This window comes from Paenibacillus sp. IITD108, assembly GCF_036541265.1.
Taxonomy (GTDB): Bacteria; Bacillota; Bacilli; order Paenibacillales; family Paenibacillaceae; genus Pristimantibacillus.
Window position 1 is genome coordinate 57672 of record NZ_JAZHCT010000022.1, and the last position, 57671, is coordinate 115342.

Consider the following 57671-nt stretch of genomic DNA (forward strand, 5'->3'; position numbering starts at 1 on the left):
GGGCGCAAATGGCAATCATCCTTGAACGAATGATGCAAATGCTAAAGTTTATATAGTTAATTGTTAGTCATATCAAGAAAGAACGACACAGTCTTTCAAGGACGTACGGTTTCTTCGAGAAATGTAAGAACAAGTTTATAGAAGAACTTATAAATTGTTGTAATTAAAAAGCCCGTTGTGCTAATCCGATATTCGGATTTGTACAATGGGCTTTTCTTTTTAACGTCCTCGATTAAGGACGATCGTACAAAATAAGAATTGGCGCAGATGCTGCTTAAAATGTAAAATCTTAACGGACACGGACGTCCTTTAGCTAGAAAAAAGTCATAATGCCATCAATTTTAGAATTGTAACGGAACTGAGAGGCTCTATTTAGCAATAAAAAGGTGGTTTAAAACTGTAACGGAACTGTGGTGCGCTATGGGGGATCCTTTCCCCGTTTAGGTAGTATTTTGAGTAAATAAGGTTTCTCAGTTCCTTTAGAATTTAGAATAAGCTGATTTCCGTACAATAGCGTGTCTCAGTTCCATTAGCGTTTTTCAACGGCCTGATTTTCCTTTTAGATCTGCATGTTCGCCTAAAACCGTCACAATGTCGGACGCTGCCGCTCCATTATGCATAGGTCCACAAAGGCGGGCGCTGCCACTGTCGACTCTTAAAGTGATTTGTATTTGTCATACCCTCATGTGAATATTAGATCTAACGGTTGCCGCAGAGCTTATTCGTTCAAAAATAAGGTGTATTACAATCTAACGGTTGCCATTGCCGCTATTTCGTCAATATCTGCTAAAAATACGCCAAAATGCCGAAATAGCCGCTACTACAACCGTTAAAAATAAAATCCGTATAAAATCAGCTCTTTAGCGGCTGCAGCAACCGTTACACACTTTGGACATAACGGGGAGAAATCTTACTGAAATCAGTCCGCGAAGAAACTGTACTTCCTTGAAGGAAGACCCTGAAATGAAACGCGCTGTCCCCATAAGGACGGCGATAGCCGTTTCATTTTGGCTCAACTCCTTGATTACAAGGTGCTGGCAGCATCGAATATTTTAAGCTCGTTAACTAACTTGACGACATCCTTCGTGCGCTGCATATTGAATTTTTTCAGAATGCCGTTAATTTGTTTTTTTATCGTTTCCATTTCTACGGAGCGCATATCAGCTATTTTTTGCCTGCTGCAGCCTTGGCAAAGCAGCTTTAATATTTCCAACTCGCTCGGCGTTAAAGTTGAAATAATATTCAAGGTCGACATCAGCTTCGATTCCATGTTCTTTACCCGCACCAGCTCATTGCGCAGCTTTTTTGCAATAATAGGGCGAATCGGGGAATCATCCTGGTACGCGGAGCGAATCCCGTCAACAATTTCCTCTTGTGTTGCGGATTTTATAATATAATCGACGATTCCGGTTTGAAAAGCAGCAAAAACAATATTATCGTCCTCATGTACGGTAAGCACGATAATTTTTGTATTGGGCAGCTTTTCGTGAATTTCTTTGGCGGCTTCAATGCCTGCGAATTGCGTCTCCATCTCGATATCCATCAATATAATATCCGGTTTGCTCTGCAGCGCGCACTGAACGGTGCTTGCACCGGTATGCAGAGAGCCCATAATTTCAAAATCTGCTTGTGTATGAATAATGCGTTCCAGCCTGCGGCGGTGAGCTTCCATATCATCTGCTATAACAATCTTTATCTTAGACATCACGCCACCCTCTTTCATCATGATAGTTACACAATTTCACCTGGGGAGAGTATCGATTCATTGTGAATAGACCATAAGCGGAAGAAAAGAAGGACCACTACGATCCAGGTTGGACTTCCGACCGCTGTTGTCCGACAATTTTTTAATTCGTTTAAACCAATAAAGATTTAAATTGTCCGACAAAGGCGGACGCTGCCGCTTCTCCAGTTCCAATCTGGCTCTTCGTTTTCTTTTCTGCCGCTTTCAAAATTGTCTACAATGAATCGACAAGTTAAATAAGAGGCAGTAATATTTTGAATACGGTTCCTTTTTTCAGCTGGCTGTCCACTTCCATTTTTCCATTGTGTGCAGTTACGATTTTATGGCAGTAAGACAAGCCGACACCCCAATTCCGGGCGGATGATTTGGTTGAAAAGAAAGGTGAAAAAACATCTGTCAGATGTTCTCGAGCAATGCCGGGGCCGTTATCCTGTATCGATACAAAGCCCCAATCCTCTTGATCCTCTATCGTAATGACAATTGCGGCATCCTCTTGGCCTTGCAGCGCTTCAATCGCGTTAATAATGATATTGTAGTATACCTCGCACATATGGTTTTCATCGATAAACGCTTTTCTGCCCATAGATTCCCTTTTTACTGTAATTGGTATTTGTGCTTGTTCTGTCGATAGCTTCGCAATGGCTTTTTCAATAGGCACATGAAGCTTGATCGCCTTCAACGACAGCGAGATGCTGTTCAATTTGTTGGAAGCATCATTAATCGTTTGATAAGAATCAGCACAGGATTTCAAAATAAGCGACAAGCTGTACTGCGCTTCGGGATCGGAAGCGAACCGTTCCTTTAAAAATTCAGCCTCTGAACGAATGGCCAGCATATGGTTTTTTATAGAATGCGTAAAGGCTTTCACACCTAGCGAAGCTGTTTTAATTTTTTTATTAATATCTGCGTTAATGAATTTATCAAGCTTCTCCATAGAGGTATAGCGAGAAAATGTAAAAATCATGCTGCCGAGCGCAATAATAGAAATAATCGGAAACCAATTCATTTCATAAATAATATTGCTTATTTGCGGTTTCAAATAGTTGGGAAATTCTTTAAGATAAGTCGGTTTTACTAATATTTTTGGCGCCCATGAAAACATGATAATATGAATAACCGCAACTGGAAACAGGCAAACAATATGATATAACGTGTATCTGTGTAAAAAATGAACGCGATAATTTTTAATAAAATGAAGCCCCAGTAATACAAATGAAGTGAAGATAGCGGCATTTTTTAACCACAACGTAACGATATAAATAACATCTCTGTATCGATTAAACAGCAATCCCTGGTTAAAGCTCTGACTGTAAAAATGATCCTGCAAAGCCATGTTGAACGAAGGGTCGTAATAAATAATTTGTATGATCATTAAGAATACGATCGGGATATACAGGTATAAATTTTTTAGCTTGCGATGCCCCAACGTATACGAAATCGAAAAGAGCAGAAAGGAATAGCCGAATAAAATAATGCCTATGTTAAATAGGCGGATCAGCAGGTTAGGATCGAAATTTTCCAATACAAGCCGATTCCAGGAGCCAGGGCTGAAATCATAAAACTTGCTGACCTTATCGTAATACACATTGAATTTGCTTATATAAAAAATATAAGAAAAGAAGGATAGCATCCACCCCATAATAATGCCATACAGAAAATACGTGGACAGACTGGCCAGTTTTTTGTAGGTTAACACAACGGTGAACAGCAGTAAAACAATGGATAAATAAGTCATTTTCGCACGCCTTTCGTCAAAAGGGGGTATAAAAGATTCAACTTATGGATTACTAAAGAATGCGTTTACAATATAAATTGTAACGAAGTATAACATGTCTGAGAGGGGATTGCAAAATGAAAAAAAGCTGGTTATTACTATTATCTCTGACGCTGATTATCGGTTTATTGGCGGCGTGCTCCGGCGGGGGGAAAGCTCCAGAGAATACAAAGCCTGCGAATACAGAACAAAATGGTGCAGGCAATACGCCAAATAACAGCGGCTCCAAGACGGTGAATTTTACAGTGCCGGTGCTGCCTGACGATCTTGCTGCTTTTGAAACGGCTTACAAAGAGTTTGAGAAAGAAAATCCGAATATTAAAGTTAAGTTCATTACATTCCCGGCGAATCAGTATTACGAAAAACTTCGCATTCAATTGTCCGGTGGCGTAGAGTACGACTTGTTCGGTGGAGTGCTTGACTCCATGATTGACACTGGCATTATCGAACCGCTTGATGATTATATCAAAAATAACAATGTGGATGTTTCCGGTTACGGTGAAATGTTCGAGGGAATGAAGATCAACGGCAACTCCTATGGCTTGCCTTACCGCAAATCGAACTGGATGCTGTATTACAATAAAGATTTGTTTGATCAATTCCAAGTGCCGTATCCAAGCGATGATATGACATGGGACCAGTTCCGCGAGGTAGCGAAGCAAATGACGAAGGGCTCTGGACAAGACAAAATTTATGGTGCTTTCCTTCACACTTGGGCTCAAACATGGTATATGCAGGCTGTACAAGCTGGCGCAACGATTATTGACAAAGATATGGAGCCGTTCAAGAAAGCGCTTCAGTTCAGATTGGATATGGAAGCTGACGGTTCTATCATGAAATGGTCTGAGCAAATCGCTTCCGGCGCGCATTACAATGCGGCTTTCCAAAAAGGCAACATCGCAATGAACTTGATGGGCGACTGGCATGTGGCGCAGCTTAGAACGGCAGAAAAAGAAGGCAAAATCAGCTTTGACTGGGATGTAGTACCTATTCCGCATCCAGAAGGCGTAGAGAAAAATACAAGCCTGGAGCTTCCAGTAGCTTTGATGATTAACAAAAATTCTAAGCACAAGGAAGAAGCGTTTAAAGTGATTGAGTTTATGACAGGCAGCAAAGGCGCGGAAATTTTCGCAGGTCTTGGTTATTTGACAGGCTTCACGAATGACGCGGTAAGAGCGGCTTATGCGGGAGACAAATCGCAAAAGCCAGAGCATATCAATTACTTTAATGACGCAAAGGCAGTTCCAGAATATCCAATGCTTCCAGGCGTGAAAAACATTGTCGTTAACGGCATATTCAAGCAAGAAGGCGAGCTTGTGTTTGTTGGAGAGCAAACACCGGATGAAGCGATTGCCAAAATTGCTGAGCGTGTTGAAAAAGAGTGGGGCAGCATTTATGCGGATCAGTTCAAAATCGGTTCAAAATAATCGTCCCATAGGAGTCATTTTTTATAATGCAGCAATGCCAATTAGATTATGAAATTGACTCTAGATTAGTGAAATAGCGGATATCCATAGGCAAGCCTGCTGTTTATGACAGCTAAGAAGCGGCATGGTGCAGGCTTGCCCTTTGGTTAAGGAGTGTGCGGGATGCGCAAAAAAAGCTCGATGACAAGAAGAAATAGAATAACCGGCTATACATTTTTGTTGCCGAATATTATAGGATTTGCTTTGTTTGTATTTTTACCTGTATTGGCTTCATTTTTTATGAGCTTTACAGAATGGAATGGTTTTGGGCCGCTTAAGTTTGTAGGCCTAAGCAATTATATTAAATTATTTGAAGATGATAACTTCAAAATCTCTTTTATTAACAGTATAATTTTCACCATTATTTCTGTTCCGATTACTTTATTTTTAGCGCTTATCGTATCGGTTTGGCTCAACGCGGGCATTAAGTTTATTAAATTATTCCGTACAGCAGTATTTCTTCCGTATGTAACAGCAACAATTGCAGTTGCCGTAGTATGGCAGCTCATCTTGAACCCGAGTATGGGGCCGGTAAACAATATTTTGAGGAATATCGGCATTGATCAGCCGCCAGGCTGGTTCTCCGCATCCGCTTGGGCATTAGTATCGGTAGCTATCGTCTATATATGGCATTCGATCGGCTACTACATGGTTTTGTATTTAGCAGGGCTGCAAGGCATTCCTGATCATTTATATGAAGCTGCGGAGCTTGACGGCGCAGGAGCGGTTGCAAAGTTTTTCCGGATTACATTGCCGATGCTTTCCCCTATCATTTTCTTCACGGTCATTATGGGGGTCATTAACTCCTTTAAAGTATTTGACTTTATCTTTGTTCTGACGCAAGGAGGACCTGGCAGATCCACGCAGGTGCTTGTATACACCATATACAATGTAGCCTTTAAACAGTTCAGCTTCGGTTATGCTTCGGCTATGGCGTATGTACTGTTTATGCTCATCCTTGTCTTCACGTATTTGCAGTTTAAAGGTCAGAATAAATGGGTTAATTACTAGGCTTTATAGGAAGGAGCAGAACAGATGGAAGCTAGCATTGCAAAGCAAACGGGAGAGAACCGTTCATCTAAACAATCAATGAAGCGGTCGCAAACGATTAAACAATCGTTGCTGTATATTATTCTTACCATTACTTCGGCATTTATGGTGCTCCCTTTTGTATGGATGGTGTCATCATCGCTAAAAGCGGAGCATGAAATATTCGGATTCCCAATTAAGTGGATACCGGAAAAGTTTTATTGGAGCAACTATGTAGATGTATGGACGCAAATTCCATTTCATCTGTACTATCTGAATACGATAAAAATCGTTGTCATTACAATAGCAATTTTGCTGGTTACCTGTTCCATGGCGGGATACGCTTTTTCAAAAGTAAAATTTCCCGAGCGCGACGGATTGTTTTTCGTCTACCTGGCAACGATGATGATTCCTTATCAGGTGATGATGATTCCGCAATTCGTTCTAATGAAGCAATTCAACTTGATCGATTCGCATTGGGCGTTGATTTTGCTCGGCGCGGTCAGCCCGTTCGGCGTATTTTTGTTCCGCCAGTTTTTCTCTTCGATTCCTGACGAGCTGCTGGAGGCGGCTAGAATCGACGGGCTCAACGAGTTCGGCATTTATTTAAGAATCGTGCTGCCGCTGACGAAGCCGGCGATCGCTACATTGGTCATCTTCTCCTTTATGCATACGTGGAATGACTTTTTGGGACCGCTTATTTATTTGACTTCGGATAACTTGTATACCTTGCAGCTCGGTATGCAGCATTTTATCGGACAGTACAATACAGAGTATTCGCTGCTTATGGCAGCAGCAGTGTCATCGATCGTTCCTACAATAATTGTATATGTGCTGGCTCAGGACTATTTTGTAAAAGGTATCGTTGGTTCTGGCGTGAAAGGCTAGGGAACAGGCAAAGGCGGCGCAAGCTGCCTTTGCCTGTTTGAAAACTGATTATTTTGTCACGAATCTGGGAGACGCTATCTGTGAGCAAATACTCATCAGAGCTGCGTTTCACAGCTGAACGAGTACTCACACGCTAAGCTAACTTATGCGGGATAAGCTCTCACGCGCTAAAACTAACTTATGTGGGACAAGCTCTCACGCACTAAAACTAACTGTATTTCCTGTGTTTAGTTTTAAGGAATTTGGCTTTTTTGTGATTCTAAGGGGAAAAACTGCATTTAGTTTGACGCAATTCTCAAAAAATAGGGTAATTTGATAAAACTAGATGCATGAAATCCATTTAGAATCGTTTATTCGATAAAAAAGAAAAATCTAGATGCACAAAATGTACTTAGCTTCTACAAGCATTTGTCCAACCTTCATCTTATACTTTTCAACAAGCTCATTTCGCAGGATTAATCCTTATTATGAAGCTTCGCCGCTCTATGTTTGAGCAAATTATGGTTCTAGGCACCTTTACCCCAATAAGAGCCTGGCAGGAGGAAGATTAAATTGAAACAACCTAATATTATATATGTATTTGCAGATCAGTGGCGCAGGCAGGCAGTCGGATTTATGGAGCAGGATGAAGTGATAACGCCTCATATGGACCGGTTTGCGCAAGAGAGCGCCGTCTTTACCCAAGCAGTAAGCTGTACGCCGCTATGTTCGCCGCATCGGTCATCTTTAATGACGGGCAAATATGCTCTATCTACTGGAGTATATACCAATTGCAAAAACGGCCTATCGGTCATGCTGTCGCCAGAGGAAACAGGAATAGGCGATGCGCTGAAGGCGGGCGGTTATGAGACTGGTTATATCGGAAAATGGCATTTGGATTTGCCGGAGCAAAATGTAGAGCCGAATCCGGCTTCGGGAGCCAAGGAATGGGATGCCTATACGCCGCCGGGGCCTAAGCGCATGGGCTTTGATTATTGGTATTCTTACGGCACATTCGATGAACATTTGACACCGCATTATTGGAAGGACAGCCCGGAGCAAATTCAAATCAATGAATGGTCTGTCGCGCATGAGACAGATGTGGCGCTTGCTTTTATGGAAGAGAAGCGCCAGCAGGACAAGCCTTTTGCGCTGTTTCTTTCCTGGAACCCGCCGCACAGCCCTTTTGAATTAGTACCAGAAAAATATAAAGAGCTGTACAAGGATAAAACAATAGAGAAGCGCGCTAATGTGCAGATTGCAGATCCTTTCTTAGTGCACACTGGCGAGACGATTCCAGGCGGCGAAGAACAGTGGGAACGATCCGCCAAAGACTATTTCGCGGCAATTTCCGGCATTGACGAGCAGTTTGGCAGATTGCTGGAGTCGTTGAATAACTGGGGCATTGCGGAGCATACGATTGTCGTGCTTACTTCCGATCACGGCGAATTGCTCGGTTCTCATGGCATGTTCGCCAAGCATTCCTGGCATGAAGAATCGATCGGTGTGCCTTTTATGATCAGATGGCCGGAGCGGCTGCGTGCGCATGTATGCGAAGAAGTTTTGAACACCGTAGATATTATGCCGACATTGTTGGATTTGGCTGGATTGTCGATTCCGGGCACTGTACAAGGAAGCTCGGCAGCGCCATTGCTGCTGAACTCATCGCATGCTGAAAGTATAGGCGAAAGCACTGAGGAAAGAGCTGCTTTTATTAGTGCGTATCCCGGCAGGCTTGTCGCGATAAAGGAATTTGAAGAAGCGGGCCTCAACCATCTGGCTTATGGCTGGCGAGGCATTCGTTTTAAACGCTATTCCTACATTATAGACAATGGGTATGCTCCCGATTGTAAAACTCGGAGGCTGCTTTATGATTTGCAGGAGGACCCTTATCAGTTAAACCCGCTGCAGCTGGAGCATGCGTCAGAGCATGAAATAGCCGAGCAGCTCGAGCAAGAGATCCTCAAGCGGCTGAAGGAGCTTAATGATCCTTTTAAGATATGAGTATATAAAAGCACAGTGAATGATAGATGATTCATTGTTAGCTTGCTGCCTTATCTGCAATTAATCGACACGATTGCTATTGAATATTATATGCGGCTTTTCTTTCCTTCTGCTATGATAGGTAGAGAATCGCATTATGCTGTCGAGGAGAGGGAATGGACATGCAATATGAATGCAAGTATGTAGAAAATATAGTAGAAGCAGATTGGAATCTATTGCCTGACATAACGCTGCTGGATGTAGTAACAGGCGATAAGCCTCGTCTGCATACAAGCGTCCGGGCGTGCTGGTCGCAGGAAGGACTACATGTCCGCTTTGATTGTGAGGACGATCATATAATTGCCACCATGATTAATAGAGATGATCCGATATACAATGAAGACGTTGTCGAGGTGTTTATCGACACGACTGGTACAGGCTACAAGTATTTTGAATTTGAAGTCAGCCCACGCAATGTGATTTTCGATGCCAAAATCGAAATAACAGATATGGCGCGCGCTCAGGGGGAACGTCATTCAACGGGCACAGGCGATACATCCGATTATAAAACAGTTGATATTGCTTGGGACGCACATGGCATGCGTACATCGGTAGATAAGCTGTCTGAGGGACAATATCGTTATGAGCTTCATTTTCCGTTTGCTGACTTGGAAGCTGTGCCTGATGAAGGGACAGTGTGGAAATGGAATGCATATCGGATCGATGGGGATCAGAGCGGAAAGTTTCATTTTTGGGCATGGTCTCCGACAGGAGCAGTAAATTATCATGTTCCGAGCAAGTTTGGCGAGCTGAAGTTTGTTAAATAGACTATAGCTTGCAGCTGATAGTCGAGTATATTAATGGCGGTGCAGGGTTTGGATCCCTGCCCGCTTTTTTTTTATTTCATAATAAACTTGTAATTTTCACAGGTCGCAGAGCCGCTTAACCTCAAAATATAGGAAAGTATATGTTTTCAACTTATACTTGCTCCTATATTTCACCGAGAAACGGCACCTCCTTAGCCAAGGTCGCTCAGCGTTTCTACTTGGGAATGAAGCATTCTTGGCGATCACATAAAAAAATGACAACCTGACATAATAAATCTCCTCACTGTTTTGCTGGATATTCCAATAGTATACGAGGTGGAACAATTTCATTATTATTTTTGCACCAAAAATAGAAAGCGGTTTCAATAGGAGGTGGCCAAGTTGAATTAACACTTTAGGCAAAGGCTTTTGATAAAAAGCGGCATCGGGAGTTTAGCAGACTAGAGGCTCACGACCAATGAAAATCAGGAGGTGCTGGAATGGCCAAGCAATCAAGGCTTAATGCTACTTATCGCATAAAATTTTGGGTAAAGTTATCGCTTTGTTTAATACTCGTGGCCAGCGGATTGTTGCCAGGCGGAATTAGCGATGCGAAGGCTGAAGCGGGAATTACGGCAGCAGCCAGTGTGGCGGATCGCACCATAACGATAAAAGGGAGTATTGCTTCTGGCGAAGGCCGCGAAGTGACAGTTATCGTTACAAATCCGCGCGGAGAGGCCGAGTATTTGAATCAAATGACTAGCGGGGAAGACGGGCATTACCAGTTTGTGTTTACTTTAAATTCCGTTATAAATGGCGTTTATCAGGTTCGTGTTGGAGGGACAGGGATAGAAGAGCCATTGGAAACGACCTTCCGCATGAGTTCTGGACAACCAGGGTCGACTTCACCGCCTGCCGGAGGAATGGTGCCGGCGGATGCGAAATGGCATTCGTTCGGCGAAGGGGCGAGAGCCGGCGTGCAGTATAAAGCAAATGCAAACGAATTGCAAAATGGAATGACAGGGGAAGGCAAGCCCGCCCATAGACTGAACATGGACACAGATATGCTTGCGCACGGATTCGCGACCCTGCGGAACCAGGAAGAGAATGCTTCAGGCAACGGCGCAGGAAGCATTATGCGCATTATAGTGGAAAACACCTTGCCCGCTGTAGTCGTTAGCATGCCTGTTCATGCGCTTATCGAAGGGGCGAAGAAGACGTCTGATGCAATCGTAGTTATCCAAACTTTATCCGCAAGCTATCATTTGCCAATCGAACGGCTGGATTTGCAAGCATGGGTTAAAGATTGGAATACAGACGTTAATGCAGCGGACATCAATGTTGAGATTACGCTGGAACAGATGAGCGGAGGGAACAGCGGGAACAGCGGAAACAGCGGGGGCGGCGATATCGAGAAAGCTTTGTTGGCTCAAGAATTGAAACCGCTTACCGGAGCTTTTGGCTTCAAGCTTGTTATAACCTCACCAACAGGTGAAAGGGCGATAACTGATTATAACGGCGTCTATGTGGAACGGATGATTCATGTTCCGGTTGAAGTCGATTTTAATCGCAGCACGGGCGTGCTGTACGATCCGGTGACAAAGAATCTGAGCTTTGCCCCTACCTTATTCGAGATGATTGACGGCAAGCGGCAAGCAGTAATTAAACGTCCCGGCAACAGTATCTATTTGGTCGTGCATGGGGACAAGAGCTTCTCTGATATAGCCGCTCATTGGGCACGGGCCGATATCGAGCAATTAGCTTCAAAGCTGATCGTGCATGGCATGACGACTACCGCTTATGAGCCAGACGCCCCAATTACCCGCGCGCAGTTCGCGGCGTTGCTCGTAAGGGCGCTTGGTCTTGCGGAGCGATCGGCGACGGCCTCAGCTTTCCACGATGTGCGGCCGGATGACTGGCATGCCGGGACAGTAGCGGCTGCGGTGGACGCAGGACTGATTACAGGCTACGAGGATGGAACGTTCCGCCCGAACGAGCAGATTACGAGGGAGCAGCTGGCGGTTATGGCCGTTCGCGCGCTGAAGGCTGCCGGCAAGTCCGCATCTGTCCATGATAAGCGTCAGAATGAGCTGTTCATGACATTCAGCGATGCGGATGCGATCAGTGTGTGGGCTAGGGAAGTAGTTGCAGAAGCCATGCATGCAGGTGTAATGAACGGAATGGCAGATAATCGCTTTGAGGCGCGGAAGCAAGCGACAAGAGCGCAAGCCGCCGTTATGCTGAAGCGCTTGCTGCAATATGTCGAGTTCATCAATTAATAGCCGATAGAGGAGGCGATTTGCTTGAAGCTGCAACAATTACAACGCAAGAAGCTGCTGGCGATGATTATAACCGTCAGCCTTGTCATCGGAATGATGCCGCTGCCGCTCGTCAGCGCAGACGCTCCGGATTATGAAAGCTACAGCGGATTCGTAACACCGGAAATTCCGGTATTGCCCGCCGAAGAGGTTCATCCGAAGCTGTGGTTCAGCTCGGACGAGACCGCCGCGATTTACGCGAAGCGCAATGCGGACGCTTATGCGCAGTCGCTATGGAATTCCATCTCCGGCAGCCCGTACTTAACGATGGCGCTGCCGAATGCGCCAACGGCGGGCTGTGCCTCGGATTCATTGCATAGCTATTACGGCGATATGGCGAGAATCGCCAAGTATAACGCGTTCATGTTCATTATGGAAGGGAATGAGATGCATAAGACTCGAGCAATTGCCTCATTGCTTCGAGCATTTGACGGCCCGATATACGATTGCGATCCCGTCGCATCCAGCAGTCCTGTCGATGAAACGTACCGCGCATTATGGGTGCAAAATTTTGCTGCGGCTTATGACTGGGTGCAAGGCGAATTGACGGCGGAGCAAGACCAGGCAATCAGGAGCCGCTTGGCCAAAGAAGCTGACCTCACCCACGATATGATTCATATTTGGGGACCGAGGCCGCATAATCACCGTTCCAAGCCGGCATGGGGACTCGGCTCGCTTGCTTTGGTCATGTCGGATCACGAGGATGCGTCCAAATGGCTGAAGAAAGCGCTGGAGATGGCGAATACAAATACGAAATATTTTTTCAGCTCTGACGGCGTATATCGCGAAGGCTCGCAATATTATATCTACTCCCATATAAACTTCTTGCCCTTCCTGTATCATTACAAAAATGTATCCGGCGTTGACTTGTTCCAAGTGTTCAAGCCTGCATTCGAATGGGAATTCCATGTCTCCAATAACAATGGCTGGATGCCGAACTTCGCGGACTCCTATATCAGACACAACCATTTGAGTATGGTAGCCAGCCAGTTTATGACAGAGGATGATGCGACGACGCTGCACGAGACTGCGAAGTGGGGAAATCTGTTCCAGTGGAGATATATGACGGCCGACAAATCGCCTTGGGGCGGCGAGTTCGGCAATAATACGGGCGCAAGCTACGATGACACGATGGACTTAGACCGGTATTTGACCTATGATCCTTCCATTGAACCGATTGCTCCGACCGGCACGGGCACTTCCTTCTTTAATGAAGGCGGGCAGACGATTTTTAGGAATAACTGGGCGGTTGGCGATCCTTCGACCCGCTATTTGCTGTTCCAGGGCGTAGCGGATATGGATAATCATAACCACTTTGATCAGTTGAGCTTCATTATTCACGCGCAAAATCAAATGATGGCCAGCGACGCGGGCTACAGCCGATCCAGCTATGGAGAAGCGATCAGACGCTCCTGGTATCGTACGGCGCCCGCTCATAATACGTTGACGATGGACGGCTATTGGCCAGTGGACATGGCTCAGAATGTAACGCCGGAATCAAAGTACAGCATCGACACCGATTTTTTTGATTTTCAGCAAAAGGAAGGTAGATACATTCAAATGACGAATGATCCAAGCGATTCGGAGAATGACTTGCTATTCCCGCCTGATAGCGAGAGCTTAGGCTATATTGAAAGAGCAGTCGCTTTTCCGAATGAGCAGTATTTCGTCGTTATCGATCAGGCAAGAACGAAGGATACGAGTGAGAGAAGCTTTGATCTTTATTTGCATGGCGGCCGGGGCAGCATGAGCGGAGAGGGCAATTTCCGGCAGTGGATATATGGCAATGACGCTTACGGCTCATCCTCCAAGCTATCGGCATGGATTTTTTCTGATGAAGCGGAATTGACGAATTGGAAAGGCGAAGTCAGCTATGTCAAGGATGACTATATAGAAGGCGATTATGTTAAAGCAACCGTTAATGCTGCGAGTGCCAATTTCATCCAAATATTAATTCCGCAGGCGATTACTGCTGCAATTCCGCAAGTAACGGAAATGAGCAACGGGCAGCGAGTCGGCGGAACGGTGGAAATGGACGGCTATATGGATACTTACCTTGTTCAGCAAGGATCGGATGTGGTGAGTCTTGGCGGATTGGCGACGGACGGGGATTTTGCGTACGCGCGCGACAATGGCCTTGTACAGCAGTATGCCGCGCGGGAAGCGGAGCAGCTCATCTATAACGGTGAACAATTGTTCCGTTCCTCGGAGCGGATTACGCTGGCGATGGACATAAGCAGCCGATCACAATACATCGGAAGGCTGTCTACGGATGATCCGGAATTAACGTATTCCGCAAGCTTTAAGCTGCCGGAAGGAAAAGTCGCTGAATCGGCTTCATTTAATGGGGCTGCGATAACAGTAAGCAGCGTGGACGGCTATGCACAGCTAGAGGCATTGACCGGTGAAGGCGAGCTTATTATCCGTATGGCGGACAGCGGGCATCAGGATACGGAAGCACCCTCCGCCATTAACGATCTAAGTGCGACAGCGCTTAGTCCGGATGCGGTGCAGCTGACATGGACGGCGCCGGGTAATGACGGTGAGATAGGAACAGCCGCGTTTTATGATGTCCGCTACAGCACTGCTCCGATTACAGACAGCAATTGGGAAGAAGCAGCGCTTGCGACTGGCGAATCTAAGCCTGCTGCGGCGGGATCGCCCGAAACGATGCGAATAAGCGGCTTACTATCAGATACGACTTATTATTTTGCCATGCGGGCAGGAGACGGATATCTCAATATGTCGCCTTTGTCCAATTCGGCAAATGCGACAACCGCATTCACTGAAGACCGGACGGCTCCCGGCATGATCACTGATTTAAGCGCAGCTGCTGCCGAACAAACGGGCGTTCAGTTGGCATGGACAGCACCTGGCAACGACGGCTATAGCGGCACCGCGGCGGCTTACGATGTCCGCTACAGCGCTTCGCCTATTATGAATGAAGCACAGTGGGAAGCAGCATCGCGGGCAAACGGCGAGCCCTCGCCTGAGATCGTCGGTACGAAGCAGGGTATGAATGTGACCGGACTCGCCGCCGGAAGAACCTATTTCTTCGCAATCCGCGCTGAGGACGAAGCGGGCAACGTCTCCAGCATTTCTAATCTGGTCTTGGCAGCGCTAGAGGATGGCCCTGGGCTTGATGCTTTGCGCGTCATTCGTGTGGCAGCAAGCAGCGATGACGGCAACGTGCCGTCCAATACGATTGATGGCGATTTCCAGACGAGATGGTCGGCGCTAAGCACAGGCGATCTGGGCAATCGCGAGCCGCAATGGATCGAGTTCGACCTGGGTGGCGAACAAAAGCTGCACTATATGAAAATCGCTTATGCCAGCGGGAATGTCAGAAAGTCATTTTTCGATATGGAGATATCGATGGACGGCCAGAACTGGACCAGAGTGATGCAAAATGTGGAGTCGAGCGGCATGACGCTTGGTTTTGAAACGTATGAGCTGGGCGAACGAAACGCAAGATTCGTCAGACTGATCGGCTACGGCAATTCTTCAAGCGGCTGGAACAGTGTAACAGAAGTAGAAATTTACGGTGAGACTCTTGTCGAGCTGACGCCTGTAACGATCGAGCGGGTTAACTTTACAAACTACAAGGGCGAGCCGGTAACGAAGCTTATCCCTTCCAGCTTCTTAAAGGTTAATATGCAAATTCGCAGCAATCAGGATGAAGTGAGAGAGCTGTCTACGATCATCGCCTTATACCGGCCTGATCACACGATTGAGAAGCTTGCTGTCGTCACAAGTGAAGCGGAAGGCTGGCAAACGGTAAGCTCGGGAGGCGGTTTTACGCTGCCCGCGCAGTTGGAGGGCTACTATGTAAAAGTATTTGTATGGGACAGCATGGATAGTATGCAGCCGCTTGGCGAGGCGATCATGTTCCCATAAATGTAATTCAGAGGACGGCCTGTTTGGAAATAATGCTTGGGAGGAACGTCGATGAATAAGCTATGGAAAGCGCGATTAAGCGTATTGTTATGTTTGTCGTTAATCGCAGGTCTTTTGTCTTCACTCGCCATGGAGAAGGCAGCTGCTGCGGAGCCGGTAACGGAAACGATAGCCCCTTCGGATGATGCGGCGATCGACATAACCGCAAAGGATACTAATTTCAGCGATAACACAGGCGGTTCAATTGGAATATTCAATTTGAAGCGAAATCGGGCGCAAAGCGAGGTTCCGACACAAGCCCGCTTAGGCTTTTACAAGTTTCCAGTAACCGATGCCGCGCAGGTTGAGTCGGCCCAGTTCAAATTAACTGGGAAAATCGGCAGCAACCCTCCAGCTGAAGGCGTTACCTTTACGGTATACGGAATAGTGAATGACGCGTGGTCGGAGTCGAATCTTACCTGGAATACGGCAAGCAATATCGATCCGTCGACAGGCGACATAAGCGGTGCCGGCGTAAGCGCGTTTGAGCTGGGCACCTTTAATATAGCGGCCAATCAGACAGCTGAAATCCACTATGTCATTGATGCGACTGATTTCGTGAACAACTACGGGGTTGATGGCTACGTTACGTTTATTGTAGCGGATGTTGGCGGAGCGAACGGCAATGTCAGCCTGTATACGAAAGAGAACACAAGTGCTTCCCGGCATCCTGAATTAAGGCTGACAAGGCAAGGGAACACTGAGCCGGAGCCGCCTGGCTCTACAGCAACTAAGCTTGAAGTGCTGGAAGTAACTGCGAGCGGGCATGATGGCAACTTTCCGGAAAATACGCTTGACGATGATCTGAACACGCGCTGGTCCGCCCAGAGCGCATTGATCGACGGGGAGCGTACGGGACAATGGATTCAATACGATCTCGGCAGCGTGAAGACAGTCGGTTATCTGGGCATAGCTTTCGCCAGCGGCGATCGGAGAAGCACCTTCTTCGACATTAAATTGTCGCTTGACGGCGTAAACTTCACCAAGGTATTCGAGGGGCAGAGCGGCGGCACGACGCTTGGTTTGGAGCCATTCGACGTAGCCGATCAGGATGCCCGGTATGTAAGGATTACAGGGTACGGCAACACTGCGAATTTGTGGAACAGCTTGACGGATGTGCATATTTATCCGCCGCACCCGGACGGATTAGTGCTCGCGGATTTGAATCCGCCGCCGCCCGAAGTTCCGGGAGACACGACGCCTTACACGATTGCGGGCATGTTCGACAACAAGGGCAATCCTTATCCGCTGCATACACCTAATGCGGTTACGGGATCGACCATTAATGTGACCGACCCGAGTTATGGCGCAATACCGGACGACGGGCTGGACGATACAGCCGCAATCAATGCGGCAATTGCGGCGGCGCTGCCGGGTGACGAGATTTATTTTCCGAATGGCACGTATGACTTGATCAGCACGCTATCTAATGACGCCACCTCGCATATCGCTTTGAAAAACGGCGTTAATATGCGGGGAGAAAGCCAGTCTGGAGCGATTCTAAGATCCCATTTTGACAGAAATACCGCCAACAGCAAGGTGATGAACGCATTCGGCCTGCATGATATCGTCATCTCCTATCTGACGCTTACTTCAACGTTTGACGGACCTTATTCAACTAATCATCAGGCGAATAATCCCGATCGCGGCGGTCCGGAGAATATGATTTATATTGAGGATCGCTTGAATCAGCCTTCTTATAATATAACGATTGATTCTGTTACGATTGAGAAGTTTCAGCGTATGGGAGTAAGAATCAGCAAAAGCCGGGATGTCGTTGTCAAAAATTCACTTTTTCAGAACGCGACCGATGTAGGCGGCGGCGGAGCGGGCTACGGGGTTTCGATTCAAGGAATAGCGAAGGTTGACCGGCTTGGCTATGCCAATGATTCCAGACATAATGTGGTGGAGAACAGCCAGTTTGTCGGGCCATATATGCGCCACGGCGTCCTTATTCAGTTCTATTCGCATAATAATGAGGTTCGGCATAATGATTTTGACGGCATGCGGCTGGACGCCATTGACCTGCACGGAGAAGATGAATATTTGAACAGAATTGACAGCAATCAGATTACCGGCGTTCTGACTGGCGCGGGAATCGCGCTGGGTAATACCGGCGGCGCAGCGCCAAGCAATCATGACGCTTCGGGACCGTTCAATCATATCGTCAATAATACGATAACCAATTCCCGTGAAGGGATAAAGGTTCATCTCGGCTCGCCGGACACATTGATTGAAGGGAACACGATTAGCGGAACGACAGAGCCGAGCAGTTCTAAAGGCATTTATATTCAAAACGCGCCGCGCACAATCATTCGAAATAATACGATTACGAACAATACAGCGAGCGGTTTTTGGGGAATTGTGCTGGAACACGATAATGGCGACGCAAATGCAGGTAATGTCGGGAAAGGCGACCCTGAAGACATTGTAATTGAAGGCAACACTATTACTGGCAACAGCAACGGAGTGAGAATCGACGCAGGCACCTACACGCTGGCTGCAAGTAATACGATCAGCGGCAATTTGGGCGTGGACTTCGTTGATAATGTCAGCGAAAACATACCGGAGGAGCCGGAGCCATTTCCGGTGCCCGATCCGGTCATTGAGGGAAATAAGGTAACGATTACGGCAATGGCGGACAGTATGATCCGGGATGGTGCCGCGTATACGAATATGAATTTTGGCACGGAAACGATGATGAAGATCAAAGAGAGAGTTGCGCCGAACAGCGGGTATGAGCGCCGGGTGTTTCTCAAATTTGATCTCGATTCGTTGAATGGCGAGATCGAGTCGGCAACTTTAATGTTGTACAACAACAAGCTGGAATCCGGCAACCCGGATGGGTATCACGTAACTGCGCAAGGCATCGAGGACGATAGCTGGACGGAAATGAAAATAACCGAGGCTAACCAGCCGCAGTCAGCGACCGATCTGGACAACGTTCATGTTACGCAGAACGAAGCTTATGTGGAGTTCGACGTTACTGACTTCGTCAGCGCACAAACAGACGGAATCGCTTCATTCCGCTTGGTTGGCGTTGAAGACAATTTGGGCGCGGATTACGCTTCAAGGGAAAATACGAGCCTGAACATGCCGCCGCTGCTGGTCGTCACTTTAAAGCAGCCAGCCGAGGAGCTGACGAGTATTCGTATAGCTGATGTTCCGCCGCTGGTGGCGGGCGGAGACGGTTATCAGGCGCAAGTTATCGGTGTATTCAGCGATGGGACGGAGCGGCCGATTGTTCCGGGAGTTGAATTCAGCATGAGTCATCCGCAAGCTGCAGCAGTATCTTCTGACGGGCTGATAACTCCTCTTGCCGCCGGCACGACGAAAATTATCGCGACGTATGGCGAATATACAGCTGAGCAGCTCGTTCATGTATACGCATATTATTATGAGGCGACCGCGAAGGACGATACGTACGTCAGGACGGGACTTGCGGCTCAAGGGAAACAGCCGACGATGAACATTAAGAGCAACTCATCGGGCTCGGATGTTCGCCGGGCATATTTGAAGTTCGAATTGCCTGAAGAATATGATTTTATGGTTGACCGGGCTGTCGTTAAAGTATTCGTTACCGAGCTTGAGTCCAGTACGCCATCTGATGGCTACCAAATTACGATATTTGGTTTAAATGACGACACATGGAATGAAGCAGAGCTTGTGCATGACAACCAGCCTGCCGCTGCCGCCGCTGCTGTGGCGCTATCCACTGTGCAGGTCAACAGCGTTGTCGCTGGAACATACATCGAGTTCGATGTAACGGAGTTTGTGAGGGAACAGAAGGATGAAGCGGCAAGCTTCTTCATTCAATCAGCAGGTCCGGCGAGCAGGGGAGCTCACTATGCGGCCAAGGAGCATGAGCTTGGCAAGCCGCCGCTGCTCGTTATTACTCAGGAAGCCGCCGCGCCTCCCGCACAGGTTGCCGTGAAATCGGGCAATGGCGTAGCAGAACTGACATGGTCGAAGGTGAGCTCAGCAGTTACTTATAAGGTGATGAGAAGCGTCCAGGCGGATGGGCCTTACGAGGTTGTGGGTGAAACTTCCACGCTTCAGTATAAGGACCGCGGATTAATTAATGGAGTTGACTATTATTATGTCGTTACCTCTGTTAACAAAAATGGCGAGAGCGAGCCTTCCGCTCCGGTAAGGGCGTTACCGGCATATCCGATCACGATGGGCACACCTAGGTTTACGAATGGGGAAGGCGATCCCGTATCTGCTTTGCATGGCGGCGGATTTTTGCGAACAGTGGCCGATTTGACTAATATTACTGAGGAAGCGCAGTCCGTTACTTTTATCGTTGCGCTTTACAATGGCACAACTATGGATTCGCTGGCATACGTGGAGAAGAGTATCGGTGCGGGGAAGACGGCCACTTTCGAAACGGGCTTTCATTTGCCGGACAATCCGTCAGGTTATTACGTGAAGCTATTCGTTTGGGACAGCTTTAGCGGAATGGTTCCGGTGTCCGACCCTATCATATTCCCGGCTGAAGGTTGATTGGAATAAAGGACCCATGGGCTGACAGGATAAATATGCACAATCTTGAAATAGTTAATGAAATAGGCCTTACGGTTGCCAGAAGCGCTAATATACAGTAATCAGCTCATTCCAAAAAGCTAACGGTTGTAAGAAGCCTTATTTGCCTAAATTCCAGCATAAATAGGGCAAAAGTTCACACATAGCGCAACTTACAACCGTTACAGTTTAAAAAACCTCATTTTTCACGAAATAGCGCTTCCCACAACCGTTACAGGTTGAGACTGTTGGACATGTGTGCTGAGCCTTTCCTTTTTTCGCCTTTATCCACAATGAATGGACAGTCTTTTGAGGTTCGTTAGGTTATTAAAAGCTACGAAGCCGTGTTGCTCCTGAAATCTAATGAAGAATAGCATAACGCACCTGATCTCCATTAAAAAATCAAATCGGCAGATTTTGGCCTAATAGCGCATTGTAGTAGGGTGTCGATTAATTGCAGATAAGGGCAATAAGCAAACGAAAGGGATGTTACTGCGATCAAGGCTGGGATTCCGACCGCTGTTGTAGTCCAATTTTTTTCTTTTTGCTTGCCTATCGTTGCCCACAATTAATCGACATCGTCAGGCGTTAAGCACGTTCTCTTCAAATCAGCAAACAGCTACAATAAGGTTACATACTCTTTGTATTTCTCAAAATCCGCGATCCGGCACTCTAGCCTCATACGCGTGCCTTCTTCCTCATAGCTCATTTCTTGGACATGGCCATTTTCGTTGAAGAAGGATACCAGTCGTCCTTGATCGTAAGGGACGAGCAGATCATACGTTTTATAATCATGAAATACATGCTTGCGAATCAGCTCGACAAGCTCATCCAAGCCGCTTCTTTCGCGAACCGACATGTACAGCACTGGCTCCTTGACGCGAGGGTAGGGCTGATTGGTGAGGTCGCACTTATTGTAGGCGTAAACAACAGGTATGTGATCAGCGCCTAGGTCTCTTAGCGTTTCCTCGGTAACTTTGATCAGCTGCTCGTAATCGTCATGGGAATAATCAACGACGTGGATGAGCAGATCAGCTTCCGTCACTTCCTCTAGCGTGGAGCGAAACGCCTTGACCAGATGGTGAGGAAGCTGACTTACAAAGCCTACAGTGTCAGTTAATAAAAAAGATTTGTGATCCGGCAGCCCGATGCTTCTTACGGACGTTTCCAGAGTAGCAAACAGCATATCCTTTACAAATACTTGCTTGGTAGTCTGGCCGTCGAACTTTTCGATCATTGCGTTCATAAGGCTTGATTTGCCCGTATTCGTATAGCCGACCAGGCAGACGACGGGCACTTCTGTTTTATGGCGCTGCTTGCGCTGCACCTTTCTGACAGCTACGAGCTTCTCCAAATCGGCTTGCAGCATCGATATTCTCTCCTCGATCCGTCTGCGATCCAGCTCCAGCTTGGTTTCGCCGGCACCTCTGTTTCTGAGCCCTGCGCCGCCGCCCTGTCTGCCAAGCGAAGCGCGCAGTCCTACTAAGCGCGGCAGCATATATTGCAAGCGCGCAACCTCGACCTGAAGCTGTGCTTCACGTGTTTTGGCGCGATCGGCGAATATATCCAGTATAAGAATGGTGCGGTCAATAACCGTACATTCCAAAGCAGCCTCCAAATTGCGTATTTGCGAAGGAGACAGCTCATCATTGCAAATAACAACCTCAGCTTCGTGTGCCTCCATTAGCGCAATAATTTCTTGTATTTTTCCGCTGCCAACATAATGGCCCGGATGAGGGCGTTCCACTTTTTGATGAAGCTCGGCAACGACGTTAATATCGCATGCTTCCGCGAGATTGTTAAGCTCCTGCATGGAATAGGCAAAATCACCTTGCAGCTGAGTTTCCACGCCAACAAGTATGGCGTTATATTTTTTTTCATGCATATATAAATCCTCCTCGAATAACCCGGTTAACAGGGTATGAAATGATGGTGCGCAACAACAAAAAAGCACAGGCATGTTCAGCCTGTGCAGCATTAATCGTTAGAGGATTCAGAATACATCATCTCACAGTGACATTCGTATCAAATATGGACGATAAACGTCAATATTATACATAAAGCCGCACGATTATGGCATACGATAGTATGCGCATAGCATCGTCCGGATATGAATCCAGCTAATCGCTGCGCAGCATGCTAAAGTGCATAATCCCGCATATGAGAGTGATAGGCATATATAGACAGAGCTATCCTGAGTCCCCTGCACAGAGCAGAGTAAGTGCTGTTCGATTAGATGCGCACAGACCTTAAGCGGATAGAATCTATCATGTATATAAGCCTCCATTCCTTTAATTAGCAATAGTGTAGCATAATTACTGGCGTGTAGCAAACAAATTATCGCTGCTCAGGCAGTTGCGGGTTTATAGGCGGAATGCTATAGTGTAGGTAAATTTAAATATATGCGGAAGCACCGTGCTGAGGGTATTTACCTTAGTGCGGTGCTTTTATTTTAAGAACGTATAAATTTTTGTATCCTTAAGGAGGGGCTTCGAATGGACACTTCAGCAAATAAACTGCAGTATAAGCCTATTTATAAGTATCTGTACAAGCAGTACCCGTTAATTACAGCGGAACGCATTGCTCGAAACCTAATGTTTATTTCGGAATCGGAAGGGCAGTATTGCTACAAAAATAAAGTAACGCGCGGGAATGTGACGGTTAGCAGCGAAGGCCATATGATTCATTGTGCAGCAACGGCCTTTCGAACGATAACGGACTACCCGACACCTCCTTATAAAAGAAAGAACGTCAGGCTGCAAACTTCTCGATCCAAGTTCCTGTAACTGCATAATAGGGGGTCGCCCTGCAACTAATAGCGATTGCATTGCGTTTATTGTTTAAGTACATTATAGGTGAAGCAAAATAATCATGTCTTGAGAAGGAGCGTGCCCGATGCGCATCATTCCGCCACCGCATAGTCGCAATTGGCTCACATTCGGCTTGATGTCCACTGCAGTAATCAGTGTGTTAATTATGCTCTCTCGCTTCTTAATTATTGGACAGGATTTTGATGTAATCATTGCACTGCGTCTTATTCTTCTTTCCTTCATATTGTCGGTTGTATACAGCCTGATGGGCTGGTTCGGGGCTACGAGGATGTGGGCCTGCTCAAATGCCGGCTTGCTGCTTGGCTTAGTGCTGATGGTTTATTACTCTGGCGGCACAACAGGCTGGGAGGAATTAATAGGTATTCTTGTGTTTATGCAGCTGATCGTTGCAGGTATTGCGCTTGGAATTGTTGTTGAAGTCGTAAGATTTATTTATTTGAAAATAAAAAAATAGCCGCAGCTAAGTGTGGAAGCAGGAGTCAGACTCCTGCTTTCACACTTTTTGAAATATAAGAAAGTATAAGTTTTTGTATTCTTATACCCGTTCTTATATTTCACCAGTAAACGCGCCTGTCCAAAGGACGGCGTAGCCGTTTATCCTTGCTATGCAGGCAGATTGAAGTGCTGCTACCGCATTCTTAGCTGAACCTTCGTTAACAGCTGGCTATATTGCTGCTCAAGGGTGTAGATGGAGCTTTTTTGCTTATTAATTGCTTGTGCCTGCTCATTCATCTTTCGCATAGATTGCAGGGCAGCGCCGGCAGCCTGCTGGCGTACAGCTTGCGACAGCAATTTGCCTTCAGTTGTATACAGTTTGTTAGAAGCTTGGATGGCGCTTTTTGCAATTTTAATTTTGCTGGTGAGCGAAGCGCCTTCCGCAAGCATGCTGCGCAGCTCTTTTTTCTTCTCATTAGCGGCAGAGCGAGCAGCCTTCAAGTTCGCTTCCTGGCGCCGAATTTCTGCTTTGGCATGATCGGCTGCAGCTTTTGATATTGAAACCGAAACATTCATAACTTTTATGAGCTCTTTATTGCTAGTTTTAACGGCTTTTATCATATTTAATTGATTGCGCTGCGTGTCATACACTTTAATAACGGGCTCATATCGTTTTTTCAGCTTGGCAATATCCGATTCCAGCTGTTTTATTCGATCATTGTCCAGCATTTGTATTTGATTGCGGATTTTTTTCTCAAGCCCTTCATTGTTGGCGTGAATCGTCTTGATTTTATGCTCCCATTCCAGCTCTTGCTTGTAGTGCTCTTGCAGCTTATTGTACTGAGAAGTCAGCTGCTCCTTCATAGCTGCACTGGCTGCTCCGGCCATTTTGTCAAAGTTTGCCTTGGCACTGGCAGAAAATTGATAGGATGCTCCTGCTGCGTAGCCGGGCAAGCATGCGACAAGTGTTAAAGCGATCCAAAAAGCGGCGAGTTGCTTCATACGTTGCCTCATTGATCTTTCCTCCCTTAAAATAAAAATTCCGCACAGCAAAAAGCACCCGTATTACGGCTTAAAGCCGTATGCTACGGGTGCTTCCTCAGTTAGCGGTTGACACTAATATACCAACCATTCCCAGTATTAGTCAAGCAGCGGTTTCCTTTATAATGGCGGAAAGTTCGTGCAAAATCAGGGTATATTCTTTATACTGTATAAAAGGTTAATCGTCGATTGTCAGACTATAAAAAGATAGGGGATAGGAGAATGAGCTACAAGGTTGTCTTTTTTGATATTGATGGCACATTGGTTAACGAAGAAAAAGTAATTCCTGCTGATACGATAGAGGCGATCAAGCAATTGAAGGAAAGCGGTGTTGAGCCTGTTATCGCGACAGGCAGAGCACCTTATTTCATCCAGCCATTATTGGAGCAGTTGAATATAGAGTCCTATGTTTGCTTGAATGGTTCATACGTTGTGTACAAAGGAGTGCCTATTTTTAAAAGAGCCATTTCAAAGGACGTGCTGGCTAAGTTTGTCAGCACTGCAGAACAGAATAAGCACAGCCTGGTATTTGAAGGCGAGCATACCTTCAGCACGAATGGCATTGACGATCCATTTGTAACTGCAGCGATCAAATCGTTAAAGGTTGATATGCCTGATTACAATCCGAATTTCTGGCAGGAGCAGGATGTTATGCAAATTTTTCTTCACTGCGTGAGCGCAGATGAGCATTTGTATGATCATTTGAGGGAAGACTTTACGCTGATCCGCTGGCATGATCAGGCGATGGATGTGCTTCCTAACGGCATATCCAAAGCGGTAGGCGTTATTGCGATGCTTGACAAGCTGGGAATTTCAACTGCGGAAGCAGCCGCATTCGGCGATGGATTGAATGATAAGGAAATGCTGGATACAGTAGGCTTTGGCGTAGCAATGGGCAATGCGCACCCTGATTTACTGCCATTTGCCGATTATATTACGAGTCATGTAGATGAAAAAGGCATTCGCAATGGACTTGTGAAAGCTGGACTTTTAATTGCTTAGTAGATTATAAATAGTTCGTATTTAAATCGCCGTCTGTTATAGTGGTCACCAATTGCAAGCCCGATACGTACAATAACCTAATTGAACCAAGAAGAAACGCTTTCGTCCTTGGCTAAGGGATGTGCCGTTTCTCGGTGAAATATAGGATCAAGTATAAGATGAAAACATATACTTTCCTATATTTTAAAAAAAGGTTGGAGGGAGGGTGCTCTGTGATCGTTATTTCAGGCGGCGATTTATCTCAAATCAACCCGCGTATGTTGTCTGAACTGGAATGGAAAATTGTTCGAAGCAAGCAGAATAGCCCGGTAGTGTATCGCTATGATTCGCTTGACGCATTATTATTTGAGCTAAAGCTGAGAACACAAATTGTGGAAGCAGCAAAAGCTATGTATAGAAGCGGAGTCGGGTTTGCTGTGTTCAGCAATTCAAGATGCAATGAGCAGTATTGGACGCGTACGAGCAATGGGGGATTTTTGTTAAAGCCTAACGTTCCTCCATCAGTGGGCGTTCGTGATATTTTTATTAATGGGAATAAATATGCGTTCGAATGTGCCGGAGCTATTATTATTATGCTTTATAAGGCGGTACTGGAGACGATCGGCGATGATGCGTTTAATTATTATTTCCAAAATTTATATTTGCGCGACTGGCAGCATGATAATGATCTGAGGCTTGTTTCTTCCTATGATAATCGCAATATCTATCCAGGAGATGTTGTATATTTCAAAAATCCCGATGTCAATCCGGCAAATATGGAGTGGCAGGGCGAGAATGCTATTATGCTCGATACGAATTTGTTTTTTGGCCATGGTGTAGGAATTGCAACTGGAAATGAAATAATAGCCGCGCTGAACCGGGCAAGGCGGCCCGGCAGCGTCGTTTCGGCGTACTTGGATGATTTGGTTATCCGTCCTGATTACGAGGCTATTAGACGCCTGTCGTCGACTGTCGGACAATACGGTTAAATAAAAAACGGTTCGTCCTTAGACAAGGGCGAACCGTTTTTTATTTTTGTTTAGGAAATTATGCATCAGATAAAATTGTGGATAAGTATGTCGAGCTCGAATTGATCCTAATAATGCGGACACTGATGTCCATTAGCGCTCATATTTCGCCAACTTCCACTTTCTAGCGGACAGAAAAGTCCGTTAGCGGGAAAAAAGCTAGAAAATTCGGCGGAATGTTCTTCTAATGGTCATAAGTGTCCGCATACACAACAAAAAGACTGCTTTTTTGGTTCTAACGGTCATGGATGTCCGCACCGCAAATAACATCGCATCGTTTATTTTTTGCACACGATGATGGCAAGTTAGGTCACCGATAGGTGATTTTATTTAACGAAAACTTTGATTTCGATGGATAAACGTTGCGTTGTTGCTCACAAATTGCTGTTTTCGAAGTTTCGCGGACATACGTTCCGTTATTTGCTCACAAATTGCTGTTTTCAAAGTTTCGCGGACATACATTCCGCTATTTGCCTCGATTTGGCCATTTATTTATGATTTTTGGAGCAATAGCGGAACGCCTGTCACTTTTAGCGGGCAAAAGAAGCAATTTATGCATAATAGCGGAACGTCTGTCCAAGTTTTTGTTACGCTGCTATCTACGCCACATCCATACGAAATCTTTAACCGTAATTTTTACTTAATAATAACGGGTTCTTCAAAAGTTAAATTTTTTGTATCCACCGTTACTTTTTTCATTGCGATCGGCTCAAGAGGCCTGTTATTCTGACTCTTCTGCTCTACTATTTCATCAACAGCGTCCATACCTTCGATGACTTCGCCAAAGGAAGCATAATCCTTATCCAAGTGCGGGGAATCAGCTACCATAATAAAAAATTGCGAGCCTGCTGAGTCAGGCAGCCCGTTGCCTCTGGCCATAGAAATAACGCCGCGCTTATGAATAAGCAAATTCTCAAAGCCATTGTTCGTAAATTCACCTTTGATGGAATAGCCTGGTCCGCCAGAACCGTTGCCCTGAGGATCTCCGCCTTGGATCATGAAGCGTGGGATGACACGATGGAAAATCAATCCGTCGTAAAAGCCTTTATTTGCAAGTGAAATCATATTATTAACCGTATTAGGTGCTACTTCAGGATAAAGCTCCACTTTAATAACCTTATCATTGCTTAGCTCAATCGTCAGAACAGGATGCTGATCTGAGCTTTGCAGTTCCAGTTGTTTGGCAGGCGGCTCGGTTGATGCTGGCGCAGCAGGCTGCTCAGACTGCTTAGGAACAGGCGTAGCCGTTGGTGTCGATTCCGTTGTATTGTCGGGCTTGGCGCCGCATGCAGCAATGGTCAGTGCCATGGCAGCTACAGCAAGAAATAATGCGATGCGTTTTGTCATTTGTATCATTGTACCCTATCCTCCTAGAGATTGAAGCTGGACAAGCAAGTCTTATCATAGCATATAAATTTGACTAAAATCCAGAAGGCTTGACAGCAGCCTAAATCGTTTGTCTCTCTTCTTACGTATGATAATACATGCACCTTGCAAAGTAAAAGAGACTAGGGTCAATCCATTAATAAAAAGGAGAATATGAGGATGAGGATGCTGTATGTATCAGGATTGCATATTAGCAGCGCTCAAAAGTTGTCGAGCAAATGGAGAAAAACAAAGCTTCTGGGCAGTGAAGCCTCATTGCAGAAGCATATTCCAGTTACAAGGCCAATGACAAGAACAACGCTCAATACCATGCTTGCCTCTAACGGCATGGTATATGTGAAGCCTTCGATCGGCTCATTGGGACGCGGTGTAATGAGGGTGGAGCGCTTTTATGACCAGTACAATGGCAGGCGTATCAGCTATGCCTATCAGCTAGGAGCCAGTCGCCGTGTATTTGGAGATTATGAGGCATTGTACGGCGCCTTGCTGAAGGAAACAAAAGGGAAGAGGTATATTGTACAGCGTGGTATTCATGCGCTGAAGCATGATGGCAATGTGTTTGATTTGCGTGTAGTCGTCCAGCGTTCGCCAAGCGGAGGCTGGGAGGTTACAGGTATAGTAGGAAGGGTCGCGCAGCCCGGGAAAATCGTTAGCAACGGTACGCAAGGCGGTAGCATTATGCCCGCCCAACAGCTGCTGTATAATCATACAGGCTTTTCCAACCATCAGCGCTTAATGCGGCAGCTGGAACGAATCGGCATTCAAACGATGAAAAAGATGCATCGCGCAAATCCGAAGCTGAAAGAAATCGGAATCGATATTGCCATCGATCGCAATCTGAAGCCATGGATACTTGAGGTTAATGTAAGGCCCGATCATTGTCCATTTGCGGTACTGCGCGATCAGACGATGATTAAACGGATTATTCAATATGGAGCTGCTTATGGCAGGACGTATAAGCTGAATTGCTTTCGCAAAGCAAATTAAATGAATTAGGCAAGTAAAAACAAGCTAGCTGCCTGTTTATAGGAAGCTAGCTTGTTTTTGCTGCTGCAATAAAACTTATTCGTACTAACACTCATTCATACTATCAATCAATCTGGTTGACCGCAGCGGAAGCAAGCAACAGAAAAGCTTGATCGCATGGTCATCATTTCTTTTTACTTAATCTGTACAGTTATCTTTTTGTCGCAATTGAAAAAATAACTGTTTTTGCTTTCTCGTCAATATGAATGCTAATTTGGTCATTGCCAATTATTTTGTTGCGGGCAATTACTGCTTTTCCTTCTTGCACCAGTGTACAAACTTCGTTGAACAGCTCGCGGAAAGAGATAGCATTATAACCGAATAAGTGATTGGCGAATTGGTCTATTGCTTCCTGGTTGCGTGCAAGCGAACCGTCACGGAGCCTTATCGTAATGCCATATGTATTATACTGCGGATCAAGCCAGATAGCTGCTTCCTCATATTCAGGCGGGGAGCCGGCCAAAGGCTTGGTGACAGCGTCCTTCTCTAACTGGTCCTTGTAGAAGCGCAGTGTCGTTTCGTATAGATCGTGATTGGCTCCGCGCAGCTGGCCTACAGCCGTTAAAGCTTCATAAGCATCCCACATGCGCTGGTCAGGGAAGACGACGATTTTGTTGCCGTTGTTAGCGGTAGGTACGACTTTTTCAAAGTTTTCAGGCGATACTTCAATCGCCAAGCGTTTTGCCTTATCTGTCAGCCTGTTGAGAATAACGAGCGCTTGAGCGCGAGTTACTTTTGTGCCTACGCCAAAAAATCCATTTGGAAAGCCTTCCATAATTCCTTTGACCAAGGATTCTGCAATAAAGCGCTGCTCACGCTCGGAGGCCCCCATTAAATCGCCATATTGCTGTGCCATCTTTTGACCGAATGAGCCATCCTCTAAAAACTCGGTTTCCTGCAGTGTATAATAAATAATTTCCGCGACATGCTCGCGATTCATATCCGCTTGAAAGTCGCTGTATCTGTTTTTGTTTAAGAAATGTAAATCGCTTGCAATATCAATGAAATCTTTTGCCCAATAGCCTACAGGGTTAGGCTGAAAGTTGAAGTAACGATAGTCCTGTTTAATAATGGCTTGATTCTCTGCGCTTAGTGACTGCAAAAATAGGTTGTTCCAGGTGCGTGAACCGTTTCTGTGAAGATCGGTGTACGATAAAATAAGCATCTTAATAAATTGGTCTACCTTAACCGGGTCGTTTGGTTTGAACGTGCCGTCTGAAAATCCGTCCAGAATTCCTTTTTCGACCATCTCAGTAATCGTTTTTTCCGCCCAATGTCCCTTTATGTCAGAAAATACCGGGACAGCTTCAGCCTGTACCGGAACTGGCGTATAGTTCACAGTTCCCCATATCAGTGCTGTTATAACTAGTAAAAATGTCAAACGTCTTTTCACTGCAAATCCTCCTACTAAAAACGATTTATTCCGACATCTACAAATTAACCATAATTAAACAGGAATTAGAATGGGCTAAATGATACAACCATGTTGTATATGCAGGCACTATTTCACATAGAGTCTTAAGTATGAAGAAGGGCGGAGGGATAGTCTTATAGTAATGGAATTAGGGGAAGGAGGCGCAAAATAACAAAAAAAAGCAGAATATAAGCGCTATACTCATACTCTGCCCGTATGTTTCTTAAGGTCTATATGCTGTTCAAAAAGCCTATTGCGAAACTAGTCCAGCACTGCGCTCATATGAGCCTTTGTGACTGACCAATGGGAAGCCGTCCACACTTTTGCTTTGTTATCGATGTACAGAACCTGTGGTGATTCATGCTTTACTCCTGTAGCTTCGGCAATAGCATTTGAAATGGGACGTGATTCAATGACCTTCACCCAATAGTAATTAACGTCGCTGCGCGGCTCGCCCTGCAAATAGTTGCTGAACTCTTGGTAAGCATTCGCGCTGACGGGGCAAGTTGTACTATGCTTTAAGACGACGATTGGCCGTGCTGCGGATTGCTCGTAAGCATTTTCCCATTGCGCCATTGTCGTAATTTCTGTCCATGTCATGGCAAACTCTCCTCTTTTTTAATTCTTTTAATTATAGCGAAAATATAAGCTTGTCGCCAGCATAGAGAAAGACGCCGATGAAAGTCGGCGTCTATAGGTGTCTGGCTATTGCTCTTTCTTATTCGGATCGTTAGCAGCCCGCGGGTAAGCAGGCATATCCTTTACATAGTCGTCTACAATTTGCACTTCAATCATGCAGTTATCCTTCATAAACTTAAAGGTGCCGTTGTTGAAGTCTGTACCGATTTCTTTATAGAAGATGCCTTCGTAAACATCTTGAGTTGTATGATTGAAGTTAAGGCGGTAGTGGTCATTTTCTTTGAGCAAATATGCGCGAATTCCTTTTTCGTAATATCCTTCGCCATGATTTTCAAGATCTCGGGATACCGACACGATATGGAGATCGACAAAAGGAATTTCAGTCAGCAAAATATTGATGAAGGAGCCTTTCGTAATTTCCTTCCATCTGCTTTGCGCGGTTTGGCCCAATACGATTTGGGTAATATTATGTTTTCTGGCTATTTCACCAATGACTTTTGCAACAGGGCGGCTCTCGTTGTACTTTATATAAAAGTGCTCCGCATTATGTTCCTTCACCAATTGCTTCCAATGCTCAATGTAATGCGTCTTCTCGATATCCAATTCATCTTCGGGCAGCGGGTCAACTGTGAGAACATATAGAGGGCAGTTCAGCATATTAGCAATTTTTCCGCCTCTACGAATTAGTCGCTCTCCGTTTGGACCGTAATAAACACAAACGAGTATGCTTTCATCCATTTTACCGTTCCACAATTAAGAGGTCACCTCATTATTAATTCTTTGCCGGGCAAATGCAAGCTGTTCCTTATTATTATGCCCAAAATCCATGCAAATGTTCACAACATTGACTACAGAGTACATTTTTTGTTTGGTTCTGTCAATTACTATAGTGTATAATAATACTGTTAGACATTGTATGAGAACTTTCTAATCAAGGATAAACGGCTCCGCTGTCTTTTAGACAGGCGCGTTTACCGGCATATTATAAGAACAAGTTTACAGTGAAAAATTTATTAAGCTTTATAATTAAAGGATAAACGGCTTCGCTGTCTTGTGGAAATCCTTTCTTAAGGATAAAGAGTTAGCTCGTATAATTATAAGATATTGTTATAAATTACATTCATGGCGCAGGTTGTTGAAACAGCTTTGCGGCCTTAATACCTGGATAACAGACGTGGAGCGGAGCTCCAGAAGCCATTCATTTTGTAACGAATTCTGAAGGCGCTATTTCGCATAAAATGCACCTTTTGAAATTCTAACGCATCATCAAGGCGTTATCTGTGAAAAAATACTCTTTTGGGCAGCATTTTACAGCCAATAAGCATGCTACAATTCGTTACAAATTTAAAACAAGCTTTTTCGGCATAATAGCGCTACTAGCATTCGTTAGAGTTTCCAAACGAGTTTTTCAACAGCCTGATAGCTCCATTGAGTTCAAGGCAAGAAGTTTGCCTATGAGTCCAAGGCAAGAAGTGTCTAATTGTTATTGTATAAGTCTTAATCATTCAACAAAGAAAAAAAAGATATAGGAGGGCCCGTATTGTCCTTATTGCACGCAGCTGTACTGACTCCCTTTCTCTTTGCCTGCCTAGTACCTGTTTTATTTAAGAAATTCCGCAACATACATACCGGGTGGTTCGTGCTTCTCGTTCCGCTTACTCTTTTCAGTTATTTTTTTACGTATTTCATATCATCGTATTTTCCTCTTAATTCAGCAATGACCCCTATGCAATTTTCTATTCCGTGGGTCCCTTCTTTGGGTATCCATTTCTCTTTGTATGTGGACGGCTTATCGCTTCTGTTCCTGCTGATTATAACCGGTATTGGATTGCTGGTCGTGCTGTATTCGATTTACTACATGTCGAAGGAACGGGAGGCGCTGCACAATTTTTACGTCTATTTGCTCATGTTCATGGGGGCAATGCTCGGCGTAGTGCTTTCTGATAATGTCATTGTCCTTTACTTGTTCTGGGAGCTGACAAGTGTATCATCTTTCCTGCTTATCGCTTATTGGTATCAGCGCAAAAATTCCCGTTATGGGGCGCAGAAGGCGATGCTTATCACAATGACTGGCGGATTCGCCATGCTCATCGGATTTCTTATGCTCGGACATGTTGCAGGCACCTTCAGTATAAGAGAAATGATCGGAGCATTGGACCAAATTACGGCAAGCGGGCTTTTTGTGCCAGCTATGCTTTTGATTTTACTTGGTGCATTTACGAAATCAGCCCAATTTCCATTTCATATATGGCTGCCTGACGCGATGGAGGCTCCTACGCCGATCAGCTCTTATTTGCATTCCGCAACGATGGTTAAGGCGGGCATTTATATCGTAGCCAGATTTACGCCTATTTTTGGCGGCGAAATGGAATGGTTCTGGATCATTGTGACGGTAGGGATGATCACGTTATTCTGGGGCTCCTTTATGGCCATTCGCCAGGTTGATTTGAAGGCGCTGCTGGCCTATTCCACAATAAGCCAGCTGGGGCTTGTGATGACCTTGCTCGGCATCGGCTCTTTGGCGCTTAATGGACAATTCAGCGATCAATACAAGCTGTTTGCTTTTGCCTTGCAGGCCGCTATATTTCACTTGGTTAACCACTCTATCTTTAAAGGCTGTTTATTTATGGTTGTCGGCATACTTGACCATGAGACGGGCACACGGGATATCCGTAAGCTCGGCGGTTTGATGAGCATTATGCCGGTGTCATTTACATTGACGCTGATCGGCGGGCTGTCAATGGCAGGCTTGCCGCCATTCAGCGGATTTTTAAGTAAGGAAATGTTCTTTACAAGCGTATTGTCAGTATCAAGCAATATGGCCACTTGGACAGTGCTTATTCCGATTGCCGCCTGGCTTGCCAGCGTGTTTACATTCGTATACTGCCTGAGGCTTGTCTTCAGAACCTTTACTGGCAATTATCGGCCAGAGCTGCTTGACCGCAAGCCGCATGAGGCTCCGCTTGGCATGCTTATTCCGCCTGGCATATTGGCGCTGCTTGTTGTGCTCGTATTTTTCTTCCCGAATCTGCTTGCGAACAACGTGCTTGAGCCTGCTATGCATGCGGTGCTGCCGAATTTCCTGCCGGAAGGTGAGCGCTTTGTAGAGCCTATTTCGGCATGGCATGGCTTTCAGCCAGAACTGTTTATGACGATAGGAATCGTTATTCTGGGAACGATATTGCATAAGCAATTTAAACGCTGGGCAGAAATTTATGACAATCTGCCGCGCAAATATACGTTGAATAATGCTTACGAAAAAGGTTTGCAGGCGCTGGAACGCAATTCGCGCAATTGGACCGCCAAATATATGACCGGAAGCTTAAATACTTATTTAATGTATCTGTTTTCTTTTGTCATTATTGTAATTGGCGGCTCATTGCTGCTGCAGCGTGCGTTCGTTATCGACTGGTCGTACGCATCTCCGATAAAAGTATATGAATACGTACTGGGCATCGCGATTGCAATTGTTGCAGTGTACATTATATTTGTTAATTCCCGTGTCACATCCGTCATTGCCGTAGGTGCGGTTGGCTATTTGGTGTCGCTGTTCTTTGTTATATTCAGAGCGCCGGATCTTGCATTAACTCAGCTGGTTGTTGAAACGATAACGACAGCGTTGTTTTTAATGTGCTTTTATTTTATGCCTAAGCTGAAAGCAGAAATGAAACGATTGCCGTTAAATATAGCTCATTTAACTATTTCTATAGGTGTTGGCTTAACGCTTACCTTAGTCGGATTATCGGCTATGGGGCATAAGCTGTTCCCGTCCATCACTGTCTTTTTCGAGAATGCATACGAATTGACAGGTGCTTTAAATATGGTTAACGCTTTGCTGGTTGACTTCCGCGCCTTTGATACGATGCTGGAGATTGTCGTGCTGTTTACAGCAGGAATTGGCATATACACATTGATCAAGATGCGTAAGTCAAAAGGGGGACAATAATGAACTTCAAAGATACGATTTTGCAAACGGCGGCCAAGGTGCTTGTCTTTATCATTATAACGTTCTCCATCTATATTATGTTTGCCGGCCATAACAATCCGGGAGGCGGCTTTATCGGCGGCCTTATTACAGCGTCTGCCTTGCTGCTGCTCTATATTTCCTTCAATGCTCAGACTGTGCTCGAAATATTGCCTATGAATTTCCGGATTTTAGGTGCTGTCGGCTTGCTGCTTGCCGTCCTAACCGGCGCTGGGGCGTTTTTGTTCGACGTTCCTTTTTTGACGCAAAAGTATGAGTATGTAAATTTGCCATTGTTCGGGGAAACGGGACTTGCGACCGCCGTATTGTTCGACTTAGGCGTATACTGTGCAGTTGTAGGCACGACTATGACGATTATTCAAAGCATAAGCGAGGACGCGTAGTATGGAAATATTTATTACAATTATCGCAGGAATTTTGTTTACGGTCGCAACCTATCTTGTTTTAAGTAAATCGCTGCTGCGTATTATTTTGGGCCTGTCTTTGTTTTCGCATGGTGTCCATTTGATGCTAATGGCAATTAACGGATTGAAGAAGGGGGCCGCTCCTTTGCTGGGAGAAGGCGCCGAGAGCTACACCGATCCGATACCGCAGGCGTTAATACTTACCTCCATCGTTATCAGTTTTGCACTTACTGCATTTTCATTAGTGCTGGGATACCGGGCTTATCAAGAGCTGGGTACTGATGATGTGGAGAAGCTAAGGGGACAAACCGATGAATAATATAGTTGTACTTCCAATCTTTCTTCCGCTGCTATTTGCGATTGTTTTATTCTTTTTTCAAGGGCGCCACAAGCTTCAGCATGTTATCGCTACATCTGGTGCAGCGGCGACGCTTGTTGTCTCCCTGATGCTTATCGGCCAGGTATACAATAACGGAATACAGGTTTTGCATATTGGGGGCTGGAGGGCGCCGTACGGTATTCCGCTCGTAGCTGATATGCTCGCTGTGCTGCTGGCAGCAGTAGCTTCTATAGTAACGCTCGCCTGTATTTTATATGCCCAGCATTCGATTGGAGAGCAGCGCAAAAGCAACTATGTTTACCCTTTAATGCTGCTGCTGTTGACAGGGGTAAACGGTTCGTTTTTGACAGGAGATATTTTTAATCTATTTGTATTTTTTGAAGTGATGCTGCTGGCATCTTATGTGCTCATTAGCTTGGGCAGCGGGAAAACGCAGCTTCGGGAGACGATTAAGTATGTCGTCATTAATATGCTTTCCTCTAGCCTGTTTGTTATAGCAATCGCTTATTTGTACTCGATTACAGGCACGCTCAATATGGCCCATTTGGCTGAAAGAGTGGCGGAATCAGGCCAAACAGGCTTGCTGACAACAGTAAGCTTGCTGCTCCTCACTGTATTTGGATTGAAATCAGCGCTGCTTTTATTTTTCTGGCTGCCAGGCTCTTATCGTGTGGCGCCGCTTCCTATTATGGCTTTGTTCGGCGCATTGCTGACTAAAGTCGGTATTTACACCATACTTAGAACGTTCACTTTAATATTTAATCATGAGCCGCAAATTACCCATCAAATAATGCTGTGGATGTCGGCTATTACGATGGTGCTTGGCGCAATAGGCGCGGTTGCTTATTGGAGCATCAAACCGATTCTCGTCTACAACATCATTATTTCTATCGGTTTTATTGTATTCGGCATCGCACTTGCCACTCCTGAATCGCTTGGCGGAGCTTTGTATTATCTCATTCACGATATGCTCGCTAAAGCATTAATTTTCATACTTGGGGGTACTATTATCAGTATTGCCGGCACAGATAAGCTTAAAGAAATAAGCGGGCTTATCCGCTATCGTCCATGGCTTGGCTGGCTGTTCCTGTTAGCTGCGCTAGCATTGGCAGGCGTTCCGCCGCTTAGCGGATTTATCGGTAAAATAACCGTTTTAAAGAGTGGAATCTCAGAGCAGCAATATGTGATGACAGCAATCGGAATTATAACAAGCCTGTTCGTGTTGTATTCCGTTATCAAAATATTTATTAACAGCTTTTGGGGAGAAACCTTGCTGAGCGAAGGCGAGGAAAAATCGACTGGCAAGGGTGCATTGCTGCCGGCGGCGATACTTGCCATTCTCGTAGTTGGAATGGGTGTTGGAGCAGAGGGTGTCATGCTGTTTGTCAATGAAGCTGTACAGGTGATGACAAATCCATCTTTATATATAGAGGCTGTGCTGTACTCTTCGTAGCGCCGGCCGTTTGATCAGGGAGGAAGTGATAGAAAAGTGACGATGCAAATATTGCTCAATTTGCTCATTGCAATGGTATGGATGCTGCTTCATGATGAGTGGAATACATTAACCTTTATGATCGGCTACGTCATTGGAATGAATATGATCTTTATACTAAGACGATTCTTCCCAACACCTTTCTACGGCCGCAGAGTATGGGCTATTATTAAACTGCTTTATTTATTTGGCATCGAAATTGTAAAGTCGAGTGTTATTGTTATCGCTCAAATTACACGTCCCAAAATTAATATTCAGCCTGGGATATTCAAAATGACTACCTCGCTCAAGTCGGAATGGGAAATTACGATGCTGTCCAATCTGCTTACGCTTACGCCAGGCTCTGTCATTATGGAGGTAGCGCCAGACGAAGGAATTCTCTATGTCCACGCTATGGATGTTGCCGAATTTCAGGGAGAGATCGAGAAGACGAAGCGCTTGTTTGAGAAAGCGATTAGAGAGGTGATGGGCTAATGTTCGATACGCTGCTCTTTATATGTATGAGCCTCTTGTCAATATCTATCGTTATCGCTCTGTATCGCGTTGTAAAAGGGCCTACTTTGCCAGATCGCATATTAGCGCTTGATTCAATCAGCTACAGCATTATTGGGATTATTGCGATTCTATCGATCCTGCTTGATTCCAGGGCTTACCTGGAGACGATTCTGCTAATCGGCATACTGGCATTCCTCAGCACAATCGCCCTATGCAGATTTTTGGAAAGAGGTGTCGTGATTGAACGGAACCGCGATCATTGAAATTATTGTGCTTATTTTAATCATATCAGGCACAATTCTCAGCTTGATAAGCTCGCTTGGCTTTATACGCCTTCCAGATGTTTATAATCGTTCTCATGCCGCTACCAAGAGTATTACTCTAGGCATTATGTTTGTATTGCTCGCTACCTTTATATACTTTTGGTTCGTCCATAACATTATTAGCATCAGACTGCTGCTCGGAATTATTTTTGTATTTTTGACTGCTCCGGTAGCTGGCCATATGATTGTCCGGTCCGCTTATCGGTCGGGGACCAAGCTGTCGGACACCAGCATCAAGGATGATCTGGGCGATGATCTAAAGAAGCATAAAGAAGCGCTGGAAAGCCAATCCTAACGATACACAATTCCTCATCAGCATATGTCTTCGTAGAAGAAGATATGGGGTGGGGAATTTTTTTGTATAATATGACGACGATCGTTAAAATTTGCTGTATAATCATGGGCAATATGACGTAAAAGGAGTATGTGCAATGCGGGAGCAAACGATTATTCGCTTTGAACATGTGACGAAGCGGTATGCTCATAATGAGGAAGCAGTCTTGAAGGATGTCAGCTTTACAATTGAAAGAGGCAAGTTCTATACCCTTCTAGGTCCTTCCGGCTGCGGCAAAACGACAATTCTAAGATTAATTGCTGGATTTACGGAACCATCTGAAGGGAATATTTATTTTAACGGGCGAATTATTAATAAGGTTCCTGCCAATGAGCGGCAGGTGAATACGGTATTTCAAGACTACGCATTATTTCCGCACCTCAATGTATTTGAGAATGTAGCATTTGGTCTTCGTATTAAAAAGCTTAAAAATGCTGCTATTGCCGAAAAGGTTAAAGAAGCGCTGCGTTTTGTTAACCTTAGCGGATATGAGAATAGAGAAATTTCCGAGATGTCCGGCGGCCAGAAGCAGCGTGTAGCTATAGCCCGGGCGATTGTAAATGAGCCGGAGATTATACTGCTCGATGAGCCGCTGTCTGCGCTCGATTTGAAGCTTCGAACAGAGATGCAGTATGAGCTGCGCGAGCTGCAGCGGCGGCTCGGCATCACGTTTATTTTTGTTACGCATGATCAAGAAGAAGCGCTTGCCATGTCAGATGAAATATTCGTTATTAATGGCGGAAAAATTCAGCAGTCAGGCACGCCTACAGATATTTATGATGAGCCTATTAACCGTTTTGTTGCAGATTTTATTGGAGAATCCAATATCGTCAAGGGTAAAATGACACGAGATTTCGAGGTGGAGTTTGGCGGCCATGCCTATGAATGCGTCGACCAAGGGCTGCTTCCTAATGAAGTAGTGGATATTGTCATTCGGCCCGAGGATCTAGAAATTACTTCTCCTGACAAAGGCAAGCTGCAGGTACGGGTAGACTCACAGCTGTTCCGCGGCGTCCACTATGAAATTTGCTGCTATGACGCTGCGAACAATGAATGGCTGGTGCATTCTACACGGAAAGCTGCGGTTGGAGAGCATATTGGTCTTTATTTTGATCCTGAAGCGATTCATGTCATGCGTTTGAATGAGACGGAGGAGGAATTCGACAAGCGTCTCGAGTCCTACGGCGGGGAGAATGATAGCGATGGCTAATAAGGCAAGAAGCTTATACCTAATCCCTTATCTACTATGGATTGCCCTATTTGTCATTGCGCCAATCGTATTGATTGTGTACTATTCTTTGTTTGATGTAGAAGGCAATTTCACGTTCAGTAATTACGAAAAATTTTTTACACCTGTTTATTTGAAAATGACGCTAAGCTCGTTTTGGTATGCTTTTTTAATTACAGCATTTTCACTGCTGGTAGCTTATCCGACCGCTTATTTACTGACCAAGACAAAGCATAAGCAATTATGGCTGCTGCTCATTATCGTGCCAAGCTGGATTAACCTGTTGTTGAAAGCATATGCTTTTATCGGCTTGTTTGGCACATATGGGTTTGTTAATGCTGTGCTGGAATGGAGCGGTATCGGCACGAAACAAATTTTATTTACAGATTTCAGTTTTATATTTGTTGCCGTATATATATTTATTCCATTTATGATATTGCCTATATTCAACGCCCTCGAAAAAATGAACCCAACTCTAGTGTTTGCGGCCAGAGATTTGGGGGCATCGGCTTGGACTACATTTAAGCGAGTTATATTCCCGTTAACGATTAACGGTGTTAAGGCAGGCTGCATGTCCGTCTTCATTCCTGCGCTTTCCTTGTTTATGATTACGCGCCTTATTGCAGGCAATCGGGTTATTACACTTGGAACAGCTATTGAGCAGCATTTTCTTGTTACGCAGGACTGGGGAATGGGTGCGACGATTGCCGTGTTCCTTATCATTGCGATGGCATTATTTATGGTGCTGACCGGCAGCAGAAAGAAAGGAGTGCTGGACATTGTTAAAAAATAGATGGAAGCTCTCCAATCTTTACTTGATTGCTATATTTATTATTTTATATGCGCCGATTTTTTATCTGATTTTGTATTCGTTTAACAGCGGCGGCTCCATGCGCAGCTTCGAAGGGTTTACGTGGGAGTTTTATGCCGATGTATTCCAGGATACGCGTTTGCTTATTATTGTGTTGAATACGTTCGTAATAGCGCTGCTGTCTGCTGTTATTTCGACAATACTGGGCGTACTTGGCGCGATTGCAATTTATCAGCTGCGCAGCAATCGTCCCAAGCAGACCTTGCTTACACTCAACAATGTATTAATCGTAAGTCCGGATGTCATTATCGGTGCGTCATTTTTAATATTGTTCACGTTTATTGGCATTCAGTTGGGATTCGTGTCGGTATTGCTGGCCCATATTGCGTTTAGCGTGCCGATCGTCGTTATTATGGTATTGCCTAAGCTTGAGGAAATGAGCAGCACGCTCATCGATGCGGCTCGTGATCTTGGAGCAAGCTCATGGGATGTGCTGTCAAAAGTAATTTTGCCTTACATTAAACCAGGCATATTTGCCGGCTTCTTCCTGGCATTAACATACTCGCTGGATGATTTTGCAGTGACCTTCTTTGTTACTGGCAATGGCTATTCAACATTATCCGTCGAGATTTATTCACGGGCAAGACAGGGAGTGTCCTTGTCGATCAATGCGCTTTCGGCATTGCTGTTCCTCTTCACCATATTACTAGTTGCAGGCTATTACTTTATTAATCAGCGGAATCAAAAGCCTGCCAGCAAGGAGGAGAGAGGATGAAACAGCTAGTCCGCACATTTCTACTTGTCGTTATAGCAGCTTTAGGAATGATGTACGCAGCCAAAATGCTTAACTCCAGCGCAGGCTATTCCAGTGGAAATACACTGACGATCTACAATTGGGGAGACTACATTGATCCAGATTTAATTAAGCAGTTCGAGCAGGAAAGCGGAATTAAAGTTATTTACCAAACCTTTGACTCCAACGAAGCGATGATGACTAAAATTTCGCAAGGCGGAACCGCCTTCGATATCAGTATTCCTTCAGAGTATGCCATCAGCAAAATGAAGGAGGAAAATTTGCTTCAAAAGCTGGATCATAGCAAGCTGCCGAACTTGCAATATATTGATCCGCGCTTTATGCATCTTTCCTTTGATCCGGACAATGCGTATTCAATCCCATACTTCTGGGGAACTTTAGGCATCGTCTATCATCCTGATTTGGTTGGCGATCTGACCTTTGAAAGCTGGGATGAATTGTGGAGCGAACAGCTGCGCAATCAAATTTTACTGGTGGACGGGGCGAGAGAGGTTATAGGAATGGGCCTTAACAGCTTGGGCTATTCCTTGAATGATACGAATGAAGAGCATTTGCAGGAAGCGGTGAAGAAGCTTACGAAGCTGACACCCAACGTAAAGGCTATTGTAGGCGATGAAATCAAAATGCTGTTGGCCAATGAGGAAGCTACTGTAGGCTTAGTATGGTCCGGCGATGCTTCAGAAATAATGGATGAAAACGATGTGCTGGAATATACAGTTCCTGAAGAAGGTTCAAATCTATGGTTTGATAATATGGTTATTCCAGCCTCTGCGCGCAATGTTGAAGGAGCGCACCAGTTCATTAATTTTATGCTCGATCCTGAGGTCGCCGCGCAAAATGCAGAGTATGTCGGCTATTCTACGCCTAATAAAGCTGCTCTGGAGCTGTTGCCCGAAGATATTTCAGGAGATGAGCGCTTTTATCCGGATGAGGAATTAACGGCGCGGCTTGAGGTTTATAACAATCTGGGCGCTAAAATGCTGTCGCACTATAATGAGCTATTTTTGCAATTCAAAATGCACCGCAAGTAATGTAATTATTTCCAGTCCACCCTGCTTATTCGAATGTCTAGAAAGGGTAAGCCTGTGCTTATTATGTCTTGTTTACTACAAGATCGGGTTGCTGTTTAAGAGGAAGACACAACATCTAGGCAAGCTTAAAGCAGGGCGGATATATTATAAAATCTGGTTAAAATTAAAGACATATTAATGACAATTGGACAAATTCCTAAAAATATACACATTTTTTTGTGAAAAAATCCTTTCAAAATAAGATATGACAGGTTAAAATTATTAAATCGGCTACTGCCTCGAGTCGAACTTTAAAAAGAAGGACTGAAACGGTATGACAGCAACTACGGTTAAAGAGAATTTAAACCCTTATGAGATCGCTCAACAGCAGGTTGATGCAGCCGCAAAGCTGTTGCAACTGCCGGAGCATGTCACTAATTTATTGAAGCATCCAAAGCGTGTGCTTTCGGTAAGCTTTCCAGTAAAAATGGATGACGGTTCGGTTAAAGTTTTTGAAGGCTTTCGAGCGCAGCACAATGATGCGATCGGACCTACAAAGGGAGGAATTCGATTCCACCCGGGAGTTACACTTGATGAAGTGAAAGCTTTGTCGATGTGGATGAGCTTTAAGTGTGGTGTAGTAGGTTTGCCGTATGGCGGTGGCAAAGGCGGCGTAATTTGTGATCCTCATGATTACAGCAAAGCTGAAGTTGAACGGATTAGTAGAGGATTTATGGAAGCAATTGTAGACTTCGTTGGACCGGACAAAGATATACCTGCACCAGATGTGTACACTACCCCGCAAATCATGGGCTGGATGATGGACACGTACAGCAGGTTGAAAGGCACTTATTCACCTGGCGTTATTACAGGCAAGCCGCTAATTGTCGGTGGCTCTAAGGGTCGTAATGAAGCAACAGCTCAAGGCTGTGTGTACACGATTCTTGCAGCACTAGAGGACAAAGGATTGCCGGTTGAGAACGCGACAGTTGCTATTCAAGGGTACGGAAACGCGGGAAGAATTGCAGCGCGCTTGCTAAGCGAAGCAGGCTGCAAGGTTGTAGCAGTAAGTGATTCGAAATGCGGTATCTATGATGCAAATGGCCTTGATCTTGAGGTTGTTGGTAATTTGAAAGACAATTCCTCCATTGCAGAATATGGCCAATCCCATATCATTACAAACCAAGAATTGCTTGAACTAGAAGTAGACATCCTCGTACCAGCCGCTCTAGAGAATGTCATTACGGCAGCTAATGCAGACAACATTAAAGCAAAAATCATCGCAGAAGCCGCTAATGGACCAACTACCCCTGAAGCAGATCGCATCCTATTCAGCAAAGATATTACAGTTATCCCAGATATTCTTGCTAATGCAGGCGGAGTTACCGTTTCCTATTTCGAGTGGGTACAAAATCTTCAGCACTACTACTGGAGCGAAGCAGAAGTATTGGATCGTCTAAAAACAAATATGATTATTTCCTATGAAGCAGTTCGCGATATGGCAAATGAATTCAAAACTGACTTCAGAACTGCTGCGTATATGATTTCTATCAAGCGCATTGCATCTGCAATGGAAGCACGCGGCTGGATCTAATAACCGTCATAATGAAGGATGATGTTAGATTGAATAAAAAAATTAAGATTGGAATAGTAGGCTATGGCAATCTGGGCCGTGGAGTAGAGCTTGCAATCGCACAAAGCCCCGATATGGAGCTGAAGGCTATCTTTACGAGACGCGACCCGGCTACTATTACTTCAACGACAAAAGCATATACGATAGATGACGCAGAAAAGTTTACCAATGAAATTGATGTTATGATTTTGTGCGGCGGTTCGGCTACTGATTTGCCTGAGCAAGGCCCGCAATTCGTAAAAATGTTTCATACGGTGGACAGCTTTGACCGCCATGCGCGAATTCCGGAATATTACGATTCTATTAACGAAGCTGCGGTTGCAAGCGGCAAGATTGGAGTAATCTCCACCGGTTGGGATCCAGGATTGTTTTCCTTGAATCGCCTGCTTGGCGAAGCGGTATTGCCAGAAGGCAAGGAGTATACGTTCTGGGGCAAAGGTGTGAGCCAAGGTCATTCCGATGCGATTCGCCGTGTGAATGGCGTCAAAAATGGCGTGCAGTACACGATCCCAAGTGAAGATGCTGTCGAGAGAGTACGCGCTGGAGAAAATCCTGAGCTGGATACTCGCGAGAAGCATATCCGTGTTTGTTATGTTGTGAAGGAAGAAGGCGCTGATGAGACGGCAATCGCAAATGAAATCAAAACGATGCCGAATTATTTCGCTGACTACGATACAACGGTACACTTTATTACAGAAGACGAGCTGAAAGCTAAGCATTCTGCAATGCCTCATGGCGGCATGGTGCTTCGCAGCGGCAAAACAGGAACAGGCAATACGCAAATTATTGAATTTGGTTTGAAGCTGGACAGTAATCCTGAGTTTACAGCGAGTGTTGTAGTAGCATGTGCAAGAGCAGCCTATAAGCTTGCTGAAGAGGGTCAAAGAGGCGCTAAGACGATCTTTGATATTCCGCTAGGCTATTTGTCGCCTAAGTCTGGAGCTGAGCTTCGAAAGGAAATGCTGTAATCATCTAATTGCGGCGAGCCTAATATGAATCAAACAGATTGAAGAAGTCCCAGGCAGAGTAATGCTTGGGACTTCTTCACTATTTAAGTAAGCTAAGGTTACTTTTGTATGAAAGCTGACTTATTATTACATAATGTATATAATTTCTTAGACTTGCAGGAGGTGCTGCAATGATGAAATGGGTAAAAATGAGCGGTAAATGCCTTCTAGCCGCATTTTTATTGTTGTTTGCGCTACTCTGTTTGTTTGAAATTGTTTTTATAGCAGGCATATGGTTTAAATCGACTTTTGAGGGGATCGATTAATTGTGGGCAACTAATGATAAGCAATAAGAAAGGGGAACGAAGAGCAAGATTGGGAATGGAGAAGCGGCAGCGTCCGCCTTTGTAGACCAATTTTATCCTTTATAGGGGTTATTTCGTCAAAAAAATTGGACTACAACAGCGGTCGGAATCCCAAACTTGATCGTAGCAGTATCCCTTACGATTGCCTTATTCACAATTAATCGACACCCTCCATTTATTAGCCGAATAAAGAACGGAGGCTGGCAGTAGTGGCAGGTTCAATCATTATGAATGAGAAAATAAAAGCAGCAGAGGTTTTGCTGACTGGATTAGATGGGCAGGAGATAGGCGTAGTTTCTCGCGAGGATGCGCTTGCTATGGCTAAGCAGCAATCCGCAGATCTGGTATGTACATCGCTGATGAGCAGTCCGCCGCCCTGCCGCCTTGTTGCCAAGGGGCAAGCCAAGCAGCAGCGCGATCAGCAGAAAAAGCAGGAAAGCAATAAGCCAGCCAAAGTGAAGGAGCTTCGTCTGTCACCAGAGATTGAAGAACATGATTATGAGACGAAATGCCGTCAGGCACAAAAGCTTCTTGAGTCAGGCCACTCCGTACTGCTGGTTGTCAAAATTAGCGGCAAGCAGGGAGCGGCAGCGAAGGAGCTTATCGAAAGATTAGTGAAGGATCTGGCAGAATCGGGGAGCAAGCAAACAGGAATACAAGTGAGCGGCAAGCAGGCGGCAGTACAACTTCAGCCTAAAGCTGAATAGAGTTACGGGCATAAGAGAGCAAGGGAGACTGTCGATTAATTGTGGGCAACTATTAAAAAGCAATAAGAAAGGGGATATCCTTAACAGGGTTTATTTATTAAGAAAAATTGGACTACAACAGCGGTCGGAATCCCAATCTTGATCGCAGTGGCCCCCCTTCTTATTGCTTGTTGCCTTATCCACAATTAATCGACAGTCTCCAGGGAAGCCTTAATGTAATAAAAATATCCAGCCTGAGGTTGACGAACAAGCATTCAATCATATAAACTATAGTTACGCTTAATTTCCGATCTTTCGAATCGGAAAGCGGGGGAACCAATCTTGTGGGGCGAATAGATCGCATGAAGCGAATCTTAGGGGACCATCTTACCCGAGTCCGTCAGCTAACCTCGTCAGCAGTGGGTGGGTCATTGCTTTCTTAATTTATAATCTTACACATAATGACCCTGTTAAAGTGATAGCAGCAGTCCTACGCGACTGCAAGCTCTATTGCTTTGCTGGCACCTGCCGGCCGGGGTTATTTTTTGTTTTTCGTCAGACCATCCACTGGTGAAGCGTGCATATCAAATCTTATTTTAGGAGGGGTTTGAATGGCGCAGCCAAAGTATGTTATGAATTTAGATCGTCTCACAATGATTCCGGAGAGTGAACGAGAGCGACTAAAGCCGATAACAGAAAAGTTTGCATTTCGTGTGAATGATTATTACTTATCGCTCATTGATTGGAATGATCCCGATGACCCGATTCGCAGGTTAGTGATACCGAACGAGGGAGAGCTGATGGAATACGGCAGATGGGACGCTTCTGATGAGGAAGCCAACTATGTCGTGCCAGGGTGCCAGCATAAGTATGGCACAACTGCACTGCTTATTGTGTCAGAGGTATGCGGTGCGTATTGCAGATATTGCTTCCGCAAACGTTTATTCCGCAATGATGTGAAGGAAGCAGTATCCAATGTCGATCCGGGAATTGAGTATATCGCCGCCAATCCGAGTATTAACAATGTATTGCTCACTGGCGGAGACAGCTTAATACTTGGAACACCTAAGTTAAGAAGCATTATTGAACGCTTGAGAGAGATTGACCATGTCAAAATTATTCGCCTCGGCTCCAAGATGCCGGTATTTAATCCGATGCGAATCTATGAGGATGAAGCATTGCTGGAGTTGATCAAGCAGTATTCTACGCCTGAGAAGCGAATCTATGTTATGGCTCATATCAACCACCCACGAGAAATTACGCCGGAGGCAAAGCGCGGCTTTCAAGCGCTGCATGAGGCTGGCGCCATTGTTGTCAATCAAACCCCTATTATTCGCGGCATAAACGATGATGCTGACGTACTTGCCGAGCTGCTGGATCAATTGTCCTGGGCCGGCGTTACCCCTTACTATTTCTTTATTAACCGCCCTGTTGCCGGAAATCGTGATTTTGTTGTTTCTTTGCAAAGAGCATACCAGCTTGTTGAACAGGCTAAAGCAAAGACGTCAGGACTAGGCAAGCGCGTCAGATTATCGATGAGCCATTCTTCAGGCAAAATAGAAATATTGGCGATTGAGAACGGTAAGGCGTATTTGAAGTATCATCAGTCCCGAGAGGGCAATTACGGTCAGTTTATGATTCTTGATTGTCCGCCAGAGGCGTCATGGTTTGACGATTTGCCTGGCAGCGAGAAGTATTGGCAGAAGGAAGAAGAAGAGCAGGACAGCGAGGCTATCGAGGCAGTGTAACTGGAACTGTACTTGCTCATGATGACTTGCGCAAGCTGCTGACGCCGCTGCTGCTTTTCAGTAAGCTATTGTTGTTCAACGAGGCAGGCATTATAATGAATGGACAATAGCTACTGTAAAGCAGACTAGCAGGGAGGGGCATGGTGCAATGAATATACATGAGCAAGACAAAGAGGTTACAGCTGCTCAGCTGGCCGCTATGATCGACCATACGCTGCTGAAGCCGGAAGCAACCAAACAAGAGATTATTGAGCTGTGCAAGGATGCCAGGCAGTATCAATTTGCTACAGTTTGCGTAAACCCAAGCTGGGTTTCGCTGGCAGCCAAGGAGCTGTCAGGCACTTCAACCGGTGTTACAACTGTAGTAGGCTTTCCATTGGGGGCTACCAGCTCGGCTGCCAAGGCATTTGAAGCCAAGCAAGCGATCATGGATGGGGCTAATGAAATTGATATGGTGCTGAATATCGGCTTGCTGCGATCTGGAGAGCTTGCAGCAGTAGAGCAGGATATTGCTGCAGTTGCGCAGGCATGCGGCGATCAGGCCGTTCTGAAGGTTATTTTGGAATCAGGCATGCTGTCTGACGAAGAAATTGTTACTGCATGCGAGCTGTCCGTCCGTGCAGGGGCTAACTTTGTCAAAACGTCAACCGGCTTTGGAAAGGGCGGAGCAACAGAGCAAGCTATCGCTTTGATGCGCCAAACGGTAGGCCCTAATATCGGCGTCAAAGCTTCCGGTGGAGTCCGCGATTATGATACGACCTGCCGCATGATTAAGGCAGGCGCGAGCCGCATTGGTGCTAGCGCAAGCGTTGCGATTGTTCAGGGTCAAAGCGGAGAAGGCTACTAATCATTATATTTAACAAAAAAGCTGCCAGTCTTATACTAGATTGCGCAGCTCATTTTGTTTATATATCTTACTGCTGCAGGGAGCGATTTGCTCACAGAGCCGGTCAGTCGTTCCGTTATTTCGCCCAAAATTGCAGTTTAGAGGAAGTAAAGTGACAGCCGTTCCGTTATTTGCTATTAAATGGCGGAAAGAGCCCCGTTTAGAACCGAATAGCGGAACATGTGGCCGCGAAATTAAAAAAATGGTGGTTTTAAGGCAAATAACGGAACGTGTGTCCAATTCGATTCATTATGGGCAAGCATTTATAAGCACGAAACAACGGAACGTCCAGCCAGGGATATTCCGTTTTCTATATTTTACTAAGAACCGGCACTTCCTTACCCAAGGAAGTGCCGGTTCTGCTTGTCGCCTATTATTTTGCGTCTGCTGTTTCTTCTTTATTTTTATCCAGTGAGTTTTCAATTTTTGCTTTATTTTGGAGATCGGCAGTCAAACCGCTTTCTTCACTAGCAGCTTCCTGGCCAATTAGCATAGTGCGGATCGGGTTTTTGAGCTCGTCCAGCGTAGCGCCTTTCTTATCTTCGGTTTTCTTAATAATATGATATCCGAATTCAGATTTGACGATATCGCTTACTTGATCAACTTCTAGTGCGAATGCTGCCTCTTCAAATTCCGGAACCATTTGTCCTTTCCCGAAGTAGCCCAGATCACCGCCCATGCTGCTGGAGCCGTCTTTTGATTTCTCTTTGGCCAGCTCGGCAAAATCTGCTCCGCCTTTCAACTGCTCAGCAATTTCCTTTGCTTCCTCTTCTGTATCAACTAGAATATGCGAAGCTCTGATTGTATCAGTACCGCCAATGCTGTCCTTGTACTGCTCATAAAACTCTTCAATTTCCTTGTCCGTTACTTTCGTATTCGGTTCATGTGCCTTTCTGACCAAAGCTTGCTGACGAACATTAAAGCTTAGCGCCTCGATAGTAATATTATTTTGTTTAAGCGCTTCCTGGAATTGCTCCTCGCCGCCCATGCTCATTTTAATAGCGTCAATTTCGTCGGTGATATCCTGATCTGTAAAGGAAATGTTTTTTGCTTTAAGCTCCTGCTCAAGAAGCTCGTTGTTAATCATCGTATCAAGAATGGAAGGGCCGGCCAGCAATAGCATTTTCTCATATAAGCTTTCTTTATCAATCGTATTGCTGTTAACCTTCGCTACCGCTTCATTTTTAATGCCAAACGGCGGCTTGATCAATACAAACACTAGAACGGCAGCAAGCACCAGGCTCGTAATCATCCAGGCAGTTCCGCCTTTTTTAACAACTGGAGCTGGAGGAGCAGTGAAGCCGGATGAAGCATTTGCTTGTTGAACGCTATTGTGCGCTGCAGCTTCCTGTTCAATACTTGCATCGTCTTCCTTGAAAGCTTGCTCGTCAGCCTCTGCTTGCTCTGAATTTTCTGCGTCATCCGGGTTGCTTGAGCTGGCAGCTACTGAATTTTTTGCTTGCTCTTCTTCGTAAGCGTATCTTTCTGTATTCGCAGCCTCCACCTCTTGATTCTCTTTTTTGGACTGCGATTGCTCGTTGCTCATTCCATAAACTCCCTTCGAAATCGCTTTTTCCATAACTATATCAAAATATGTACAAAAAAACCTTAATCTAATATAAAATTGTTGCAACTTATGTCGAATCCCTTGGTGCTAATTGGTATACTAATACTTGGTAGTATGACTACAAGTGTGAAGCACGGGTTGTTGCGGAGGGATCAATGATCAGTATTAACGGCAGTTATAATGACTGGATAGTATTATTATCTTTTATGATTGCATTATTTACATCTTATTCTGCTCTTAATCTTACCTATAAGCTATCGAAAACGACAGGCCGGGCACAGTGGAGGTGGCTTGTCGTTTCCGGGTTAGTTATGGGGTTTGGCATATGGTCCATGCATTTTGTCGGAATGCTGGCTTTTCATATGGAAGTTCAAGTAAATTACCATTTGCAAACCACGATCATATCATTATTAGCCAGTATTTGCGCTTCAATGTTTGCTTTTTACATAACGAACAGGAGCACCAGCAGTAAATATACGCTCCCATTGGCTGCAATTATTATGGGCGCTGGTATTGTAACGATGCATTATACGGGTATGGCGTCGATGCAAAGCGCATTTCTACAAATTAAATATGATCCGCTGCTCTTTATTTTGTCTGCTGTTATTGCAGTCATGGCCTCGTATGCAGCGTTGTTCTTCTTTATTCGTTTTCGCCATCGCCATAAATCGGCATGGACCAAATGGCTCGTTGCTTTTCTCATGGGCACAGCTATTTGCGGCATGCACTATACAGGCATGGAAGCGAGCTCCTTCTGGTGTATTGACCCGGTATTGGCAGCCTCACTGCCGCAGAGCTCAACAGATATTTTTCTTATTTTTGCAGTCAGTATTGTTATGCTTGCCTTAGTGGTCGTAACTTCCTTCGCCCTGTTCTGGGAGAGGAAGATATTGAAACAGATGGCGTATAGCGATCCTTTAACAGGATTGCCTAACCGGCATGCGATGAATCAATATTTTACGGACATACAGCCCAAACATTCCTTTTCTGTGCTTTTTCTAGATTTGGACCAATTTAAGCTGATTAATGATACGCTGGGGCATGATGTTGGCGATTTGCTTGTGAAGGAAGTCGGCAGTCGTATTAGCGGCTTTATGAACGCCAGCAGTCATATTTTCAGGCTTGGCGGCGACGAGTTTTTAATGGTTACGAATGAAAAGCAGCATCACAACGCAGAGCGATTGGCTGAACAGATTTTGGAAGAAATCCGCAAGCCGTATGTGTTGATCGGCAATGAGTTGTATGTGACGGGATCTATTGGCATCAGCTATTCGCCTGAGCACGGGACAACCTTGACCGATTTGCTGAAATCTGCGGATACGGCTATGTACTACGCCAAAGGGTTGGGCAAAAATCAGTACTGTTCATACAATGAAGAACTGAATCATAAATTAGTAAGGCGCATGGAAATTGAAAAGGGCTTGCGAACTTCTTTTGTGCTGGATCAATTGAAAATCCACTACCAGCCAAAATGGAATGCGGAGACAAACAAGCCTATCGGCTTCGAAGCGCTGCTGCGCTGGACTCATCCAACGCTCGGCAATATTGCACCGGCAGAATTTATACCTATTGCGGAAGAAACAGGATTGATTGTGCCTATAACAAGGTGGGTATTGAAGCAGGCTTGTATGGATTGCACGCAGTGGAATGCAAAAGGCGACAGTAATCTTTCGGTATCTGTAAATCTCTCTTTGAAAGTTATTGAAAGCAAAAATCTATGGGATATGGTGGACAAATCCTTACAGCAATCTGGCTTATCGCCAGAGCTGCTGGAGCTGGAAATAATAGAGTCAGTTGTACATAACGACGTGGAGGAAGTGCTGCAGCAGCTTAAGCCTATTCAAGAAATAGGCGTGCGTATTTCCATGGACAACTTCGGCTCGGGCTATTCGTTCTTGGGTTCGATTGGTCAAATACCATTTCATACGCTAAAAATCGACAGATTATATATGCAGGATTTTGAATCGCCCACCAAACAGGCAGTTGTTAATTCAATCGTCACCTTGGCAAGTGAATTAAAGCTTCAGCTCATTGCTGAAGGAGTCGAGAATGAAAGCCAGCTGCAGTTTTTGAAAAGAGCAGGCTGCTCTATTATGCAAGGCTATTATTTTAAGCAACCAATGCCGCGAGAGGAATTGGATGCTTGGCTCGATGGGTTGTCCGCATAGTTTAATAGTCCCGCAATGCACTGGAGGAGGAGACAGATGAGGAAAAAAGCGGGCGTTTATGCAGCGCTGTTGGCATGTATTTTTTTGCCTCTGCTTGCTTATTTACTATTGAACATCTCTGCCTATAATGTGACTATCGAAGCGCCAAGAGAGCATTTTTATGTAGTCAGCATTGTTTCGATGCTGGCGCTTCTCCTTGCCATTGTTGTCAGTTTTATTGCTGTACGAGTTCGGAATATTAAAGTTAGCTTCTTATCCTTAGCGTACTTATCGCTGTCTGCTCTTTTTTTGTTAATCGGCTTGTCCTCATCGGCAGATGTCATGCGATTGCATGAATCTGAGAGCAATGCGATTTATTTGAGTGTTCTGCTAGCCTCGTTCTGGCTGTGGCTCTCTACAATCGCAGTTGACCGTTTTGCCATTCGCTGGTTTGCCAGAAGGCAAGCCTGGCTTTTGCCGGTTTGGTCTCTTTTACTGCTAATCGGCGTACTCGTGGTTTGGAATGAACCAGAGTTAATGAAGCTGCTGTACATGGGCTCATTAAGCAGATGGATCATACTAGCGATTATTATTGCGCTCAACAGCTGGACGATTCGTCATTATGTCCACAATTATACGGTGTCATGCTTTCCGTTGCAGCTGGCGATGGCTTATAGCACAGGCTGGCTGATGGCTGCTGGAATTATTATAACAACAGGCGAGACATGGAGCTTAAGCTGGTGGACGTTCCATGTGCTCTTGTTTGCTGCTGTCGCTATTATGATGATCGGTATGCTTAGGGAGTATTGGAGCAGAGGCTCGCTGCTATCTACGTTTAAGCAGTTATTTTATATTCATTCCTTTGACTGGATGAGAATGTATATACGGCCGAGCGTTAAGCAGCTTGTTATGACGACCGAGGCAAGGGATGCTTATACGGCGGGTCATAATTATCGTGTAGCCAGGTATGCGTTAAAGCTCGGAGAAGAGCTTAAGCTTCCGCTGGCTCAGCTACAAGCAATTATGCAAGGCGGGCTAGTGCATGATGTGGGCAAGCTTTCCATTGCTAATCAAATATTGAACAAACCTGGGAAGTTAACGCCAGAAGAACGGGCTATTATCGAAGAGCATCCCGTTGCGGGATATGAAATATGCAAGCGACTCGGTTTTATGATTGAAGAGCTGTCTATCATTCGATCTCATCATGAAAAGTTCAATGGCACTGGCTACCCAGACCGCCTGCAAGGCCAGGAAATACCGCTGCTGGCTAGAATTACAGCAATAGCAGATGTCTATGACGCGCTTACTTCAACACGCTCGTATCGAAAAGCAATGACGCAGGAAGAAGCGATGGCCATTATTGTAAAAGAGAGCGGCAGACATTTTGACCCCCATTGCGTAGAAGCGTGGAAACGTGTCGTGGCAGAGCAATCAGATTTTTTTTCTAATATAATGCAGACAAATTCTCCTGTTAAGCTATAATAACATTTATACACTAGTTCAATATTTTGGAAGTGATGGAAATAGAACGAATGGTGGAGGAAGCGGTATAAGGAGGAATATGCATGTCACTTCGTACAAAAGGGTTACTTCTTATCGTCATTATTTCTCTCATTCCTCTTCTTATTGCGGGCTACGGGAATTATACTGCAGTCAAGCATACGATGCTGCAAACGGAGTATGACAAAATTGCAAGCCAGCTTGATATGCGCTCTAAGGAGCTCTCCGCTTGGATTTCGATCCGTCAGGCAGAATTATTGATAATGAGCCGAACGCGTCTCGTAAGATATGGAACGAGCGAGGAGCGAATCGCTTATTTCGAGCGGGAGCTGGCTCGAAGCGGATTTTCAGAAGCAGCACTCGGTTTTATTGATTCAAATGGAATGGCAGTACGCAGCGATGGCGCATCATTAAATTTAAGTGATGAGTCTTTTTTCCAGTTGGCTCTAAAGGGCGAAGCTATTATAACCGATCCCTATACATCAAAGCATTTTTTAAATTACGAAACGGTTATAGCGGTACCGGTCTTTGACCCCGAATCCTTTCAAAATGTCGGAGTGCTTTATGCAGCTATACCATTCACCTCATTGCTTCCTTACTTAAATATACCTGATCCGGGAACGCCGACAAGATTGTACAACCAGGACGGATTGGTGCTTTATTGCTCAGACATCAAAGAAGCTTCCTTATATAATATACAGGACAAGTCCTCCAAGTTTTATACAGCATCAGCGGAGATGCTATTGAATGACAGCGGAACTGCACTAGCAAAGTATGAGGGGAAGCGCGATCTTGTCTTTTATACCAAAGTTGCTGATACGCCATGGCGGCTTGCGCTTCAGGTGCCGGAATCAGCCTTCCAAACGAAGCTGAATCCAATCTTTTGGAGAATTATGCTTATGATCGTTTTATCGGAAGCAACGATTGTTTTATTGTTCCTTATTTATTTTGAAAGAATTATACATCGCTTGAAAAAGATTTTATCGGTAACGGAGCTAGCCGCTGGCGGAACTTTTCGAACGGAACGATTGAATGCGGTTCCAAGAGACGAAATAGGAATGCTGGCGCATTCTGTGAATGGGATGACAGAGCATTTGCAGGAAATGTTTGATAGGCTAAGCGCGATCATTAATCAGAACCAGTATCCGTTTATCGTTTTGGATGAAAATTATTATGTCACGTATATGAATAAGGCCGCAGAAGAAATGCTCGGCTATGAGCTTTATGAGCTGAAGGGAATTGCTACCCCGCTTGATTTTATTGCAGAGGATGAAATTAATAGAGAGGCACAGAAGCTTTCTATTAAGCTAGGCAAAGTAATAGAGCCGTCACTGGAGCTGTTTCAGGCGCTGCAAAACGAGCATGCCTCATATGAGAGAGAATGGTTTTTTATCCGGAAGGATGGGACTCGAATTCCAACTATTTTAAGCTCTAACGGCTTGCATGACCGATCCGGCCAACTAACAGGCATCGTCGGCATGCTTCAGGATATAACGGAGCGTAAAAAGACGGAAACCGTTCGCAACCGCCTGCTTGAAATATTGGAATCAGCAAAGGATCTCATTGCCTCGGTAGATATTAGAGGAGATATTGTCTACATTAACAAAGCAGGCAAAGAGCTGCTCGGTATTACGAGTGAAGGAGAGATGTCTGAGGGTACACTGGAGCAATTTGTGGATAACCAAATGTTTGAGGTGCTGCGCAGAGGAGGCGATTGGGCCAAGCGACACGGATTTTGGGAAAGTGACGCGGTGCTGAAAAGACTGGATGGGCAGGCCGTATATGTATCGATGATTGTCGTTACACATATCGATGAATTGACCGGCGAGATTTTTTTCTCTTGTGTAGCAAGAGATGTATCCGAGCAAAAGCTCGTACAGGAGGAGCTGCTTAGAGCAACCTTAAAGGCTGATGAGGCGAATCGGGCGAAAAGCCACTTTCTGGCCTTGATGAGTCATGAAATACGTACGCCGCTTAACGGCATTATCGGCTTGCTGCAGCTTATGAACAAAACAGAGCTTTCACAGGTTCAAAAGGAATATATGAATATGCTGGCCGTTTCCTCCGAAACCTTGCTGCATATTATTAATGACGTGCTTGATTTCTCGAAAATCGAGGCCGGCAAGGTTGAGCTTGACCGCTATCCTTTTCAACTGGATGTACTGCTGCAGCGTTTGACCAATCAATTAAGCGTATTTCTGGATGAAAAGGAAAACCTGGAGTTTATACTGGATGTCCCAAAACGGCTGCCGCTTATTCTTGTAGGAGATGCAGTCCGCTTAGAGCAGGTTCTGCTTAATTTATGTACGAATGCGATTAAATTTACATACAAGGGCAATGTGAGGCTTAAAGTGGAAGTGTTAGACCAGTCTGAGCAGTCAGCAGATATCCGTTTCCTTATTTCCGATACGGGAATTGGAATGAGCGAGGAACAGATGGACAAGCTGTTCAAGCCGTTTACTCAGGCAGACAGCTCCACCACGCGTAAGTTTGGAGGCACTGGTCTGGGGCTTGTTATTTCCAAAACATTTGTAGACCTGATGGGAGGGGAATTACAGGTTTCGAGCGAGGAGGGGATTGGCAGCACCTTTGAATTCGTACTTACCTTTGCTTCCAATGCTTTGCCGCTGGAGTCCGCTGCAGCTATAAGTATTGAAAACAAACAACGCTCAGTCTGGATTGTCGAGGATAATAAGCAAATGCGCGAGCAGCTACTGTCCGTCGTCGATTTTTTTGAAATGAAGGCGACTGAGTATTCAGCCTGGGAATATGCCTTGGAGCAGCTGCTTGATCAAAAGCAGCCATCGCCTGACATTATTATTTTTGATATGTCTATGTTTTCAGGCAATAAAATCGAGCATTGGCTGGAGCTGAAGCATGTAGCGGACAAGAAAGCTGTACGTACTGTAGCGATTACAACATCGTCGAATCAAAATGAACTGTTGCGCCTTGCGGAGCAGGATCAGCCCTATTGTATCGTAACGAGTCCGATTACGCGCATGAATTTATTCCGTGCAATGAATAAGGTTTTTGAAACAGAGAGCAATGATTTCGTCAAAGCTGCCCGTGAAACGGCCGCAGCGATAAGCAGCAGAATCCCATCTACTCCAAAAATATTGCTTGTTGAAGATAACAAAATCAATCAAATGGTTGCTATCGAAATGCTGCAGCAGGGGGGGTATGAGGTTGAGCTGGCTGAGAACGGGTCGATAGCTTTGCAGAAGTTTGTTGCTGACAGCTGGGATTTGGTGCTTATGGATATACATATGCCGGTTCTTGATGGGGTGGAAGCCGTTCGCGCTATAAGACAGGATTCCAAGTACGATCATATTCCTATTATTGCGATGACAGCCAATGCTGTTAAAAAAGATCATGAGTCTTATATCAGCGTAGGAATGAATGATGTCATTACAAAGCCGGTAAGAGCAGAGCGCTTATACAGTGTAATAGATTTTTGGCTAAAGGGCGGCCATATTTTGCAGCTGCGAGAAAGGGAAGTAAACGAATGGGCGGATAAAGGGGAAGAGGAAAAGAAGCGGGAGCAGGCAAAAGATGCTCATATGGAAGTTTGCGGAATGGATATTGCCAATGCATTGGAACGCATTAATGGCAAAAAAACGATTTTACTTCATATGATGCGGCAATTTTCTCTCGATTATTTTAGATTTTCTGAGCAGCTTAGCATGGAAATCAGCAATCAAAATGTTGATGTAGCGCTTCGTATGCTG

At 45.2% G+C, this 57671-nt stretch carries 44 protein-coding genes and 1 riboswitch (2 of these 45 cut by a window edge); of the genes, 35 read left to right on the top strand and 9 right to left on the bottom strand.

Annotation, left to right across the window (positions count from 1 at the left end; genetic code table 11):
* A protein-coding gene (locus tag V1L65_RS18800; protein WP_331700768.1) for a polysaccharide lyase family 8 super-sandwich domain-containing protein crosses the window boundary here: on the top strand, window positions 1–56 show its 3' portion. The gene continues 6418 nt to the left of window position 1, outside the view; 56 of the gene's 6474 nt are visible here — the last part of the coding sequence; its start codon lies beyond the left edge, outside the window; its stop codon occupies window positions 54–56.
* Between the two features lie 968 nt (window positions 57–1024).
* Here the strand turns inward: V1L65_RS18800 and V1L65_RS18805 are convergent.
* A complete protein-coding gene (locus V1L65_RS18805; protein WP_331700769.1) occupies window positions 1025–1705 on the bottom strand; it encodes a response regulator transcription factor in 681 nt (226 codons plus the stop codon).
* Window positions 1706–1976: 271 nt separating this feature from the next.
* Complete coding sequence (locus V1L65_RS18810) at window positions 1977–3479, bottom strand: sensor histidine kinase (protein ID WP_331700770.1); 1503 nt, start codon at window positions 3477–3479, stop codon at window positions 1977–1979.
* 116 nt (window positions 3480–3595) lie between these two features.
* Between V1L65_RS18810 and V1L65_RS18815 the strand changes: the two genes are divergently transcribed.
* From V1L65_RS18815 to V1L65_RS18850, 8 genes are all read left to right on the top strand, one after another.
* A complete protein-coding gene (locus V1L65_RS18815) occupies window positions 3596–4945 on the top strand; it encodes an ABC transporter substrate-binding protein (RefSeq protein ID WP_331700771.1) in 1350 nt (449 codons plus the stop codon).
* 162 nt (window positions 4946–5107) lie between these two features.
* Complete coding sequence (locus V1L65_RS18820) at window positions 5108–5995, top strand: carbohydrate ABC transporter permease (RefSeq protein ID WP_331700772.1); 888 nt, start codon at window positions 5108–5110, stop codon at window positions 5993–5995.
* Between the two features lie 24 nt (window positions 5996–6019).
* A complete protein-coding gene (locus tag V1L65_RS18825) occupies window positions 6020–6901 on the top strand; it encodes a carbohydrate ABC transporter permease (protein ID WP_331700773.1) in 882 nt (293 codons plus the stop codon).
* Between the two features lie 552 nt (window positions 6902–7453).
* Entirely contained in the window at window positions 7454–8884 is a 1431-nt protein-coding gene (locus V1L65_RS18830; RefSeq protein ID WP_331700774.1) for a sulfatase family protein, read from the top strand.
* Window positions 8885–9045: 161 nt separating this feature from the next.
* Window positions 9046–9690, top strand: a complete 645-nt coding sequence (locus V1L65_RS18835; protein WP_331700775.1) for a carbohydrate-binding family 9-like protein — start codon at window positions 9046–9048, stop codon at window positions 9688–9690.
* 479 nt (window positions 9691–10169) lie between these two features.
* Entirely contained in the window at window positions 10170–11948 is a 1779-nt protein-coding gene (locus V1L65_RS18840) for an S-layer homology domain-containing protein (RefSeq protein WP_331700776.1), read from the top strand.
* Between the two features lie 24 nt (window positions 11949–11972).
* Entirely contained in the window at window positions 11973–15884 is a 3912-nt protein-coding gene (locus V1L65_RS18845; protein WP_331700777.1) for a discoidin domain-containing protein, read from the top strand.
* A gap of 51 nt (window positions 15885–15935) precedes the next feature.
* Window positions 15936–20429, top strand: a complete 4494-nt coding sequence (locus V1L65_RS18850; protein WP_331700778.1) for a CBM96 family carbohydrate-binding protein — start codon at window positions 15936–15938, stop codon at window positions 20427–20429.
* Window positions 20430–21066: 637 nt separating this feature from the next.
* On the opposite strand, the gene hflX is transcribed toward V1L65_RS18850, so the two are convergent.
* Entirely contained in the window at window positions 21067–22332 is a 1266-nt protein-coding gene (gene hflX, locus V1L65_RS18855) for a GTPase HflX (protein ID WP_331700779.1), read from the bottom strand.
* Between the two features lie 610 nt (window positions 22333–22942).
* On the opposite strand from hflX, the gene V1L65_RS18860 reads away from it, so the two are divergent.
* Both V1L65_RS18860 and V1L65_RS18865 read left to right on the top strand, forming a co-directional pair.
* A complete protein-coding gene (locus V1L65_RS18860; RefSeq protein ID WP_331700780.1) occupies window positions 22943–23233 on the top strand; it encodes a hypothetical protein in 291 nt (96 codons plus the stop codon).
* Between the two features lie 109 nt (window positions 23234–23342).
* Complete coding sequence (locus tag V1L65_RS18865) at window positions 23343–23732, top strand: hypothetical protein (protein WP_331700781.1); 390 nt, start codon at window positions 23343–23345, stop codon at window positions 23730–23732.
* A 173-nt stretch (window positions 23733–23905) separates the two neighbouring features.
* On the opposite strand, the gene V1L65_RS18870 is transcribed toward V1L65_RS18865, so the two are convergent.
* The gene (locus tag V1L65_RS18870) at window positions 23906–24727 is read right to left on the bottom strand and encodes a hypothetical protein (RefSeq protein ID WP_331700782.1); all 822 of its coding nucleotides are present in this window, start codon (window positions 24725–24727) and stop codon (window positions 23906–23908) included.
* 249 nt (window positions 24728–24976) lie between these two features.
* Between V1L65_RS18870 and V1L65_RS18875 the strand changes: the two genes are divergently transcribed.
* Window positions 24977–25756: a Cof-type HAD-IIB family hydrolase gene (locus V1L65_RS18875; RefSeq protein ID WP_331700783.1), complete on the top strand. Its 780-nt coding sequence runs from the start codon at window positions 24977–24979 to the stop codon at window positions 25754–25756.
* A gap of 212 nt (window positions 25757–25968) precedes the next feature.
* A complete protein-coding gene (locus V1L65_RS18880; protein WP_331700784.1) occupies window positions 25969–26724 on the top strand; it encodes a protein-glutamine gamma-glutamyltransferase in 756 nt (251 codons plus the stop codon).
* Window positions 26725–27399: 675 nt separating this feature from the next.
* Here the strand turns inward: V1L65_RS18880 and V1L65_RS18885 are convergent.
* Window positions 27400–28119, bottom strand: a complete 720-nt coding sequence (locus V1L65_RS18885; RefSeq protein ID WP_331700785.1) for a peptidylprolyl isomerase — start codon at window positions 28117–28119, stop codon at window positions 27400–27402.
* 189 nt (window positions 28120–28308) lie between these two features.
* Between V1L65_RS18885 and V1L65_RS18890 the strand changes: the two genes are divergently transcribed.
* A complete protein-coding gene (locus V1L65_RS18890) occupies window positions 28309–29136 on the top strand; it encodes a YheC/YheD family protein (RefSeq protein ID WP_331700786.1) in 828 nt (275 codons plus the stop codon).
* Between the two features lie 190 nt (window positions 29137–29326).
* Here the strand turns inward: V1L65_RS18890 and V1L65_RS18895 are convergent, their stop codons facing one another.
* The 3 genes from V1L65_RS18895 to V1L65_RS18905 all read right to left on the bottom strand — a co-directional run bounded on the left by V1L65_RS18895 (window position 29327) and on the right by V1L65_RS18905 (window position 31966).
* A complete protein-coding gene (locus V1L65_RS18895) occupies window positions 29327–30568 on the bottom strand; it encodes an S-layer homology domain-containing protein (RefSeq protein ID WP_331700787.1) in 1242 nt (413 codons plus the stop codon).
* Between the two features lie 282 nt (window positions 30569–30850).
* Window positions 30851–31189, bottom strand: coding sequence for a bacillithiol system redox-active protein YtxJ (gene ytxJ, locus V1L65_RS18900; RefSeq protein ID WP_331700788.1), 339 nt, complete (start codon window positions 31187–31189; stop codon window positions 30851–30853).
* Between the two features lie 105 nt (window positions 31190–31294).
* Complete coding sequence (locus V1L65_RS18905) at window positions 31295–31966, bottom strand: universal stress protein (RefSeq protein WP_331700820.1); 672 nt, start codon at window positions 31964–31966, stop codon at window positions 31295–31297.
* A gap of 802 nt (window positions 31967–32768) precedes the next feature.
* Here V1L65_RS18905 and V1L65_RS18910 point away from each other — a divergent pair.
* From V1L65_RS18910 to deoC, 18 genes are all read left to right on the top strand, one after another.
* Window positions 32769–35174: a Na+/H+ antiporter subunit A gene (locus V1L65_RS18910; RefSeq protein ID WP_331700789.1), complete on the top strand. Its 2406-nt coding sequence runs from the start codon at window positions 32769–32771 to the stop codon at window positions 35172–35174.
* The gene (locus V1L65_RS18915; RefSeq protein WP_331700790.1) at window positions 35174–35596 is read left to right on the top strand and encodes a Na(+)/H(+) antiporter subunit B; all 423 of its coding nucleotides are present in this window, start codon (window positions 35174–35176) and stop codon (window positions 35594–35596) included. The genes V1L65_RS18910 and V1L65_RS18915 overlap by 1 nt, the downstream gene beginning before the upstream one ends.
* A gap of 1 nt (window position 35597) precedes the next feature.
* On the top strand, window positions 35598–35936 hold the full coding sequence (locus tag V1L65_RS18920) for a Na(+)/H(+) antiporter subunit C (RefSeq protein WP_331700791.1): 339 nt from the start codon (window positions 35598–35600) through the stop codon (window positions 35934–35936).
* The gene (locus V1L65_RS18925; protein ID WP_331700792.1) at window positions 35929–37410 is read left to right on the top strand and encodes a Na+/H+ antiporter subunit D; all 1482 of its coding nucleotides are present in this window, start codon (window positions 35929–35931) and stop codon (window positions 37408–37410) included. Before V1L65_RS18920 ends, V1L65_RS18925 begins: the two co-directional genes overlap by 8 nt.
* 42 nt (window positions 37411–37452) lie before the next feature.
* Window positions 37453–37923 (top strand): Na+/H+ antiporter subunit E, encoded by a 471-nt coding sequence (locus tag V1L65_RS18930; protein ID WP_331700821.1) that lies wholly within the window; start codon window positions 37453–37455, stop codon window positions 37921–37923.
* Window positions 37923–38207: a Na(+)/H(+) antiporter subunit F1 gene (locus V1L65_RS18935; RefSeq protein WP_331700793.1), complete on the top strand. Its 285-nt coding sequence runs from the start codon at window positions 37923–37925 to the stop codon at window positions 38205–38207. The genes V1L65_RS18930 and V1L65_RS18935 overlap by 1 nt, the downstream gene beginning before the upstream one ends.
* Window positions 38185–38562 (top strand): monovalent cation/H(+) antiporter subunit G, encoded by a 378-nt coding sequence (gene mnhG / locus V1L65_RS18940; protein WP_331700794.1) that lies wholly within the window; start codon window positions 38185–38187, stop codon window positions 38560–38562. The genes V1L65_RS18935 and mnhG overlap by 23 nt, the downstream gene beginning before the upstream one ends.
* A gap of 136 nt (window positions 38563–38698) precedes the next feature.
* The gene (locus V1L65_RS18945) at window positions 38699–39811 is read left to right on the top strand and encodes an ABC transporter ATP-binding protein (RefSeq protein WP_331700795.1); all 1113 of its coding nucleotides are present in this window, start codon (window positions 38699–38701) and stop codon (window positions 39809–39811) included.
* Window positions 39804–40622, top strand: a complete 819-nt coding sequence (locus V1L65_RS18950) for an ABC transporter permease (protein ID WP_331700796.1) — start codon at window positions 39804–39806, stop codon at window positions 40620–40622. The genes V1L65_RS18945 and V1L65_RS18950 overlap by 8 nt, the downstream gene beginning before the upstream one ends.
* The gene (locus V1L65_RS18955; RefSeq protein ID WP_331700797.1) at window positions 40609–41415 is read left to right on the top strand and encodes an ABC transporter permease; all 807 of its coding nucleotides are present in this window, start codon (window positions 40609–40611) and stop codon (window positions 41413–41415) included. Before V1L65_RS18950 ends, V1L65_RS18955 begins: the two co-directional genes overlap by 14 nt.
* Window positions 41412–42485 (top strand): ABC transporter substrate-binding protein, encoded by a 1074-nt coding sequence (locus V1L65_RS18960; protein WP_331700798.1) that lies wholly within the window; start codon window positions 41412–41414, stop codon window positions 42483–42485. Before V1L65_RS18955 ends, V1L65_RS18960 begins: the two co-directional genes overlap by 4 nt.
* 313 nt (window positions 42486–42798) lie before the next feature.
* Window positions 42799–44058, top strand: coding sequence for a Glu/Leu/Phe/Val family dehydrogenase (locus tag V1L65_RS18965; protein ID WP_331700799.1), 1260 nt, complete (start codon window positions 42799–42801; stop codon window positions 44056–44058).
* 11 nt (window positions 44059–44069) lie between these two features.
* Window positions 44070–45065 carry a diaminopimelate dehydrogenase gene (locus V1L65_RS18970; RefSeq protein WP_331700800.1) on the top strand — a complete coding sequence of 332 codons (996 nt, stop codon included), beginning with the start codon at window positions 44070–44072 and terminating at the stop codon, window positions 45063–45065.
* 170 nt (window positions 45066–45235) lie between these two features.
* A complete protein-coding gene (locus tag V1L65_RS18975; protein WP_331700801.1) occupies window positions 45236–45370 on the top strand; it encodes a hypothetical protein in 135 nt (44 codons plus the stop codon).
* Window positions 45371–45636: 266 nt separating this feature from the next.
* Window positions 45637–46116 (top strand): translation initiation factor IF-3, encoded by a 480-nt coding sequence (infC, locus tag V1L65_RS18980; RefSeq protein ID WP_331700822.1) that lies wholly within the window; start codon window positions 45637–45639, stop codon window positions 46114–46116.
* A 266-nt stretch (window positions 46117–46382) separates the two neighbouring features.
* A riboswitch (cyclic di-AMP (ydaO/yuaA leader) is annotated at window positions 46383–46528 on the top strand.
* Between the two features lie 178 nt (window positions 46529–46706).
* The gene (locus tag V1L65_RS18985) at window positions 46707–47843 is read left to right on the top strand and encodes a KamA family radical SAM protein (protein WP_331700802.1); all 1137 of its coding nucleotides are present in this window, start codon (window positions 46707–46709) and stop codon (window positions 47841–47843) included.
* Window positions 47792–47953, top strand: a complete 162-nt coding sequence (locus V1L65_RS18990; protein WP_331700803.1) for a hypothetical protein — start codon at window positions 47792–47794, stop codon at window positions 47951–47953. Before V1L65_RS18985 ends, V1L65_RS18990 begins: the two co-directional genes overlap by 52 nt.
* Window positions 47954–47991: 38 nt before the next feature.
* Window positions 47992–48690, top strand: coding sequence for a deoxyribose-phosphate aldolase (deoC, locus tag V1L65_RS18995; RefSeq protein WP_331700804.1), 699 nt, complete (start codon window positions 47992–47994; stop codon window positions 48688–48690).
* Between the two features lie 412 nt (window positions 48691–49102).
* Here the strand turns inward: deoC and V1L65_RS19000 are convergent, their stop codons facing one another.
* Window positions 49103–50275 (bottom strand): peptidylprolyl isomerase, encoded by a 1173-nt coding sequence (locus tag V1L65_RS19000; RefSeq protein ID WP_331700805.1) that lies wholly within the window; start codon window positions 50273–50275, stop codon window positions 49103–49105.
* A 176-nt stretch (window positions 50276–50451) separates the two neighbouring features.
* On the opposite strand from V1L65_RS19000, the gene V1L65_RS19005 reads away from it, so the two are divergent.
* From V1L65_RS19005 to V1L65_RS19015, 3 genes are all read left to right on the top strand, one after another.
* Window positions 50452–52464 carry a bifunctional diguanylate cyclase/phosphodiesterase gene (locus tag V1L65_RS19005; RefSeq protein WP_331700806.1) on the top strand — a complete coding sequence of 671 codons (2013 nt, stop codon included), beginning with the start codon at window positions 50452–50454 and terminating at the stop codon, window positions 52462–52464.
* A 36-nt stretch (window positions 52465–52500) separates the two neighbouring features.
* Window positions 52501–53925: an HD-GYP domain-containing protein gene (locus V1L65_RS19010; RefSeq protein WP_331700807.1), complete on the top strand. Its 1425-nt coding sequence runs from the start codon at window positions 52501–52503 to the stop codon at window positions 53923–53925.
* An 83-nt stretch (window positions 53926–54008) separates the two neighbouring features.
* Window positions 54009–57671, top strand: partial view of a response regulator gene (locus V1L65_RS19015; RefSeq protein WP_331700808.1) — the 5' portion only. It continues 195 nt past the right edge of the window; only the first 3663 of its 3858 coding nucleotides appear in the window; its start codon is at window positions 54009–54011; its stop codon lies off the right edge, out of view.

Coding starts and splice junctions, on each gene's coding strand:
- V1L65_RS18805 (WP_331700769.1), bottom strand. CDS start 1,705: ATGTCTAAGATAAAGATTGTTATAGCAGATGATATGGAAGCTCACCGC.
- V1L65_RS18810 (WP_331700770.1), bottom strand. CDS start 3,479: ATGACTTATTTATCCATTGTTTTACTGCTGTTCACCGTTGTGTTAACC.
- V1L65_RS18815 (WP_331700771.1), top strand. CDS start 3,596: ATGAAAAAAAGCTGGTTATTACTATTATCTCTGACGCTGATTATCGGT.
- V1L65_RS18820 (WP_331700772.1), top strand. CDS start 5,108: ATGCGCAAAAAAAGCTCGATGACAAGAAGAAATAGAATAACCGGCTAT.
- V1L65_RS18825 (WP_331700773.1), top strand. CDS start 6,020: ATGGAAGCTAGCATTGCAAAGCAAACGGGAGAGAACCGTTCATCTAAA.
- V1L65_RS18835 (WP_331700775.1), top strand. CDS start 9,046: ATGCAATATGAATGCAAGTATGTAGAAAATATAGTAGAAGCAGATTGG.
- V1L65_RS18840 (WP_331700776.1), top strand. CDS start 10,170: ATGGCCAAGCAATCAAGGCTTAATGCTACTTATCGCATAAAATTTTGG.
- V1L65_RS18850 (WP_331700778.1), top strand. CDS start 15,936: ATGAATAAGCTATGGAAAGCGCGATTAAGCGTATTGTTATGTTTGTCG.
- hflX (WP_331700779.1), bottom strand. CDS start 22,332: ATGCATGAAAAAAAATATAACGCCATACTTGTTGGCGTGGAAACTCAG.
- V1L65_RS18860 (WP_331700780.1), top strand. CDS start 22,943: ATGGACACTTCAGCAAATAAACTGCAGTATAAGCCTATTTATAAGTAT.
- V1L65_RS18865 (WP_331700781.1), top strand. CDS start 23,343: ATGCGCATCATTCCGCCACCGCATAGTCGCAATTGGCTCACATTCGGC.
- V1L65_RS18870 (WP_331700782.1), bottom strand. CDS start 24,727: ATGAGGCAACGTATGAAGCAACTCGCCGCTTTTTGGATCGCTTTAACA.
- V1L65_RS18875 (WP_331700783.1), top strand. CDS start 24,977: ATGAGCTACAAGGTTGTCTTTTTTGATATTGATGGCACATTGGTTAAC.
- V1L65_RS18885 (WP_331700785.1), bottom strand. CDS start 28,119: ATGATACAAATGACAAAACGCATCGCATTATTTCTTGCTGTAGCTGCC.
- V1L65_RS18890 (WP_331700786.1), top strand. CDS start 28,309: ATGAGGATGCTGTATGTATCAGGATTGCATATTAGCAGCGCTCAAAAG.
- ytxJ (WP_331700788.1), bottom strand. CDS start 31,189: ATGACATGGACAGAAATTACGACAATGGCGCAATGGGAAAATGCTTAC.
- V1L65_RS18905 (WP_331700820.1), bottom strand. CDS start 31,966: ATGGATGAAAGCATACTCGTTTGTGTTTATTACGGTCCAAACGGAGAG.
- V1L65_RS18915 (WP_331700790.1), top strand. CDS start 35,174: ATGAACTTCAAAGATACGATTTTGCAAACGGCGGCCAAGGTGCTTGTC.
- V1L65_RS18920 (WP_331700791.1), top strand. CDS start 35,598: ATGGAAATATTTATTACAATTATCGCAGGAATTTTGTTTACGGTCGCA.
- V1L65_RS18925 (WP_331700792.1), top strand. CDS start 35,929: ATGAATAATATAGTTGTACTTCCAATCTTTCTTCCGCTGCTATTTGCG.
- V1L65_RS18930 (WP_331700821.1), top strand. CDS start 37,453: ATGCAAATATTGCTCAATTTGCTCATTGCAATGGTATGGATGCTGCTT.
- V1L65_RS18935 (WP_331700793.1), top strand. CDS start 37,923: ATGTTCGATACGCTGCTCTTTATATGTATGAGCCTCTTGTCAATATCT.
- V1L65_RS18945 (WP_331700795.1), top strand. CDS start 38,699: ATGCGGGAGCAAACGATTATTCGCTTTGAACATGTGACGAAGCGGTAT.
- V1L65_RS18950 (WP_331700796.1), top strand. CDS start 39,804: ATGGCTAATAAGGCAAGAAGCTTATACCTAATCCCTTATCTACTATGG.
- V1L65_RS18960 (WP_331700798.1), top strand. CDS start 41,412: ATGAAACAGCTAGTCCGCACATTTCTACTTGTCGTTATAGCAGCTTTA.
- V1L65_RS18965 (WP_331700799.1), top strand. CDS start 42,799: ATGACAGCAACTACGGTTAAAGAGAATTTAAACCCTTATGAGATCGCT.
- V1L65_RS18970 (WP_331700800.1), top strand. CDS start 44,070: ATGAAGGATGATGTTAGATTGAATAAAAAAATTAAGATTGGAATAGTA.
- V1L65_RS18975 (WP_331700801.1), top strand. CDS start 45,236: ATGATGAAATGGGTAAAAATGAGCGGTAAATGCCTTCTAGCCGCATTT.
- infC (WP_331700822.1), top strand. CDS start 45,637: ATGAATGAGAAAATAAAAGCAGCAGAGGTTTTGCTGACTGGATTAGAT.
- V1L65_RS18985 (WP_331700802.1), top strand. CDS start 46,707: ATGGCGCAGCCAAAGTATGTTATGAATTTAGATCGTCTCACAATGATT.
- deoC (WP_331700804.1), top strand. CDS start 47,992: ATGAATATACATGAGCAAGACAAAGAGGTTACAGCTGCTCAGCTGGCC.
- V1L65_RS19000 (WP_331700805.1), bottom strand. CDS start 50,275: ATGAGCAACGAGCAATCGCAGTCCAAAAAAGAGAATCAAGAGGTGGAG.
- V1L65_RS19005 (WP_331700806.1), top strand. CDS start 50,452: ATGATCAGTATTAACGGCAGTTATAATGACTGGATAGTATTATTATCT.
- V1L65_RS19010 (WP_331700807.1), top strand. CDS start 52,501: ATGAGGAAAAAAGCGGGCGTTTATGCAGCGCTGTTGGCATGTATTTTT.